Below are 57,671 nucleotides of genomic sequence, written 5' to 3'. Positions count from 1 at the left end.
CCTATAAACAAATAGACGATTATCAATTTGGTGGTGGTGCAGGAATGGTAATGATGATTGAACCCATCGATAAATGTATATCCGAATTAAAAGCAGAAAGAGATTACGACGAAATAATCTATATGACGCCAGATGGGAAAACTTTTAACCAACAAGTTGCCAATGAGCTTTCGCTAAAAGGAAACATTATTATCCTTTGCGGTCACTACAAAGGTGTAGATCAACGTGTTCGCGATCATTTTATCACTAGAGAAATCTCTGTGGGCGATTTTGTGTTAAGCGGTGGCGAACTTGCAGCAGCCTTAGTTTGTGATGCAGTTATCCGATTGCTTCCTGGGGTATTAGGTGATGAAACTAGTGCATTGACAGATTCTTTTCAAGATAATTTATTAGCACCGCCCATCTATACCCGTCCAGCAGAATACAAAGGCTGGACTGTGCCAGAAGTTCTTACTAGTGGTCATGCTGCAAAAATTGAAGAATGGCGTGAAGAACAAGCTTATAAACGCACAAAAGAACGCAGGCCAGATTTATTAGATTAACCTTTTATACAATTACACACTAATTTGTTTCTTACACCAAAGCACTTACTATTTAGTATAGTATTTTGTAAATTTGGTAATCACAAACAAGATTATAATTAAAATGAAAATATATACAAAAACTGGTGATGCAGGTACTACCGCTCTTTTTGGTGGCACACGCGTTCCCAAGCACAATATTAGAATTGAAAGCTACGGAACTGTAGATGAACTAAATTCGTATTTAGGGTTAATTCGCACACAAGATATCGATTCTCGTAGTAAAGAAATTCTCACATTTATTCAAGATAGATTATTTACACTTGGAGCAATTTTAGCTACTGATCCTGCAAAAGCTACTTTAAAAAGTGGAAAAGAGCGTTTAAACATCCCTAAAATTGAAGAAGAAGACATAGTGCTATTGGAAACAGAAATGGACAAAATGAATGATGTACTACCCCCTATGACGCATTTCATCTTGCCAGGTGGCAACACTACAGTGTCATATTGTCACATTGCCCGTACGGTATGCCGTCGAGCTGAACGTCGAGCAACGCTTTTAAATGAAAATGAACCTGTTGACGACCGTGTGCTTATGTATTTAAACCGACTATCTGACTACCTATTTGTACTGGCACGAAAGTTGTCTAAGGATAGCAACGCGGAAGAAACTAAGTGGATTCCGGAAAAATTATAATAGAATTAATTAAAAACTAGAAAAAGCAGAACAACAGCATTTTAGCAAAAATAACTTATTAACAATGCTATATGCAACTGCCTGATAATCAAAGTTTAAAAAACGTTCTTTAAAATATTGTAGAAATAATTTAGTTTTTACTTGACTTTCTAAACTAAAAAATTATTTTTGCAGAAAACTAAAACCTAAAGTGCTATGTACTGGACATTAGAATTAGCATCATATTTAAGCGATGCACCCTGGCCCGCAACCAAAGATGAATTGATTGATTACGCGATCAGGACTGGTGCTCCACTAGAAGTAGTGGAAAACCTTCAGGCAATTGAAGACGAAGGCGACTCTTACGACTCTATTGAAGAGATTTGGGCGGATTATCCAACCGACGACGATTACCTTTGGAACGAGGATGAGTATTAATACCCAAAACATTTTGGGAAACATTAAAAAATAATATAAAAAGTCTCTTCAAAGGGGCTTTTTTTTTATTCAAAATTTATTGAAAATAAACCACTATTTACGAATTCAAAATATAGTATTCGTGTATTTTTGGTGAAAAATTAATTATTGCAGATTCACAAATGTAGGATTCTGAAATAATTCAACATTGACGAAATAGTGCTCTGCATCTGCATCACTTCAAAATAAATTAATATCATGGGAATATTAGATAATGTATTAAAAATATTTGTTGGCGATAAGTCTAAAAAAGACATTGGCCAAATACAACCGTTGGTGAACGAAGTAAAAAAACACGAAGCAGCCCTTGAAAAATTATCCCACGATGAGCTACGCGCAAAATCAGAGTTCTTCAAAAAAGAAATAAAAGACGCTCAAGCCGATATTCAAAAGCAAATTGATGATCTTGAAAAAGAGTCTGAAAACGAAGAAGACATCAATAAAAAAGAAGAAATCTATAATCAAATTGATAAACTTAAAGACGATCGCTACGAGGTAGAAAAAGCGACTCTTACCAAAATTCTTCCTGAAGCTTTTGCTGTTATGAAAGAAACCGCAAAACGCTTTAAAAACAACGAAACAATTACAGTTACCGCTTCACCTTTCGACCGCGAGCTTTCAGCAAGTAAAGACTATGTAACACTTGATGGCGATAAGGCTATTTGGAAAAACTCTTGGGATGCTGCCGGAAAACCTATTACCTGGGATATGGTGCATTACGATGTTCAGCTAATTGGTGGTATTGCACTTCACGAAGGAAAAGTTGCAGAAATGCAAACTGGGGAAGGTAAAACATTAGTTGCTACCCTACCTATGTACCTAAATGCACTTGCCGGAAATGGAGTTCACCTTGTAACCGTAAACGATTATCTTGCAAAACGTGATAGCGCGTGGATGGCACCTTTATTTAATTTCCACGGAATGACAGTGGATTGTATTGACTATCACCGCCCAAACTCTGAAGAAAGAAGAAAAGCATATTTAGCCGATATTACGTACGGAACAAACAACGAGTTTGGTTTCGATTATCTACGTGATAACATGGCTCACTCACCAAACGATCTTGTTCAACGCCCACATCACTACGCAATTGTCGATGAGGTGGATTCTGTATTAATTGACGATGCTCGTACACCACTTATTATTTCAGGACCAGTTCCAGAAGGTGATCGTCACGAATTCAACGAACTTAAACCACAGATTAATAATATCGTTGAGGTTCAGAAAAAATACTTAACAGGTGTTTTAGCCGAAGCGAAAAAACTTATTAAAGAAGGAAACGAAAAAGAAGGTGGTTTCCAATTACTACGTGTTTATCGTGGTTTACCAAAAAACAAGGCACTTATTAAATACCTTTCAGAAGAAGGTGTTAAGCAAATTCTTCAGAAAACGGAGAATCATTATATGAGTGACAACAATCGCGAAATGCCGAAGGTAGATGCCGAGCTTTATTTCGTAATTGATGAGAAAAACAATCAGATAGAACTTACCGACAAAGGTGTAGACTACCTATCAGGCGAAGGAGATTCTAATTTCTTCGTAATGCCAGAAATAGGATTAGAGATAGCTCAAATTGAAGCTAAAGGTCTTTCAAAAGAAGAAGAAGTAGCAGCAAAAGAAGAGCTTTTCCGCGAATTTTCTGTTAAGAGTGAGCGTATCCATACTATGAATCAGCTTTTAAAAGCTTATACGCTTTTTGAAAAAGACGATCAATATGTTGTGATGGATAATAAAGTTATGATTGTAGACGAACAGACCGGTCGTATAATGGATGGTCGTCGTTACAGTGATGGACTTCACCAAGCAATTGAAGCGAAAGAAGATGTGAAAATTGAAGCAATGACTCAAACATTTGCGACAGTTACACTTCAGAATTATTTCCGTATGTATCGCAAACTGTCAGGAATGACGGGTACAGCTGTTACAGAAGCAGGAGAACTTTGGGAAATCTACAAACTTGATGTGGTAGAAATTCCAACCAACCGCCCAATTGCACGTTTTGACCGCGAGGATAAAATTTATAAAACTAAACGTGAAAAATACAACGCTGTTGCCGAAGAGGTTACTGCACTTTCACAAGCAGGACGTCCTGTACTAATTGGTACTACTTCAGTAGAAATTTCAGAATTATTAAGTAGAATGTTGAGTATTCGTAATATTCCTCATAACGTACTTAACGCGAAACTTCACAAACGTGAAGCAGATATCGTTGCTGAAGCTGGTAAAGCTGGTATTGTAACTATTGCTACAAACATGGCAGGTCGTGGTACCGATATTAAGTTAAGCAAAGAAGTAAAAGATGCCGGTGGACTAGCAATTATAGGTACCGAGCGTCACGATTCACGTCGAGTTGATAGACAGCTACGTGGTCGTAGTGGTCGTCAGGGAGACCCAGGAAGTTCACAATTCTACGTTTCGTTGGAAGACAACCTAATGCGATTATTCGGAAGCGAGCGTATTGCGAAGATGATGGATAGAATGGGCCTGAAAGAAGGCGAAGTTATTCAGCATAAAATGATTTCAAAATCTATTGAACGTGCTCAGAAAAAAGTAGAAGAAAACAACTTTGGTGTTCGTAAAAGACTACTTGAATATGATGATGTAATGAATGCTCAACGTGAAGTTGTTTACAAACGTCGTTACAACGCATTATTCGGAAACAGACTTCGAGTAGATATCGCAAATATGATTTTCGATACTTCTGAAGTGATTACTGAGTCTAACAAACTGGCTCAAGATTTCAAGAATTTTGAGTTCGAACTTATTCGCTACTTCTCAATGAGTTCTCCAATTACTGAAAAGGAATTTGAGAAAATGGATAGTAAGACAATTGCAGGTAAAGTTTACAAAGCTGCTTATGTTCACTATCAAGATAAAATGGCTCGTAACGCTGAAATGGCTTACCCAGTAATTAAGAATGTTTACGAAACTCAAAAAGATATATACAAGCGAATTTTAGTGCCATTTACAGATGGCGTAAAAACACTAAATGTTGCTACAGATCTTGAGAAAGCATATGAAACTGAAGGAAAGCAATTAGTTCACGATTTTGAGAAAAACATCACCCTTGCTATTATAGACGATGCTTGGAAAACACATCTACGTAAAATGGATGAACTTAAGCAATCGGTACAACTTGCGGTTCACGAGCAAAAAGATCCTTTATTAATTTATAAGTTTGAAGCTTTTGAATTGTTTAAGGAGATGATTGAGAAAGTAAATAAAGATGTTATTTCTTTCTTATTCAAAGGTGAGCTACCACAAGAAAACCAACAGCAAATTCAAGAGGCACGTGAAGTTAGACGTAAAGAAAAACTAAGCGAACAGAAAGACGAAATCCCAAATATGGACGAGCGTGCTGCTCAATCTCGTGCGGCCGGAAATACGCAATCACAACAGCAGCAGGTAACTGAAACTATTGTACGCGAACATCCAAAAATCAATCGTAACGACAAAGTAACTATCAAACACGTTATGAGCGGCGAAAATAAAACCCTGAAATACAAACAAGCCATACCAATGCTTGATAAGGGTGATTGGGTATTGGTAAATGAATAATCGATATTAATTTCTTATAAAATATTAAATCCCGAAACTATTCTTTTCGGGATTTTTTATGTTTAAAAAAGCTATCTTTAGTTGAATTTTCTCAAAATAAGAGCGATGAAAAAAATTTATATAGAAATAAAATGGGCTTTTATTTATAGCATTACACTTTTAGCTTGGATGCTTTTAGAAAATACACTTGGATGGCATCAAGAAAGAATTGCAGATCAGTGGTGGTTGACATTATTATTTAGTCCTTTCGCAGTTTTTATTTATTTACTAGCAATAAGAGAAAAACGAAGAAGAGTTTACGACAGAAAAATGACTTGGCCTCAAGCATTTCTTTCAGGAGCAATTTTGAGTGTTTTTATAGCACTCCTCACTCCTATTAGCAGTTATATTATAAATAATTATATTACTCCTGAGTTATTTTTTAATGCTATGGATTACTCCACAAAAAATGCAGGTATGACGCGATCGGATGCAAATGAGTACGTTTTGCTTACTACTTATCTATGGCAGTCTCCCATTGGAGCTCTAATTTTTGGGTTAGTAACTGCAGCAATTGTAGCGTTTTTTGTTAGAAAGAAGTAAAAGCCATTGTTTTTGAAAATGGTAACTTTGAGGTAAACTAGTACTAATAGGCTATTTTCTATTTTATGCGATTTTTATTGACTCTTATAATGGCTTATTTTATTTCTGCTGCGACCCATGCTCAGGAAAATATTGCCATTAATGATTTGCTTAATGAAGCAAATGCTTCTACGTATTCTCATCCTGAACAGGCAGGAAAAATTGCTTCGTATATAGTTTCCCAAAATGAAAGCGATAAAATTCACGCACAAGCTAAATTAATACTTGCTAAGAGCTATTACGTTCGTGGAATCTACAACACAGCAATAAAAAATGCTTTGGAAGCTAAAGTTCTTGCTCAAAAGACTAACGATGAGGCTATAAAGTTTGAAACCCTAGTTTTCGCCATAAAATTGCTGCGAATCCTAGATTTAGAAACTGTAGCTAAAAAATATGCAAACGAACTAATTTCCTTAAAAAAGCAAACAAAAGATAATGAGCTTATCTTAAAAATTGATGGAAAGTTAAAACAAGACGATGCTCTTGTACTTCTAAAAAGTGGCAAGTATTTGGAAGCTGATAAAAGCTTAAAAAACGCAGCATCATTGATTTCTAAAACTAAAGATAGTATTTCAACAAATGAAATTAAAATTGCAAAGTTTGATTTGCTGCTAAAAAGTGAAAAACTACAGCCAAATGATATAGCTCTAAAAGATTTTGAATCAATAAGCACTTCCGATTTTGAAAAGATACAAGTATTAGATATTATTGGAAGACAATATTTTCACGACAAGGAATACCAAAAAGCTATTTCAAGTTTTGAAGATGTTTTAGCGCTTTCTATTAACCTCCCTAATATTCAATTCAAAAATAAAAGCTTAGAGGGCTTATCTCTAAGCTATTTAGCTCTGGAAGACACTGATAGCTTCTTTAAATACAAACAGCAATCAAATTTGGTTTCAACACAAATTGTAACCGATAAAAATCTAGCTACAAATACAGTCTTTAATTTCATTAATTCATATTTAAATGAAATTTCAGAAAGTAAAGTTCATCAATCTTATACTTCAATTTACGTTTTAGCTGGTTTATTAACTCTACTGATTTTAATCGGTGTTAGTATAAATTATATGTACACCTCAAAAGCGAAAGAATATTTAATGATTTATAAATATATTTCTCCTAAACAAACTGATGAAAAACATCAACCTAAAGTTGAGAACATTGATAAAAGTTCTATTATCCCAGTAGAAACAGAGCAAATGCTTCTTCAAAAGCTCTCTAAGTTTGAAATGGGGAAAAAGTTTACTAAACAAGACATGAGTATTGCATTATTAGCTTCTCAATTTGATACAAATACTAAATATCTCTCAGAAGTAATTAATAGGCATAAAGGAAAAAACTTTAATGGATACATCAACGAACTGCGCATCAACTACATCATAGAAAAGCTTAAAACAGATCCCATTTATTTCAACTATAAAATAAGCTATCTAGCCGAAGAATGTGGCTTTTCATCACACAGCAGTTTTACTACGGTTTTTAAATCGGTTACCGGTATTTCTCCTACCAAGTTTATGAATTACCTACAACATCAAAAAGAATCGGCATGAGAATAGAAGGTTTTTTAAAAGTCGTTTTGTATTTTCTTCTGTTGTTATCAGGAATGAATTCTGTTGCTCAAAAAGAGTTAGATAGTAGTATAACTGCCTCAAAGAATAAAATATTTGAAGATCCAAATAAGGCTATTTCAATTGGGAATGAAATATATCTAAAAGCAACACAGCCAGAAACTAAGGTTAACGCTTTAATGCTTATAAGCAACGCTTACCTTTCTAAAAGAGATAATTTAAAATCGCTTGAATACGCTTTAAAATCCCGTGAATTTTTAAATGAAATAAGCAGTATAAGAACTCGTATAAACGTGTTGAATACAATAGGGATGCAACATCAGCAACTTCGAATATACGACAAGTCTATTGAGTATCTAGATGAGGCACTACAATTGTCTAAACAAATTACTAATCCAGATAGCCTTGCTTCTTTATTGGGATACAACTACACTATTCGCGGCTTTATTTATCGTGAGCAGATGAGTTGCGAAATTGCTTTAAACTATTTTGAAAAAGCTTTTAATGAGTTCGAAAAAAAATCTGAAGACAAAACAATGATTGCTAACTTGAGTACAATCACTTACAACAAAGGCAATTGTTTTCTTCAGCTTTCACAAGTTGATTCGGCTCGAGTTAATTTCAATAAATCAATAATCTACGCAGAAGAGGTTGGCGCAAAAAGTTTATATGCTTTTGCTAAAAAAGGTTTAAGTGAAGTTTATACAATTGAGGGAAAATATACCAAAGCCATAAAAGAATTAAAGGAAGCTGAGGAAGCTTCAAGTAATGTTGGCGATTTAATTTTAAATCAAGGTATCTATAAAAACTTATCCGATAATTATCTCGCAATAAACGATCATAAATTTTACAATTTATATTTCAAAAAATATTCAGAAGTCCAAAAGCGAATTAGTGAAAAAGAGCAAACAACTATTAACTCTTCAATAAATAATCTAATTGAAGAAAGTTACTCATCCACTGAAAAAACACTATCAAATTTAAATATTGTTTGGTGGGTACTAATAGTATTAATATTAACTTCAATTATAATTTTTGGAAGTCTCAGTATTAAAAATCATAAAAAATACAAAGAAGCCAAGGAAAAATTAGAAACTTTGAAGGCATAGTCTATCAAATCCTCTTTTGACGTTTAACACCTGTAAATTAGTTTGTTGAAAGGATTTTATCCTTTCAAATTTCGTGAATTTAAAAAGGACTACCTTTTTATTAAAGAAAAATATAGCCTACATTCGACATCGTTAAACTCAATTTAATTTATCTAAAATTTAAGAATGAAAAAAAATACTTTTTTAATCAAAAGTTTGTTTTTAGGAGCTGCACTTTTTTTTGCCTCTAATACGCAAGCGCAAGTAGAATTAAAAATACTTACCGAAATGGGTACTCGTTTTAACGATGTTAACGATAGCGGGACAGGAATAACGCAAGACCAATATTATGATTTTGGAACAGATGCATTGACCGATATTGAACCGGAAGCCACCGGGCTTAACGCCATAAACAATAATGGCGAGGTATCGGGCTCCATGTATTATGACGAACCTAATTTTATCCTTCAGCCCGCAGTAAAGAAAGACAACGTTTGGGTACCCATTGGTTGGTTTCCCGATTCAAATCCTTCGGAATCTTCATTTAGCACCTATGGCATTTCTCCCAATGGAAAATACGTTACAGGGCAAATGAGCAAAGGGTGTTGTGATTTCGGAACGTTTTTGTACGATACCGAAACCCAGGAACTTTTTGAAATATTCGATCCAAATGGCGAGGCATTGGCAGGCTATACCGTGAATAACGACGGTATTGTTGGCGGTTGGTTGGACCAACCCAACAGTGGCGGAACCTTGCGCGTTCCTGCATATTTTAATAAAGATGGGGAAATTAATTTGATTCCCGACGGCCAATCGCCAACCATACAAGTTAATGCAATAAACGATATAAATTCCTCAAATATCATGGTGGGCGATTTTGATGGCCAGCCTTTTATATTTGATTTGGCAACGGAGACCTTTACAACTTTTGCAGCCCCAAGCGGTAATTCGGCAACTTTCACCAGTATTTCTGACAATGGCATTGCCGTGGGTTATGACGACGTGGATTTTCAGGTAAGGGAAGCCATTATTTACCATCCCAATTTAGGAAGCCAACCAGTATATTTGAAAGACGTGCTATCAGATTTGGGCGTGTCCATTAATACTCACGATGGAATGATGGGTACCGCCATTGCAGTTTCCCCAAACGGAAATTATGTGGTAGGTTGGGTAAACGGACCTCCAATGTTTGCAGAGGGATGGATTGTAAATCTTGACGACTTAATACTAGGAACAACTACATTAGAAACTACAATTGTTTCTTATTACCCTAATCCTGTGAAAGATGTACTAAACTTAAATACTAAAGAAACGATTAACTCGGTTGCTGTTTACAATGTAACAGGTCAAAAAGTTGCTAACGTAAGTATAAGCGAAAACAATACTCAAGTAGATTTCTCAAATCTTGCATCTGGTGTTTACTTCGTAGAAGTAAAAAGCAATGGAAGTGTAGAAAACTTAAAAGTAGTTAAAGAATAATTAGACTCCCCCTCTAGTTTTTATTAACCATAAGCCTCTTTTTAAATTTTAAAAAGAGGCTTATTTATTCTCCTTTTATAAGACGCTCTTATAGGAATAAAAACTTCCTATAAATGACATCTTTTTTGGTATAGATAAATCAATAAAAAGCCATTAGCAGATGATCTTTGAAATAGCAATAAATCGAATATTTTATTTTTTTTGAAAAATTTTAAATCAAAAATTTACACAAAAAACAGGAACCTCTTAATACCTCTAACAGATACTCATAAAAAACGTTAAAATAATTGAATTTTTTATAATAAAAATAAGATAATATTACAAAACATTTAAGATATAAAATTTCAAATACCGCTTATTTATATTAACTTTGATAAAATCGAAAAAATATGAAACAGAAATACGCAGACTTCGATAAACTTAACCGTTTACTGGTGGCATGTTTTGAAGCAGAAAAGTTGTATTACAATGCTGCTCAAGATGCTCAAACTACGGAATTAAAGCGGTTTTTGAACTATATGGCTGTTGAGAGAAACAGGATGAGTCATGATATCAGCAACGAACTTCACTCCCGTGATATCGAACCTTTGAAAGAAGATTCTAACAAGGGTAATTTAGACCGTACTTGGCAAGAAATAAAAGAAGCTTTAGAAAATTTTCACGCTGAATCTATTGTAAATTCTTGTATTAGCCGAGATCGCAATAACATAAAACGATACGACGAACTTTTAGAGCGAAGAGAATTACCAGACGGTATTCTTGAGTTACTTGAAAAACACAAGTATCAGTTAGAATGGTATATAAAACAAGCTAAACAACACACAAAAAAATGTCCTTTTATTGAATCTAAAAAAGAAGAACAGCCTCAAGACGAAAATAAAGGAAAAAATGACGGTAAAGTCATTAATCTTAAAGCAATGTAATAAAAAAAAGCCCTGAAAAACAGGGCTTTTTTTATTGCTAAAATCTTGTTCTTATTCGTCTAACAACAAATTCAAAGTTACAGTAATATTATCACGGGTTGCTCTAGAATAAGGACATACTTCGTGAGCTTTATTCACTAAGTCTTCTCCTGTCTTAACATCCACTCCTGGTATATAACAATCTAAAGTAGCCTTTAGCTGAAGGTTGTTTTCTTTTGTCATACCAATTTCAATATTTGCAGTTACGCTCACATCTCCATCAAGTTCAACTTTTTCTCTCTCAGCTACTAATTGTAGTGCTCCACCAAAGCAAGCTGCATAAGCACTTCCAAATAGCTGCTCAGGGTTAGTTCCTTTTCCACCGTCGCCACCTAGACCTTTAGGAGTTGAAAGTTCTAAATCTATCTTTTTATCTTCTGAGGACACATGACCTTTTCTTCCTCCTACTGCTGTAGATGAGGCTTCATATAACTTTTTCATTTCTTTGTATTTTTATTAATATTAAATTCCAATATACTATGTTAAACCCGTTTTTAAAAAAACATATTCATAAATTTGTCCTAAATTCACAGTGTGGCTAAAAAGATAAAAAATACAAGTGCTTTAAAAGAGAAGGAAGGCGTTCCACAACCTAATACATTGAATATGGAGGTTGTAAATAAACTTCGTGCTCGAAAAAAGAAAGAATTAACTGTTGAGGGTTTGGTTTCAGGAATTTTAAATGGAAATCAAACTGCCTTAAGCCAAGGAATTACTATAATTGAAAGCAAGGCTGAAAAACACCAACTCCTAGCTAAAACGCTAATTGAAAAGTGTTTGCCTCACGCAAATAAATCAATCCGTATTGGAATTACAGGAGTTCCAGGGGTTGGAAAAAGCACATTTATTGAAAGTTTCGGAAAGTTATTAATTTCCAAAGGCAAAAGAGTTGCAGCACTTACGGTAGATCCTAGTAGTAGTATTAGCAAAGGAAGTATTCTTGGTGATAAAACCCGAATGGAAGAATTGGTAAAAGAGCCTAATGCCTTTATTCGACCTTCGGCAAGTGGAAGCACTTTAGGCGGCGTAGCGAGAAAAACACGAGAAACAATTATTTTATGTGAAGCTGCAGGTTTTGATGTTATTTTAATTGAAACTGTTGGTGTTGGACAAAGTGAAACAGCAGTTCACTCTATGACCGATTTCTTCTTACTACTAAAACTCGCTGGTGCAGGTGATGAATTACAAGGAATTAAACGCGGTATTATGGAAATGGCAGATTCTATTGTGATTAATAAAGCTGATGGGGAAAATCTCAAGGCCGCCAAGATGGCTAAAAATGAATTTAACCGCGCCCTACACCTCTACCCTCCCAAAGAAAGTGGATGGAATCCAAAAACTCTTTTGTCTAGCGCATTGAATAACGAAGGCATTGAGGAAATCTGGGAAGTTGTTTCTAACTATTTCGAAAAAACTCAGGAAAACGGATATTTTCAACATAAAAGAAAAGAACAGAACAAATTCTGGCTTATGCAAACTATTGAAAGTAGGTTGAAAAGTGATTTTTATGCTAGACCTTCAATTAAAATTGAATTAGAAAAGCAATTAATCGCTATTGATGAAAATAGAACAACCCCTTTTGAAGCTGCTGAAAAGTTACTAAATCTAAAATAATCTTACTTAAAATTCTTTTTAAACCATTCAACTTGAGCTTCTAAGCCTTTGCGTAAATCTGTTTTTGGATTGTAATCTAAAAGATTTCTTGCCTTATCGATATTAGCCTTAGTTCTCGATTGATCCCCTGCACGAGGTGGTTTCTTTTCAAAATTTATTTTTTCTTGAAGAATATCTTCAACCGTCGAAATTCCATCAGCAGTTGTACTTTCTGTTTCAGTTCCTAAATTGAAAATCTCCCCATTGCAAACATCTTCTTTACCGATAACGCTTATAATTCCGTCAACAATGTCTTGCACATAAGTAAAACTACGAAGGTGTTTTTCACTCCCATCAAATAGAGGAAACGGTTTATTATTTAAAGCACAATCTATTAACCTTGTATAAAGTTTATCAGGTCTTTCGCGAGGTCCATATACCGAAAATAATCTTAGAGAAGTTGCTTGTAACTTCTTTTCACGGCTTTTTGCCAAAGCTAATTGCTCCGCAGCTAATTTTGTAACACCATACCAAGATGCAGGTTTTGCTGTAGTTGTTTCAGGAAAGGTAGCTTCAAGTCCGTATATTGATGAAGTAGCAATATTTACAAAAAAAGGTTTTTGTGGTAAACTTTCAGTAAATTCTAATAAGCGCTGAGTTGCTAAAATATTATTACTAAAATAATCTTCGAAAGTGGAAGTATTTGATATGCCTGGATGTGCAGCAAAATGAAATATATAATCTAAGTTTTCAGGAATTTTACTTCTTAAATCATCAGTTCGTAGGTCTAGTTTTAGAACTTCAATATTTTTTTCGGCTAAGGCTTTTGCATTTAACTCTTTTAACTGCGTATCGTAATAAGGTGAAAAATTATCAACTCCAATTACATCATGACCGCCAGCTTTCAATCTTTCTGCAGTATGTGAACCTATAAACCCAGCAGCTCCCGTAACAAGTATTTTCATTTATTTAATTTTCAATCAAGACTGAAGAAAATCACAAACCACAACAAGTAAAATATTTAAATCTCTTTTTACTACTTTAAAGGCTTGTTTACACTTTTCTTTTCCTTGCAAAATAACATCTTTTTAAACAAACACTTTTACCTTTCGCAACTTTACTTTCATTAAACAAAGTAATATTTTGACTATGCTTGGTATTCATCAACTAATAAACCTATAAACTTCTCAACTAAAAACTTACATTTGCAGAAATCTTTTCAATTTATTGCATGTACGAATTCACAATCATTGTACCCGTTTATAACGAGGAAGAAAACTTAGAAAGAGTTGAAAAGGAACTATTAGCATATACCAAAATCGCTTCTAAAAAAACATCCATACTGTTTGTTAACGATGGTTCAAGTGATAATAGTCAAGCTTTAATTGAAGCTATATGTAAAAGAAATGAAGCTTTTAATTTTATTTCTTTTAAAGATAATCGAGGGTTAAGCGCAGCAATTAAAGCTGGATTTGACACTGTTGAAAGTCCGTTAGTGGGTTATATTGACAGTGATTTACAAACCGACCCAGAAGATTTCAACCTACTTTTAAAACACATTGATGAGTACGATCTTGTTACTGGGGTTCGTGCCGATAGAAAAGACAAGTTTGTAAAAAACATGTCGTCTAAAATTGCAAACGGTATCCGCCGCACATTTACTCACGATGGAATGGACGATACAGGATGTCCTTTAAAAGTTATAAAAACAGACTACGCCAAACGTATTCCTATGTTTAAAGGGCTTCATCGTTTTTTACCTGCCATGATTTTATTACAAAACGGAAAAATTATCCAAGTACCTGTTAAGCATTTTCCTAGAACGGCGGGTACAGCTAAATTCGGGCTATGGAATCGTTTGATTGGGCCTTTAATGGATTGTTTTGCGTACTTATGGATGAAAAAAAAGTACATCAATTACGAGATTAAAAGTAAGGGATGAGTAGCTGGCTTATTTATAGCATTGGTTTTTTAGCTCAAATTCTTTTTAGTGGAAGACTATTACTTCAATGGATTCTTTCTGAAAAAAGCAAACGAATTATAACTCCTTCCACATTTTGGAAACTAAGTTTATTCGCTTCATTTTTACTTTTTGTTTACGGATATCTAAGAGACGACTTTGCAATAATGCTAGGGCAAGCGCTCACTTATTACATCTATATTCGAAATTTACAACTACAAGGGGAATGGCAGAAATCTCCTAAATTACTGCAAATATTTCTAATTATATTTCCGGTGCTTATTGTAATATTCGCTTATAATAACGGCCAATACGACCTCAATAAGCTTTTTAACAATCAAAATATTCCGTTTTGGTTACTATTACTTGGTATTGTTTCGCAGGTTTTGTTCACCCTAAGGTTTATATATCAATGGATAGTATCAGAAAAAACAAAAAAATCTCAACTTCCAGTTGGATTTTGGAGAATGAGCGTAATCGGAGCTTCACTAATTTTAATCTATGCCATTTTTAGAAAAGATCCTGTGTTATTTGTTGGGCATATAGCTGGATTGGTAATTTATATTCGAAATATTTTCATTTGGAAGAAACAAGTTGATAATGAAAATTGAAAGAAATTATTTAGTGCTTCTTATAATTACTTGCGCAGCCATTTTCTTTGTGAATTTAGGCTCTTTGCCCGTAAATATAATGGAAGCTCGCAACTTCATTACGGCACGTGAAATGCTTACCGATGGCAATTGGCTGCTAACCACAATAAACGGAGAACCACGTTATCAAAAACCTCCATTACCTACTTGGTTAACGGCTTTTTCTGCAGCGATTTTCGGAATAAAATCAGTTTGGGCTTTACGTCTTCCCGCAGCCATAATGTCGCTTATTTTAGTCTTAATCTCATACAAATTTGCACAAAAACTTACATCCGAAAAGCTGTATTCTTTTATCAGCTCGCTTGTTATGGCGACTTCATTTTATATAGTAGCATCTGCACGCGACGGCCAATGGGATATTTACACCCACGGATTTATGATGTTGTGTATTTATATGCTGTATCACTTTTTTATTGAAGACTTAACTAGACATAGTGTAGGAAATCACAAATATCGAAATGCACTTTTAGCAGGACTGTTTTTCGGATTTTCGTTTTTAAGCAAAGGCCCCGTTTCTTTTTATGCGTTACTTCTACCCTTTCTAATTTCGTTTGGGATAGTTTATAAGTTTAGAGATTTAAAATCAAGATGGCTTCCTTTATTACTTTTTATTGTAGTTGCAGCTATTGTTTCTAGTTGGTGGCATTGGTACACCCTTACTTTTGATCCTGCGGCAATAGAAATCACCAAAAAAGAAACTACCAACTGGATTAGTTACGAAATAAAACCATTTTATTACTATTGGAGCTTTTTTACACAAAGTGGAGTTTGGACTATTCCAGCGTTTGTAGCATTACTATATCCTTATTTAAAAAATCGCGTATTCAATAAAAAAGCTTATCTCTTTACTTTTCTGTGGACAATAATTTCAGTTGTCTTACTTTCTTTAATACCAGAAAAAAAATCGAGATACTTATTGCCCGTTCTTATTCCAATGGCGCTAAACACTGGATTTTATATTGAATATCTTTTCAGAAGGTTTAAAGAATTAACTGATAAAAAAGAAACAATTCCAATTTATTTTAACTTCGGACTTATTGCCTTAATAGGAATAATTTTTCCTATTGGCGGATATATTTTTCTGAAAGATGGTCTTGAAGGGAATTGGCTTTGGTTTGTGCTCCTTTCAATAACGCTTTTGATAATTGGAGTTTTTATGTTCCGAAACCTCTTCAGAAGAAAAATATCAAATGTATTCTATTTAACAATTGCATTTATTGTTACTGTTATTTGGTTTGGACTACCGCTAAGTAATGCTATTACAAACAATCCTGAATACAAATCGTTTTCAGAATTAAATGCTTTTGGTAAAACTGAAGGATTAAGTATTTATGAGTTTTCTGATATGACTCCGGAGCTTATTTGGGATTACGGTGAAAAGATGACGATTTTAAAAGATGATAATAATGTTATCATTCCAGAAGAAAGCAAGTTTGGTGTTATGGTTTCTGAAAACAATCTAGAAAACTTCAATAATACTTTTGCCGATTATCGCAAAGAACTTGTAGAGCGATACGACATGAATCCAAAAGGTTCCGACAGCCGCACTCACAAAAATAGATTGTATAGAGATTTATTTATTGTATCGAAAAAATGACGAATTCAAACCTGACAGGTTTTAAAAACCTGTCAGGTTTACAGAAAGTTAAGAATTAAATTTTCGTTGTAAATAAGAAGTTCCGACTGCGCTCAACCTGACATGTTTTAGGTATTGAACTTACGTTGTCCCCATTGCTGCAACAAATAAAAGCCCCAGCCTAATAGACCACCAATGGCCATTCCTGTAATAACATCTAAAGGATAGTGAACGCCTAGGTAAATTCGGCTGTATCCTGTCATAATTGCCCATATTAAAAGAAGAAAAGGCAAGTATTTGTACCATTTTTGCAGACTCAATCCTAGAAATACGGCTGCTGCCATTGAACTAGCTGCATGTGCTGAAAAGTATCCATATCTTCCACAACCATCCGCAACGTAGCGCATAGTTTCTTTAAGCTCGGCTACTTGGCAAGGTCTTGGACGTTTAATTCCGTATTTAAAAAGATTGGCTAGTTGGTCTGTTGCAGTAATCATTAAGGCTACACTTACTACAATTACAAGCATTCCCTTTAATCCGTAATGTTTATATATTAAATAAAGTAAGACGGCGTATAAAGGAATAGATGACCATTTTTCAGTTACAAAACGCCAAAACCCATCCCAAGAGGTATTTCCTAGGTTATTTAGAAATAAAAATAGTTCGGTGTCGTATTCTAATAATTGGTCGAGCATTTTTTTTTAATTCTTTTGTAAAAATTCAGCTATTCGCTTTCACCACGGATGAAATAACAGTTTAATATTTTCGTGTGCCGCAGTAATAGCTAATTAATCTTCTTCGTACAAGGCAATCTCACGATCGTAAAAATCGGTAGCGCCTTGGATTAAGTTTTCTGCTTCAGCTTCTAATTCTTTTTGATCTTCATTGTCAAAATCTTCCAGCCATTCTACTTCATCATTTTCAAGGTTTATGATAAAACGAGGAAATTCTGTGTGAATCACAAAAATTGCATTGGGGTAATCGCTATTGTCGCCTAGTAAGTATTTTGGGAAATCCATTTTTAGATATAAGTTTAGAGTTATAAGTTTTTTTTAATCAGGATTCAGTTAAACATTTTCCTACCATTATTATTTTGCAGCCAACCTAATTAATTTCTTCGAAAGATAGTTAAATCTGATGAATAACATAATTCCACTAGCGCTTAGACCAGCTAGTAGCCCTATCCAAATTCCCATACTTTCTAAGGAAGTGTGCATACTTAAGTAATACGAAACTGGGAATCCAATAATCCAATAAGATATAAAGGTTAACACTGTAGGAATTTTCACATCTTGCATTCCGCGTAACGCTCCTAGAGCAACCACTTGTAGCGCATCTGTAAATTGGAAAATAGCAGCAATTATCAACAACTGTGAAGCTAATATTACTACTTCATTGTTATCGGCAAACTGTGCTAAATTATCGTAATCAAGGAATATTTTTGGTAAATCACCATTAAAAATTATAAAACCAGCTACGAAAACTAATGATAAAATAGACGTTAAAAGGAAGATAGAAATGGCTACTCGACGTAACTCCACATAGTTTTTTAAACCTTTCTGATTACCCACTCGTATCATTGCGGCTACACTAAATCCCATTGCCACCATAAAGGTCATAGATGCAAGATTTAGTGCAATCTGGTTGGCAGCCTGTGGGTTTTTACCCAATATTCCCGAAAGCCAAACAGCAGACGTAAAAATCCCGACCTCAAAAAACATTTGCATAGCTGAAGGAAAACCAAGGTTTAAAAGTTTCTTAAGCATTGCTTTACTAAGGGTGAAAATCTTAATTTCGGTAACAAAGAAGCGCGACTTTTCTTTTCGACTTAGCAAATACCATAAAGAACCTACCAACACAACACGCGATGCCAAGGTGCCAATTGCAGCACCAACAACACCTAGCTCTGGTGCACCAAACTTTCCAAAAATGAACATATAGTTTAGTAAAATGTTTACCAAGTTTGCTATTATTGTAGCATACATAGGAAGTCGTGTCATCGACATTCCATCACTAAACTGTTTAAAAGCTTGAAATATAATCATTGGAACCAATGATGCAGCAACCAAAGTAAGATACGGCATAGCTAAGTCCACAACCTCTGGGGGTTGTTTCATCATATACATCAAAGGTTTTGAGAACATCACTAAGGCAAATAAGGCAATCCCTAAAGCAATACACAAAAATAGTCCGTGCTTAAACGAGGATTTCCCTTTCTCTCTATTCCCTTCTCCATCAGCTTCAGCAACCAAAGGCGTTATGGCTGTAGAAAACCCAATGCCTAAGGACATTGCTATAAACATAAAACTATTTCCAAGTGAAACAGCAGCAAGTTCGGCACTCCCCAACTGCCCAACCATAATATTATCTACCAAGGCTACCACCTGATGTCCCAGCATACCCAAAATAACTGGGGTTGCCAGTTTGGTGTTGTATTTGAATTCGCGAGTATAATCTGAAAGCGCCAAAATTTAAATTTTGCGCAAAGATAGTAGTTGTATAATTTAGAATAGCTTTGTATTTTAAAAATTATGAATTCATACTTCTTAATTCAGAATTAAAAATAAATGGCAAGACGAATCCCAAAATCTATAACCGATAAGAAAGAAAAAACTAGCGTTAAAGACTCCTTCAAAGCACTAAAAACGATTCCTAGATTTTTTAGAGAAATATTTAAAAGTAGTCCGAAACTTTTCTTACTTAATATCTTCAGTAGGTTAATTAATGCTTTTACTCCTGTTGTAATTCTTTGGGTAGGTAAAATGATTATTGATGAAATCATACTTCAAGTTTCGTTAGAGGATAAAGATTTTACTCAATTATGGAATTTGGTGCTTATTGAATTTGCCGTGGTAGTGCTTTCAGATTTGTTGGGTAGGTTGATAAATCTAACCGATGGACTTTTAGGAGACCTCTACTCCAACGATTCTTCCGAAAAGATAATCCGAAAAACTGCCGAATTAACTATTGCCCAACTAGAAGACCCTGAGTTTTACGACAAGCTAGAACGTGCTAGAACCCAAACCAACAGCAGAGTTGAATTAATGAGTAACGCTTTAGGACAGGCTGAAAGTGTAATTTCTATATTTTCATTAATTGCAGGATTGGTATATTTTGAACCTATATTAATCCTAATTCTTATACTCAGTATTATTCCATCTTTTATTAACGAAGCCAAATTTAGCAGTACCCGCTATTCACTTGCTAGAAGTTGGACCGCAGAAAGAAGAGAATTAGACTATTTACGATTTATTGGAGCTAACAACCAAACTGCTAAGGAAGTTAAACTTTTTGGACTTACTGATTTTATTGCTGAGCGATTTAAAGATCTTTCCAATGAATATTATCACCTCAACAAAAAACTTTCGTTGAAACAAAGTTTATACGGTTCGCTGTTTAACATTCTAGGGATATTGAGTTATTATGGCGCCTATATTTATATTATTTTAAGAGTACTTACTGGAGTTATTTCAATCGGGGAACTTACTTTCCTTTCTGGATCATTCAACAGATTGCGAAACAACCTACAAGGCTTTTTCTCACGATTCACTCGTATTTCTGAAAGCGCCCTATACCTTCAGGATTATTTCGATTTCTTAGATTTAAAAATCGAACAAACTTCCGAAGCAAAAACTCCTATTCCCGAAACCATTACACAAGGCTTTCAAATAAACGATTTACATTTTGCTTATCCTGGCAATAAAACTGAAGTGCTAAAAGGTGTTACTTTTACTATGAAGGCAGGAGAAAAAATGGCTTTTGTAGGGCAAAATGGAGCTGGTAAAACAACACTTATAAAACTTTTCTTACGTTTTTATGAACCTACAAAAGGTGAAATATTATTAGATGGAATAAACATCAATAAGTTTGATGTTGACGAATACCGAAATCGATTTGGAGTGATTTTTCAGGATTTCTTTAAATATGAATTTACCCTTCGTGAAAACATTGCTGTAGGGAACATTTCTGAAATCGATAATGATAAAACCATTGGTTACGCCGCCAGTAAAAGTTTAGCAGAACAAGTTGTAAGCGAAATGGAAGACGGTTTAGAACAACGCCTTGGAAGACGTTTCTATCAAGGGCAAGAACTGAGCGGCGGACAATGGCAAAAAGTAGCCCTCGCTCGCGCCTATATGAAAGACGCCGATATTATGGTACTTGACGAACCCACTAGTGCTCTTGATGCACAAGCAGAATACGATGTTTTTGAACGATTTATAGCACTTACCAAAGGAAAAACTAGCATTATTATCAGCCATCGTTTTAGCACAGTACGTATGGCAGACCGAATTTTGGTGTTGCAAAACGGACAAGTATTAGAGCTAGGCACTCACGAGGAGTTAATGGCAAACCCTAAATTGTACTCGGAGTTGTTTAAGTTGCAGGCAGCGGGGTATCAGTAGGATTTGAAATTGAAATTGAAATTGAAATTGAAATTGAAACCGAAGTTGAATATTGTAGGTATTAAAAAATCCAAATTCATCACCAGCATCTATTATTTTGGAGGATGATAACTTATAAAAAATGTGAAGTCTAAGTTCTCCTGAAAAGGAAAAATGCTCAAAAGAACGGATGAATGAGTTTGAATCCAGTGGCGATACGATAGAATCCTTTGATGCACTCCAGGTCAAATTGAATTTTATGCTTCAGCTTTATAAAAACTGTACTTTTGTCTGTTCGAGCGCAGTCGAGAACTATTGAGCTTATATAATAGGTTTCGACTGCGCTCAACCAGACATCTGCTAGAATCTTCAAAAATATACTTGGGGTTGTTAAAATTGCAAACGGCAATGGAATGAAAGAGTTTGTATTAAAAATTGAAGTCAATGGCAAAACGATTGAACCCCTTGATGCTCTCGAGGCTAAATTGAATTTTATACTTCAGCTTTATAAAAACTGTACTTTTGTCTATTCGATCACAATCGAGAACTATTGGGCTTATAAAATAGGTTTCGACTGTGCTCAACCAGACATCGGCTAGAGGCTTCAAAAATATATTTGGATTGTTAAAATTGTAGGCGGCGGGGTATCAGTGAGCTTTGTAATCGAAATTAAAGTTTGTAAGGTTAAATATTAATTGGAGAAATAAAAACATTAATCTCTTAATTACGTTAATAAATGAAGTTGGAAATACTGAATTAGTAGATTAGAAAAATAATTGATTAAAGTATGAGAGCATACGATTTAAATAAAGTCGAAGTCTATAAAATTATCAATTTTCCCAAATTAATTTATATAACTAATGCAGGTATACAAACCTACTAAAAAACTCCTGGTTAATAAGTTTCAATAATTCTTCATTCTTATAACTCACTTTCTACTTAAAAAATTATTATAATTTATTTAATTGAAAACCTAGGAGTTACATTCTTAATTTGGACTTAAAATTCAGATTAAAATTTAAATAAAATCTAAATTTTTAAAAGTTTGTAATATTATATATCTCGTTCCCAGTCCGTTAAAATATTTGACTTCTTAACTCCATCAGAGAAGACCGAAGTATTCATTTCTTCCCTTATACCTATTTCTATAATATCTTTTTCAAAGTTATAAATAATTATAAAATTTGTGTTATAACAATTATGCTTCTGACAAGCCCAAGAAATAAAAAAATTATCATCTATTTCAATGGGTTTTTCAACTTGCCATGTTTCAATAAGATATTCATATTTGGAGCCCAAAACAGATTTCAATCTATCTGTAAATTTTTTATTTTCAAAAATCTTTGCTTCATTAGGATATTTACCATTAAAACTTTTTAAGAAAGTTAGATTTGAATCCTTTATAATTGGTTTTTCTGGAATTAACTCAGTATTAATTTCTTGAATATAATTAGTATTAATTTCTTTTTTTGGCTCTTGTAAACATGATAATAACGTTAAAGGTAAAAATAGCAGTAAATACTTTTTCATGCTTAAATAAATTTTATCTTAAACTCAGTGAATATTAAGGTGAATGCGAATATTGTTATAGAAAAATAAAACGCATATTTTATATCTAAAAGTGCGGCTTTAGTGTAATAATAACTTTTCACAGGATAGGTATAGAAATTCGAGTTTGAATATGCTAAATCTCCAACGTTATAACCATTCCCCTCTGTTTTAACTTCACTGTTAAAAAATGATATATAAATAATTGAAATTATAAGATCTGTAGGCTTATGATATACTGTAAAGTTTATCATTCCATTTTTATCATATGTAGGTGTATCTGAATTGGCAATATATTTGAATTCACCAAAGTGTTCTAGAATATATAATAGACCGAAACCTATGACGAATGAGAAAAGGAGATTTCTAATTAAGTATTTTTTTATCTTAATGGTAATAGCCATATGCAGTTAAAATTAATATCTCATGAGAACACAAACACACTTAATCCGACATTTAAAATAAACATAAAATAATCTTTCCTTTCAAATGCATTTATTTTATAACCTAGCGTCTAGATAAGTTTTTCAAAATCGTACTTAAGAAAATAAATGATTAAGAAAACAATAAAACAAGTATCGCTATTAGAGCTACAATATTAAGAAAAACATGAGTTCCTTTAATACTTTTGGAATTTCCTCTAGACTCTAAAGGAGTGTCAGAATAGGCTATAAAGTTTATAATTCCCCCTATGACAAACCAACCTACAATTATACCAAGTACAGCTAAAATTTTCATGTTTTTATTTTTAACAGAGATACGATAAATTTTAATTAAAATAAAACAGATATTAAAAAAATTTAGAAAATTGAATTTTTTTAATATGATTTAATCTCAAAAGATAATATTTATACTTTCTAGGGGTTTTTATTTTTCATAATAAAGAATTTGGCTTAGCAGTTATTCACTAAGCAACTATTACATTTTGCTGATTACCCTGCAATATTCAACTGACAAATCTCAATTTAAAAAAGAAAGTCCTAAAGATGTTTTTATAATTGACAGAATCCAGTTAAAAGTCGTTTTTTTTTTGGAAAAACGGATTTATTTAGGACACATCACGAAGAATCTTTACAAATTATCATAAACATTAAATTTTATACATTTGGATAGTTGAATTGTACTAATGGAGATCCTAAAATCCTATGCCAGATTAAAAAGTTCTAATGAATCGCTTATAGAGCTATTGGCTAGTGAATCTAGTTTTTCTAATGTTCCTAGCAATTGGCAGGTGGTGGTTGTAGACATCCAAAATTCTACCCATGCTGTTAAGGAAGGCAAACACCATCAAATAAACTTGACCGCAACTGGAGCAATAATTTCAGTTTTGAACACGATTAGAAAAGAGGGAAAGAATGTAGAAATCCCATATTTTTTTGGAGGTGATGGCTCCACTTTTATTGTCCCCAAAGCACTTCTATCTAAAGTTACCTCTGTTTTAGAAAATTACAGACTACATATTAAACGCAAAACCAAGCTAATCCTTAGAGTTGGGTATATTTCAGTGGAAGAGTTAAACGATCAAAAAACTACAATAAAAATAGCCAAACACCGACTTACTGAACAATTAACAATTCCCATTGTTTTAGGAAACGGTTTAAAAAAAGCTGAGGAAATCATTAAAGCTAATTTTATAGAAAATAATGCTACAAGTTTTAAAAAAGACCTTCTCAATTTAGAAGGAATGGAATGCAGGTGGAAGGAAATTAATCCGTCACAAACTAAAAATAAAGTTATTTGTTTACTGTTGGATGCCACAGACGAAGCTATTCAAATTGAAGTCTATAGTGAAGTTCTATCCAAAATAGACTCGCTTTTTGGCACATTTAAAAACAGACAACCTATAAAATCTCAAAATCTTAAATTGAATTATAGTATTTACAATATTTGGGAAGAAATGAAAATTAGTCTCGTCAATAAAAGTTGGATCTACTTATTTAAAAATTGGTTTTCAACACTTATAGGAACACTATATTTAAGAATAACTTCCACTGGAAAACAATATTTACAACAAATAAGTCAGTTGTCACACACATTTATGCTCGACGGTAAGGTTAATACAATTTTTACTGGGGAACAAAGTAAAATAGACGCGTTTTTAGAATACTTAAATCAACTAGAAAAAGAAAAGAAAATCATATTTGGCATTCATATTACCCACGCTTCCGTAATGTCTTGTTATGTCCTAGATAGAAAAACAAAGCATTCTCATTTTGTTGATGGCACGGAAGGTGGTTACACCTCAGCGGCCAAAATGTTCAAAATGAAATTGAAGGGTTTAAAATGATTTTATAAATGAAACGTAAAAGCAGTGCAAATGAAACAGCTCCCAAAAGTCACTACTGCAATAAGCTTCCTAATATTTTTAGCAGTTGTTTTTGCTTTATTTCAGGGTAGAAAAAGTGAATGGATAAGATTACAAAACATCGATAATTTTCTGCCAGAATTTTATTCTCATATTTCAAATTTCTGTTTAAGCTATATTCTTTATTCGGGGATTGGATATTTTTGGATTATGGCGGGTGTAAAATTTAAATATATAGTAGGCTTAGGAATCGTAATATTAGCAAGCAATTTTATATTTGAACTTTTTATAAATGTTTTAAATACTCCAGACATTATAGACGCATATTACGGAGTTACAGGAACTTTATTCGCCTTATTATTTCTTTTTATTAGTTATAAATTTGGGTTTAAAGCCATTAAGCCAGAATAAATCTATAAATTTATTTATAGAATACAATAGAATTAAATTACAATTCTTCTGTAAAAACTTTAATTTTAGCCCAACACAATCAAAACTCTCATTATGCAATCTAAAGCTACTACAGCAGACCAATATATTTCTGAACTTCCTGAAGTCCGTCAGGAGGTAATGAAAAAACTTAGAGAAACTGTAAAGTCTAATCTCCCTAAAGGTTTTGAAGAAACTATGCAATACGGAATGATTAGTTATGTTGTTCCGCATAGTATTTATCCAGATGGATATCACTGTAAACCTACAGATGCGTTGCCTTTTTTAAGTATTGCTTCTCAAAAAAATCACATCGCATTTTACCATTCGGGAGTCTATGCAGATCCTGAGCTTTTAGATTGGTTTGTTAATGAATATCCAAATCACGCCACAGGAAAATTAGACATGGGCAAAAGCTGTGTTCGATTTAAAAATCCTAAGAACATTCCTTTTGACCTCTTAGGTGAGCTTAGCTCGAAAATTACTGTTGAGCAATGGATTGAAAAATATGAGAGTGTTTTAAAGAGGTAGAAATTACTTCTTCGCAATCTGACGCTCATTTCAAAACCTTCGCTATTTTTGCATTCTCAAATAAAGAGGCAAATGGCAATATCAGACTATATTCTCAACTCAGATGAAACTACTATTGGATTAGATGAAATCCATTTGAGTGATTCTAATAAAAATGCTTTAAATCAGTTATTAAAAGAATTTAAGCATTTGGAGATTTTAAGCAAGTATAAACTTCCTGTTGATAATAAGATATTTCTTTTTGGTCATACAGGTTGTGGTAAAACGACTACTGCCAAAGCCATTGCACAAGCTTTAGGCAAAAAAATAATCATCTTAAACCTTGGAACTGTTGTCTCTTCCCGTTTGGGCGAAACTGCCAAAAACATTACAGATGTTTTTAAAAAAGCTATGCGCGAAAAAGCGGTGTTGTTTTTAGATGAATTTGATTCCATCGGAAAACTTCGAGATCACGACGACAAGGATTCTTCAGAAATGAAACGCCTTGTGAATACCGTAATTCAGTTAATTGATGAAATGCCTAATGAAACCTTATTAATTGCTGCAACAAACCATCCTAAGGTGATTGATTCTGCTTTGCTAAGAAGGTTTCAATTAAGACTGGAGTATGTTTTGCCAACCAGCAAACAACTAGATAACTATTACGACACGCTGTTAAAACCTTTCCCTGAAGAATTTAGAAATATTAAACGCAGCTATAACATTTCGTATGCTGAAGCAAAGGACATAACCTTCAGCGCAGTAAAAAATGCAATTATAGCAAGTGAAGAGGCTAAGGAAAAAGCAGGGATTCGTGAAAATATAGAACAATAGGCTAAGTAACGAGAGAACAGTGATGATTGTAGTATCTTTACAGTTCTAAAAAACTACTCGTGCATCTAAAGAACCCATTCAACAAAGACTATAAGTTCAATAATCTTATAGCTAAACATCCCCCATTAAAGTCTTTCGTATTTGAAAACGAATACGGAAATCAAACAATTAAATTTGCAGACAGCCAAGCTGTAAAAGCACTAAACACTGCCCTACTTAAGGAACATTTTGGTGTAAACTATTGGAATATTCCTGAAAATAATCTCTGTCCTCCAATTCCTGGGAGATTAGATTACCTATTGCACGTTGCAGATTTAGTATCAGAAAAAGACATTCATCTATTGGATATTGGTACTGGAGCAAACCTTATTTACCCTATTCTTGCAAGTACTCATTTTAATTGGAAATGTACAGCTAGCGAAGTGAACACAGATTCATTAAGCAATGCACAGGAAATAATTGATGAAAACGAAGCTTTAAAAAACATTGTACTTCGACACCAACAGTTCAAAAGCAATATTTTAGAACATATAATTCTGCCTACCGACGCTTTTGATGTTGTAGTTTGTAACCCACCTTTTTTCAAAAACCGAACAGATGCCGAAAAGAGCAACTTAAGAAAATTTGAAAATTTAAAACTCAGTGAGGATAAAACTCAAAATTTTGGGGGATTGAGTAACGAACTTTGGTACAAAGGTGGCGAAGAAGCATTTATTAAAAAAATGGCTGAAGAAAGTGTTCAGTTTAAAGATCAAGTACGTTGGTTTACCTCTATTGTTTCACAAAAAGAAAACCTAAAAAACATAAAACGCGCCATCAATAAAACGAAACCAACTGAAGTGAAAATTATAGAGATGGAGCAAGGCAATAAACAAAGCCGCTTCGTTGCTTGGACATTTAAATAAATTACTTTTTTAAAATACTTTTATCTTTTGAATCCAAAAGTGCCAAATATTTTAAACTTATTCCTTAAAGCTCCCGTTTTAAAAATTACCACGGAACAGTATCCTTTTTCTAATTTTGAGTTATTAGAGGAAAAAATTTCTGATAGTGAATTCAGTTTTCCAACAAATCTAGTTCTCGGTATGCAAGCCGAAGCTTGTTTTGAAGCAATTTTAAAGATGTCTAAAAAACATGAATTGCTGCTTGCAAACCTTCAAATTCATGCTTCGAATACTGTCAATAACCAAAAAGAAACTTTAGGCGAACTAGATTATATCGTTAAGGATTTAATTACAAAGGAAGTTAGTCATATAGAATTAGCCTGCAAGTTCTATTTATACGATAAAAACAACAGCACTTCAGAAGAAGAAAAATGGATTGGTCCGAATAGAAAAGATACACTTTACGACAAACTGGAAAAGGTAAAATTTAAGCAATTCCCGTTACTTCATAATCCTGAAACCATTCAAAGGTTAGAAGACCTAAATGTTGAATTTCCTACTTCCCAGAAATTATGCATAAAAGCATTTCTATTTCTTCCCAAGGAAATTAGCAGTGACTCATTCCCTAAAAATTACACTAGCTGTCTTGTTGGGCATTGGATAAAGCATCAGGATTTTAATAAGGAGGATAAAACTGCCAAGTACGCCATCCCAACAAAAAAAGAATGGCTCTTACCAATTGAAACTATTGAAGAATGGCATACGTTTTCAGAAATTGAGAAGCTGATAAATGAACAGGTTCAAAATAAAAAGTCACCTTTAATCTATAAAAAAACGCCCCATACAATGGAGCGTTTCTTTGTGGTTTGGTGGTAGCTATTTTTTAGTCATCACTACCAACTAAATTAAGTTTATTTAGCTCCGTAAGTATCCATTAGATACATCAAGCTTGCCATAGTTGCAGCACCGAGCTCTAGCTCCCGCTTATTAATTTTATCGAAAGTGTCATTTTCGGAATGGTGAATGTCGAAATATCTTTGCGAGTCTGGTTGTAGTCCAGCAAGAACATCTATATTTCCTTTCATTGGGCGAATATCTGCACCACTATAACCTTCGGTAAATAAATGAATAAAATAGGGTTCAAATAAAGGTGCCCAAGAGCGAATTTGTGCAACGTTAGCCGCATCAGTTTCAAGAGAAAAACCTCTTGGTGTAAACCCACCGCTATCACTTTCTATGGCAAAAACGTGTTTTTCATTTTTACTTTTAATTTCCTCAGCATATTTTTTACCTCCGCGTAAGCCATTTTCCTCATTCATAAACAACACAACGCGAATAGTATGTCTTGGTTTGTAGTTAAGCTTTTTAAACAAGCGTAACACTTCCATACTTTGCGTCACTCCTGCCCCATCATCGTGGGAGCCATCGCCATTATCCCAACTATCTAAATGTCCGCCCACAACCATATATCGATCTGGGTAAACACTACCTTTAATTTCACCAATTACGTTGTACGACAAAACATCGTCCCAAATCTTACAGTTTTGTTTAAAGTAAAATTTCAAATTTGGATCAAGTTTTAATAAACTGCTAAGTAATTCTGCTCCGTTTGTACTAATGGCAGCCGCTGGAATATATTTAGACTCAGGGGTCTTTCCATAGCTCATAGCACCAGTGTGAGGCGCGTCGTCCATTTTATGTGAAAGGGAACGAACAATTACCCCTACAGCTCCGTATTTTGCCGCGTGTTCGGCACCAGAAAAACGTTGATCTGATGCTCCACCATAAGCATAACCAGTATGGATAAACTCAGGATTCATCGGCCTATTAAAAAATACAATTTTCCCTTCGACCTTTTCTTTTCCCAAAGCTGCCAATTCGTCGAAGCTATGTACTTCAATAACTTCAGCTTTTAAACCTAGGTTTGGTGTTGGTATGGAGCCACCTAAAGCACTAATATGTGTTTCAGTTTTAATACCTGAACTTCCTTCAATATATGCGTATTCTTTAAAACCGCGAGTCCATTTTGGGACCATTACAGGCTGTAGCCAAACTTTGTCTAAACCAAGTTCGTTAAGTTGAGCTTCGGTGTATTTTACAGCGTATTCTGCTTCAACTGAACCAGAAAGTCTTCCACCAATTTCGTTGGACAAATAATCTAACCAATCGTAAGCTTTTCCGTCGGTTAAGGCAGTATTATACAGCTTCTTCAACATAATTGAATCCTTAGTAGGATTTTGTGAAATTGCTATAAATGAAAAAAGAAATGTAAGAATTAAAGTGGGGATAAAATTTATTTTCATTGTATTTTGTTGAGAGTATTAATCATTTTTAAGCCTTTCACGATATTCTGAAATTTTCGCCTTTATGTCATCATCCAATTCAGGCTCTTTAATATCAGTGTATTTTTGTAATTCTTGAAGCATTATTTCTGCAACAATATATCGTGCAGCTTTTTTATCATCTGAAGGAATTATATACCAAGGTGCTTTAGGTTTTGAAGTGCGATTAATCGCTTCTTCGTAATACTTTTGGTATTCATTCCAAAGTTCGCGCTCATCTAAATCACCTGGAGAGAACTTCCAGTTTTTATTAGGCTTGTTTAAACGACGTAATAGGCGATATTTTTGTTCTTCTTTTGAAAGATTTAAAAAGAATTTAAAAATAATAGTGCCATTTTCCTGAATGGTTTTTTCAAAATCATTTATTTGCTGAAAACGTTTGTCCCAAAACTCATCGGTGATATCATCCAAGCTATTTACATCTGGTAAATTTTCACCTAGAATATATTCTGGATGTACCCGTGTAACCAAAACGTTTTCGTAGTGGGTACGATTAAACACACCAAACTTTCCTCGTTCTGGTAGCGCTATATAATGACGCCATAAATAATCGTGGCGTTTCTCTAAAGAAGTAGGTGTCTTGAAACTGTGAACTACTACTCCACGAGCATTAAAATCTTTGAAAACCTCACGAATTAAGCTGTCTTTTCCAGCAGTATCCATTCCTTGAATACACACTAAAACACCATATTTCCCGTGAGCATAAAGTGTATCTTGAAGATCTCCAAGCTCCTTTCGAATTTTTTTCAATGCTTTCTTTAACTTCTTTTCTGAAGCATCTAAATCTACTTTTGTTTTTGTGTCTTTTATATGTATACTTTCAGAAACCTTAAAGTCTTCGATTTTTATGTCTTTCATATCTAATATTTTTAAAGAGAAGGACCTCAACCCTTCTACAATTACTATTTAAACACCGCTGTTAGCACTTCTTATTTACTAGCAAATAACTTTACATCCTCTTCGCTTATTTCTTTGCCACCAAGGATAATCAAACGCTCTACTACATTTCGTAACTCACGAATATTTCCTGTCCAATCAAATTCTTGTAATAACTCAATAGCTTTTTTTGAAAATTTTTTTTGAGCCGTTCCGTGATCTGTTGATATTTTTTCTGAAAAATACTCAACTAATAATGGAATATCGTCTCTTCTATCGTTTAATGAAGGAACTTTTATTAGAATAACCGCTAATCTGTGATATAAATCTTCACGAAAATTGCCTTCAGCTATTTCCTTTTTTAAGTCTTTATTGGTAGCAGCAATAACACGAACATCTACTTTTATATCTTTATCACTTCCCACTCTTTGAACTTTATTTTCTTGTAAAGCTCTTAGTACTTTAGCTTGGGCAGATAAACTCATATCTCCAACTTCATCTAGGAAAATAGTTCCTTTATTAGCAGCTTCAAATTTTCCTGCTCGATCTTTATTTGCAGATGTAAAAGCACCTTTAACGTGACCGAACAGCTCACTTTCTATCAATTCACTTGGAATGGCAGCACAGTTTACTTCTATCATTGGACCTTTATTTCTGTCGCTTTTTTGATGAAGCCAATGCGCAACAAGTTCTTTACCTGTTCCGTTGGGGCCTGTGATTAAAACGCGGGCTTCCGTTGGAGCCACTTTTTCAATCATATCCTTTATCTTCTCAATTTCTGGAGAATCCCCAACCATTTGATAGTTTTTAGACACCTTCTTTTTAAGACGAGTATTTTCAACTACCAACTCTTTTCGATCAAGAGCTATTCGTACAGTATTTAGTAAACGGTTTAAATCTGGTGGTTTTGAAATATAATCGAAAGCTCCTAATCGCATGGTATTAACAGCTGTATCAAGATCACCGTGTCCAGATATCATTACCATTGGTATTTCAGGCTTTATCTTTTTTACAGCTTCCAAAACCTCAACACCATCCATTTTTGGCATTTTGATATCACACAGCACAAGATCAAAATCTTCTTTTTTAATAATCTCCATTCCTGCAAGACCGTCTTCAGCTTCAAAAACTTCATAATCTTTATTCTCTTCAGTAAGAATTTTAACTAAAACTCTTCTGATTGCTGCTTCGTCTTCTATAATGAGTATTCTTGGCATTTTTAATATTTAAATTTTATTCCAGCCCTAAAATAAGGCGATTTTTCTGAATTAATCTGATATATCTTATCTCCATCACCATCTTCCAGTCTAAAGTTGTTATAAACCGAATGCGCGGCGTAAGTATAAAACACTAAGTGTTCTGTAAAAAAATGTTCGTAACCCAATCCTGTTAAAACTATAGTTGTTTGAATACTTTCTGCAACTTTTGTTCCTGAGCTTTGTATAGAAATGGGCACAAAATTCTGTTGTAAATTGGCATAATCGTTATCTAAAGTTGCAAACGCTTGAATTGCATCTTTATGACTATCATTTAAATAATGCCTGATATTTGTTTTAGGCACACCGATTGTAAAAGTCCAATTAGGATGAAATTCTTCATAATAATTCAAAATTGGCAGTGGCAACCATCTCCCTGGTGTCGTTGAATAAGTAAGTCCAGCAATTAATCTATATGGGTTTTTACCCTCTGGCACATCTTTTCGTTTATCATTTATAGCGTAAACTCCAACTTCATACGTAAAATCATCTGCTATTAAACTACCTTCAACGTCACTCTGAACTTTAGCCCCAACCTTCATTCCTAAGCGCCATTCGTCACTATACTTCCAAGTATATCCTAAGTAAAGATCCATACGTTTTACAGAACTAACTTGATTTGATCCAAATGCAAGTTTATCATTGTCATCCTTAATATTTACATCAAGATAACGATACTCTGCACCAACAACAAAAAAATCACTTCTACCCTTTTTCAAAGGAATTGGAGATTGTAACAAAACTCTATACCTCTGAATAGAATTATTCGATTTTGAAAGTGGTAAATTCAAAAACTCAACTCTAGCCAAATCGGTAGTTTGAGCTTTCACTCCCAAACCGATTAGTCCGATGAAGACAATTAACAAATTGAGCCTATAATTCATAAATGATTTATTCTTCTGAAGAAATCTTTAAATCTGTATTACTACTTGTTGTTCTTGCGAACATATGTATGTCACTTTGGGGATAAGGTATTGCAATCTTATTTTCTCTAAGCTTAGCGTCGATTTTAAATCGTAATTCGCTTTTTATTCTAGGTTCGGAAAAACTATCGTTAATAAAGAAATATACACCAAACTCAAGAGCCCATTCCCCAAAATCATTAAAAAAAACAAATGGTTTTGGATTCTTCAGAACTCCTTTTTGAGTAGACACTGCTTCAATTAATATTCGCTCAACTAATCTTGTGTCACTTCCAAAGGGAATTCTCACTTTAATAAACTCCCGCGTTGTTGTATGATTTTGAGTATAATTCTTAAAAGTATTAATTAAGAACTTGTGATTAGGAATAATTAATATTTTATCATCACGTGTTATAGCTCTGGTACTACGAAGTTTTATTTCTATAATCCTACAAACCTTATCTTCAACTTTAATAATGTCGCCAATTAAAAGCGACTTATCCATAATGATATAAATTCCTCCTATTATATCTTGAAAAAGCTCCTTTAAAGCTAACCCTAAACCAACTAATAAAGCAGCAGAAGCAGCGAGTATAGGAGTTATATTAAAGTTTGCTAAACTTAAAACCGTAAAAAAAACTATAATATATACGGCTGCTTTAAAATATTTAAACAAGCTGATAAATTTTTGCTTATCAGCTGAGTCCATTTGCCTAGTTATAAGCGAACGTGTAAATTTTAAAGCAAAATGAGTAGCTATATATGAAACTATAAGTAATAGCAATAATCCAATGGTGACTCCCACTTGGTTATCACCCTCACCAAAGTAGAATCCTAGATCCAAAAATCTCTTTATTGTACCTAGAACATCTTCTTTAACTACAGTTTCTATTTTAGTTACTTTGTTATTCACATCTATTAATACTTAAGCCATTTAAAAATTTCTTTATACGATGGTTTCTTTCCATACATCAAAATTCCTACGCGGTAAATTTTTGCAGCAAACCAAACCATCCCTATGAAAGTACCAAATAAAATTAATACTGAAACAACTTGTTGCCAAATTGGTACACCAAAAGGTATACGCATTAGCATCACTACAGGAGATGTAAAAGGAATATAAGAAAAAACTTGTGATACTGTACCATGTGGATTATCTATCACTGTAAAGAAACCTACGTAAACTGCTAAAATAAGAGGCATTAAAATAGGCATCATAAATTGTTGTGTATCGGTTTCGCTATCAACAGCAGCTCCAACAGCAGCGTATAATGAAGCATACAATAAGTAACCTCCAACAAAAAACAGAACAAACATTATAATAAGGTTTGTAATTGGCAGATTATTAATTTCTATTAAAATATCGTTTAAAACCTGCTGAGTCCCTCCGTCTATAGTACTTTCTATTGCTTGCTGAGAAGGTGAGCCAGCTGAAGGGTCTATTCCGAAAACTGATGTCACTACAGTCATTAATACCAAGATTAAAATCACCCAAATTAAAAACTGAGTAATTCCTGCAAGCGTGGTTCCAAATATCTTTCCTAACAATAATAAACGAGGTTTTACCGATGAAATTATAACTTCTATAACCCTACTTGTTTTTTCTTCAATAACACTTCGCATTATCATATTACCATAAATAATGATAAACATAAATAGCAGATAACCTGCCGCTCCACCGAAGATTAATTTTAAGCCTGAGCCAAGTTTTGACGTCTCCTCACCTTTAAAAGTTTCTTGATTTGCATTAATGTTAATACGAAGGTCTTTTATAACATCAGAATCCATTCCGGCTTCTTTTAACTTCAGCGTATTCACTTTACTTTCAAGCATTTTATTAATACTATTCATAAAAGGGAGTGACGGTGATTCTTCTGAAAAAAATGTAATTCCTTTTGAAATAGACTCTAAACTTTCTGAATCGGGAATATATAAAAGCCCATAAGTTTCATCGGTTTGAGCATCTTTTTTAGCTTCATCTAATGAAATATTTGGCAGTAATATATAATGCGTTTGTGCTGTGCTTTTAAATTCAGTTAAGAACAATCCACTCTCGTCCAAAACTGAAATCTTGCGAACTGTATCATTATTTAAATTAGACAAATAAGCAACTAGTGCAAAAATCCCAACAAATATAATGGGACTTAAAAAAGTCATAATAACAAACGACTTATTGCGGACCTTGGTAAGGTATTCTCTTTTTATTATTAATGGAAGATGATTCATTTATAATTGGTTGTTTTGGATGGTTTCAATAAAAATGTCGCTCGCTGAAGGAATTACCTCAACAAAGTGAGTTAATTGCCCTTGAGATGTAAGATAGTTCACAAACTCATTAGTAGATACCGAATCTGGCAACTTCACTTTATATTTAAGTTCCTCGTTTATACTTTTGAAGGTTGTTGGGAAAATTTCAAACTTCTCTTTTAAGGAAGCTGTTGTTGCTGCGTGATTAGGAGTTATTAATCCAATTTCAAAAATGTTGTTTTTATATTGTCTTTTAATATCCACTAGCTTTCCATCTAGAATTTTATTGGATTTATTAATTAACGCGATATGATCACACATTTCTTCTACCGATTCCATTCGGTGTGTAGAAAAAATTACAGTTGCTCCGTCATCGCGTAATTTTAATATTTCATCTTTAATTAGATTGGCGTTAATAGGATCAAAACCACTAAAAGGCTCATCAAATATCAACAATTTTGGGTTGTGTAGAACGGTAACCACAAATTGAATTTTTTGCGCCATACCTTTTGAAAGTTCTTGGATTTTTTTATCCCACCAATCACCGATATCTAGTCTATCAAACCAATATTTAAGTCTTTGTTTAGCTTCTTGTTTTGAAAGCCCTTTTAGTTGAGCCAAATACAATGCTTGCTCTCCTACTTTCATAGTTTTATACAAACCTCGTTCTTCAGGCAAATATCCTATATATCTTACATGGTCTGGTTTAAGTGGTTCGCCATCTAAAATTACCGAACCAGTATCTGGCATTGTAATTTGATTGATAATTCGAATTAAAGTTGTTTTTCCAGCTCCATTTGGCCCTAATAACCCAAAGATGCTTCCTTTTTCTACCTCAATAGACACATCGTTTAGCGCTGTGTAATCTCCGTAGTTTTTGGAAACATTATTAACTACTAAAAGTTTTTCCATAAAATTTATTTGTAAGGTGTAAATATATTGATTTGAGAGTCTAAGAGCACTTTTTGAAGCTAACTTTTAAGAAATTTTTAGACTCTAGTTTAATAGCAATTTTTGTAGACTAGTTTATACAATTATCTAGAAAACAATAATGCCCTAAATGCAAAACCCACCCAAAAACCTAAGCTTTTGGGTGGGAAAAAAATTGCTATGAAAAAGAAAAATTGCCGCCTCTTAGACGAAGCGACAATTCAAATATATACAAATTATTTTAATTTAACGTTTGTTTAAGAAAACATGTCTTTAACTTTTTCAAAAAATGACTTGTCTTCCTTTTCTGGGTTTGGTTCAAAATGTTGATCGTTAGCCATTTTTTCAAAAAATTCTCTTTGCTCTTTCGAAAGAGATTTTGGTGTCCAAACATTAACGTGAACTAGCAAATCACCAGTACCATAACCATTTATACTTGGTATACCTTTACTGCGGAGTCTTAAAATTTTTCCACTTTGTGTACCCGCTTCAATTTTAATTCTAACTTTTCCTGTTACAGTTTCTATTTCTTTAGAAGTTCCTAAAGCTGCATCAGAAAAACTTATATATAAATCGAAATGTAAGTTGTCTCCTTCACGTTGTAAGCTTGGATGAGGTTTTTCTTCAATAGCAACCAATAGATCGCCAGGAACTCCATTCCCCGGAGCATCGTTACCTTTTCCAGAAACTTTTAATTGCATTCCATCTACAACACCAGCTGGAATTTTAATTGAAACTGTTTCCTCGGTGACTAACATTCCGTCAGCATCTGAATTTGCAGGTTTCGAATCTACAATTTGCCCTAATCCTCCACAAGCACTACAAGGAGCTGAAGTTTGCATACGCCCCAAAATTGTATTTTGGATACGGGTAACTTGCCCTTGTCCATTACAAGTAGGACAAGTTTTATAAGTTGTTCCTTGTGCTAGTTTCTTGCGTTTTACTTTAATTTTCTTTTCTACACCAGTAGCAATCTCTTCTAAGGTAAGTTGTACACGAATACGTAAATTACTCCCTTTTACAGTTCTACGTCCGCCGCCACCAAAGCCACCGCCTCCGAAGCCACCTCCGAATGCGCCGCCAAAGATATCGCCAAACTGGCTGAATATGTCATCCATATTCATACCACCGCCACCGAAGCCACCACCGCCTTCAAAGGCTTGATGACCAAATTGGTCGTAACGTGAACGTTTGTTCGGGTCGCTAAGCACTTCGTAAGCTTCTGCAGATTTTTTAAACATTGCTTCCGCTTCATCATCCCCAGGATTTTTATCAGGGTGATATTGAATTGCTTTTTTACGATATGCCTTTTTTATTTCGGCAGTCGTTGCATTTTTTGAGATTCCTAATATTTCGTAATAATCTTCCTTCATATTATTGTCCTATAACCACTTTTGGGTAGCGGATAATTTTCTCACCTAAAGTGTATCCCTTTTCTACCACATCAATTATTTTTCCTTTTAATTTTTTGTCTGGAGCTGGAATCTGAGTAATTGCTTCGTGTGCTTCAGAATCAAAAGTGTCGCCCTGTTTAACCTCCATCATCTCTAATCCTTTAGAACGAAGAGTTTCACGCAGTTTATTATTGATAAGTTCTACACCCTTAAAGTGATCGTCTCCTATTTTTTCAATTTCTTTTAGCGCTCTTTCAAAATCGTCTAAAACCGGTAATAATGATATTATAACATCTTCACCTGCTGTTTTAAACATTTCTATGCGTTCGCGAGAGGTACGCTTTTTATAATTTTCAAATTCTGCGAAAAGACGCAAGTAGCGATCTTTTTCATTTTGAAGTTGATCTTGCAATTCGGCTAAAGGATCTGTTTCGTTTTCTTCAGCAATCTCCTGCTCATTATTCATTTGTTCATCTAAACCTACTTCTTCCTGAAATTCGGTTTCTTTGTTTTTATCATTTTTGCTCATAGCGAGAATTCTTTCAGTTTTTCAAGAGGGAGCAAAAGTACTGCCAATTGTTGTAAAATGTCAAAATGTCACAGCTTTTAATTTAATATTAATTTAAGATATTATGTTTCAATTAATATTACTTTTGCGCTCCAATAAATATTTAAAATAAACTATGAAATCAACAACCTTAAAAATTACATTACTAGCCTTTTTGGCAGCAGCAACATTTTCTTGTAAAAATGCTGAAAAAGAAACTGAAGTTGCAGTAGAAACTCCAGCAGAAGCAACTGAAGCAGCAGTAGAATACAACGTAGACCCAGCAGCTTCTGAAATTAAGTGGGAAGGTGAAAAGCCTACTACAAAACACTTCGGAACTATTTCACTTAACTCTGGTGTATTCCATTTAAACAATGGAGTTGTAGAAGCTGGAAAATTTGAAATAGACATGAACTCAATTAATGTTCAAGACTTAGAAGGTGAATACAAAGATAATTTAGAAGCTCACTTAAAAGGAACAGTTGAAGGTAAAGAAGGAGACTTTTTCAATATTAAAGAATATCCAACTGCTAAATTTGAGTTGACTGGTATCGAAAACAACGTAGTGAAAGGTAACTTAACTATTAAAGGTAAAACTAATGCTATTGAGTTTCCTGCAACTGTAACTACTGAAGGTGATAAAATGACGTTAAAGAGTGATGCTATTGAATTAGACAGAACAAAGTGGGGTATCAACTTTGGTTCTAAGTCTATTTTCGACAACCTAGGAGACAAATTTATTAGTGACATTATGAAAATTGAAGTTTCTTTGGTAGCTAATAAAGCTTAATCAAAAAAATTGTCATAAAACTAAAAAGAGGCCATTTTGGCCTCTTTTTTTATTTCGTATTATTCTTTCAAAACATCTTCTAGCGCATTGTCTAGATTATAATATTTAAATTGATATCCTAGCTTTTCTAATTTCTTAGAACTAACAAGCTGCCCTTCTAAAACTAATACAGACATTTCCCCCAGAACTAATTTCAACACAAATGCCGGTATGTTTGGCAACCAAAGAGGACTGTCAAGTTTTGAAGCTATCATTCTTGTCATTTTTTTATTCTGAACGGGATTTGGGGCTACAGCATTAAACTTTCCTTCTAACTGATTATTGAGTAAGAAAAGATAAATTGCTGCAATATCTTCTATATGTATCCAAGACTGCCATTGCTCGCCACTGCCTAATGGAGCACCAATACCTAATTTAATAGGTTTTATAATTTGGGGTAATGCACCTGCTCCTTTTGCCAAAACCATCCCTGTACGAACTTTGGTAACCTCCATCCCGGCATTTTTAAATTTTGCTGTGGCAGCTTCCCAAGAAGAAACAACATTTGCTAAAAATGAATCATCGGTAGCTTTATCTTCTTCAGTGTAAAGTTTTGTTTTGGAATTGGGGTAGATATTTATTCCACTAGCTGAAATAAAGTGGACTATATTGTGATCTATCTTTTGAAGTGTGTCATAAAGTAAGTTAATAGACGTTACCCTACTGTCGATAATAGTTTTTTTATAACTATCTGTCCACCTTTTTGCAATAGTTGCTCCTGCTAAATTTATTATAGCAGTAACACCTTCAAAAACTTTAGCATCTATTTCACCTTTTTTTGGGTTCCAATAAAACCCTTTGTAATTATCGGTATTTTCAATTTTTTCTTTACTTGTAGTAAGATAATGAACAGCGATCCCATTTTTGTGACATTGATTTACCAATTCACTTCCCACAAGTCCTGTAGCTCCAGTTATCAACACTTTCTTCTTCATAATTTTAAATTTATAAATTCAAAAAGAAACTACAAAGTGTCTTAACGGAAGATTGTGAAATAAGCATCGTAATGTGATTAATTGAAGTTCCTCAACTACTTTTTAATGATAAAAACAAAAATGCAGATTAGGAATTTTCTGACTTTTAAAGTTCCAGTTTTGTCGCTCTCATCATTTCTTTTTTTCCTGGAGGACCGGGAATTCGTTCAACAGAAAACCCAACAGCTTGCATTGCACGACGGGCATTTCCATTTGCGGCATAAGTTACTAATACTCCGTTTGGCTTTAAAGCATTGTACATCAGTTGAAAAATTTCTTCAGTCCATAAATCTGCTTGCACTCGAATTCCAAAAGCGTCGAAATAAATTAAGTCTATGTTACTTTCAAGAGTAATTTCTGAGAAGAACATTTTATTTTTTAGAAGGTGAAAATTATCTGAAATTGATGATTTTTCTTCCCAAGGAGTATTGTGCAGTGTTAAAAACCCTTCTTCTGAAGCATTTAACAGTTCTGGGTAATTTAAGGTTTCAATTTCAGAAACTTCTAAAGGATAAGCTTCAACGCCAGTGTAAGTAATATTGAAGTTGTGCTTTTCTGTTTCTAATAAAGTGAGAAATGCATTTAACCCTGTGCCAAAACCAATCTCTAATATAGAAATATCTTTAGATGAATTATTGTCAGTCCAATAATAAAGTCCTTCTTTTATAAAAACGTGAAGCGCTTCGGCTATGGCCCCATGCTTAGAATGGTATTGTTCATTCCATTCTGCTATATGCAAAGTGTAAGAGCCATCGCCTGTTTTAAGAATTGAACGTTTCAAAATACTATTCCTTTTCTACTTCTGGAATAAGTACACCATCAGCTTCAAAGGCTAGTGTTCTTTTTACTTCGGTAATGGCTGCTATTTCTTCTTTTGATTTCCCACCATCTTCTGCGTAGTGACGCTGGTCTTCAATACTCATCTCCTCTATATAAGCTTTTCCATTAACAATGATTTCTTGTCCTGTAATATCTTTCGGCATGAAAAAACCATAATCTTTAAAACGAACCATAGCTTCATCATTACCTAAGTCAAGATTCATCCAACATCCTTTTTTCTGGCATACATCTTTTACAGTTGTAGTAAATTTCACATTTATAGTATCTCCAGGTTTTAAAGCGTTGTATTTTTCAATCATTTCAGTCTTTGTCAATACACCTTCATCTGTGATTTCATCTCCAAAAGACTGATAATTTATCGCTACCTCTTCCACTTGAGAATTAGATGACTCCTCTTTTTGCTCATTTTTACAGCTAAAAACTGCAAATGAAATTGCGAGTACTAATAATATTTTTTTCATTTTTAAATAATTATTATATTATTGATTGTTATTGTATTGCAATTTTAAGGATTTTTTAAATTTTTAATGGTCTAAATTTTACCTATTTTTACCGAATAAATGAAAATTAAATGAATTCTTCTATTACTCCAAAATTAAACATACTTAAAACAGAAACTTCTAGAGTTAAAGAAGTTGATTTTGACAACCTTGTTTTTGGAAGCACATTTACCGATCACATGTTCGAATGCGATTTTAAAAACGGCGAATGGCAAAATCCAACAATTAGACCGTACGGTAATTTATCAATCTCACCTGGTGCCAAAGTCTTTCATTATGGCCAAGCCGTTTTTGAAGGAATGAAAGCCTATAAAGATGAAGATGGTAAAGTTTGGTTATTTAGACCACAACAAAATTTCGAGCGAATTAATAAATCGGCTAAGAGATTAGCGATTCCTGAATTTCCTCGTGATATTTTCTTTGAAGCTTTGACCACCCTTGTACGTATGGATAAAGAATGGATTCAACCAGGACTTGGAAACTCATTGTACATTCGTCCATTTGTAATGGCGACTCAAGTTGGAGTTTCTGCTTCACCATCAACCGAATATAAGTTTATGATTTTAGCAGCTCCCGCTCAAGCATATTATACTGGTGATGTAAGAGTTGTTATCGCCGACCATTATAGTCGTGCTGCAAACGGAGGTGTAGGTGCTGCAAAAGCTGCTGGAAACTACGGGGCACAATTTTACCCAACAAACCTGGCACGCGAAAAAGGATTCCACCAAGTAATTTGGACGGACGATAGTGAACATAAATATCTAGAAGAGGCAGGTACAATGAATGTTTTCTTTAGAGTGAATGACACCTTAATTACCGCTCCTGTAAGTGATAGAATTTTGGATGGAGTAACCCGAAAAAGTGTTATTGATATTGCAAAACACAATAATATAGATGTAGAAGTACGTCCTGTTTTAGTATCAGAAATTGTTGAAGCTGCAAAAGACGGAAGTTTAAAAGAAATTTTTGGCGCGGGAACTGCAGCAGTTATAAGCCCTGTAAGTGCTATTGGCCATAAAGAGAATGTTTACGAACTCACTAAACCTGAAGACAGCTACTCTGCTCGATTTAAGAAAGACTTAATGAGTATCCAACACAATATTACTGAAGATCCATTTGGCTGGAGGTTTGAGGTAAAGTAAAAAGAAACAAGAAATTAAAAGTGCCGGCCAGGTATTTAAATATAAAATCCAAATTCCAAAGGTTCTAACCATCTGGAATTTGGATTTTTCTTTTAATAATTTATTTTTCAAGTATCTCTTTAATTTTTGGCTGAAAATAACTCGGGCCTTTTAAAACCTTTCCATCTTCTCGGTAAATAGGTTTGCCATCTGCTCCTAACTTACTCATATTACTTCGTTGAATTTCGTCAAAAACCTCTTCGATTTTATGTTGCATACCATGCTCAATTATGGTTCCACATAAAATGTAAAGCATATCGCCCAAGGCATCTGCAACCTCAACTAAATCGTTATTATTTGCAGCTTCAAGGTACTCTTCATTTTCTTCTCGCATTAATTTGTAACGCAACAGATTTTTATTAATTCCAAGTTCAGCAGTTGGAGCGTCTTTCATACCAAGACCAAATGCTTTGTGAAATTCTGCTACTGCAGCTATTTTGTTTTTCATTGTATTTTTTTGAGGTTAGACTTCTTCAATTATTGAAAAAAGAATTAAAATACAGGTTTTCAGAATTTACATTGATTCTTGTGAATCCTGAATCTTGTTTGCACTTTAATCCTTACTTTTACAGCCATAAAACTACAAATTTATGTTCACAACTGGTCAATGGGTTTTTACTGCTTTGTTTTTTATTGTTTTCGTGATTATCATAGCTTTTAGCTATCGAAGCGATAAAAAACTTCATAAAAAATACTACAAAGGAAGTATTTGGGTGTTGATTGGTTTTATAGCTTTTGTATTACTCTTGGTTATGGTTAAAACATATTTTAAACCTTAAATTGAATTCAATTTATTTTAAAACAAAAAGCGCTTCGGGAATTCCGAAGCGCTTTTTTTATAAGTTGAAAACTAAAATTAGTTTACAGCAGGCAAATTACTATAGTTTTTTCCATAGTACAACATCTGCTCAGCAAATGTTTTTGGCTGCTCAATTGTAAAGCTTTCAATTTCGCCATTATCATTCATTTTTGGAACAATTACAGGATTTACAAAACCGCTATATGGCGCAGATGTAAACTGCTTGTTACGCTCTAAAATTTCTTTATGAAGGTCGTAATCTACTTTTACACCGTAAGTTTCAACAAGTTTTTCTACAGCTGCATAATCTCCTTCACTCTTAATTCTTTGAGTTTCTCTTAATAACTGACCGAATAAATCGTGTAATTTATCATAGTCGTTAATATTGTAATAAGTTTTGCCATCACGAGTAACTTTTTCAATTACATTGTCAGCTTTTCCTTTTTCGTAAACCCAAGAAGACACCCACTGACGGTTACGCATATGTGCTTGTACAACATCATCACCAAGGTTAAGACGAATTAACTGCGTCATCAAACCATTTCTGATATAGCCATCATAAGCAGCCATTCCCACTTTTTTCCAATCATCAACTAATCCTAACTCTTGTAATTTTGGAGTGTATAAATAGTATAATCCTACTAAATCCGCACGACCTTCTTCTAAAGTTGAAGCGTAATTCTTAAGTGTTTCTTTTGTTTCACCTACACCAGGATTTAATTGTCCTGAAGCGTGACCAATTACTTCGTGAAGTGCTGTGTGAAGTTTGTCAGCTACTTGTCCGTATTCTTTTTCTAATGCTAGCTCTTCGTCATCGTGAACAAATTCTTTTAATCTTCCTGAACTACCAGCGTTATTGTATGCTTCAATAATGTTACCCAATGAAACCGACTTACTTCCTACTGCTGCACGAATCCAGTTAGCATTTGGAAGGTTTACTCCAATTGGTGTACTTGGAGAAGCATCACCAGCTTCGCCTGCTACGTTTACTACTTTATAAGTAACACCTACAACATTTTTCTTTTTGTGCTCTTCCATCAATGTTGAGTTATCTTCAAACCATTGTGCGTTTTCAGAAAGTACAGCCATTTTTTCAGACATATCAAAATCTTTAATCTGTACAATGCTTTCGAAAGTACCTTTATACCCTACTGGATCCTGATAAACTTCAATAAAACTGTTGATGTAATCAATATTTCCTTCCGTAGCAGCTGTCCAAGCAACGTTGTAATCGTCCCAAGTTTGAAGGTCTCCTGTTTTGTAATATTCTATTAACAAACCAATAGCATCACCTTGAGCTTTATTTTCAGCTACACCTTGAGCCTTTTCAAGCCACTCGATAATTCTATCAATTGCCTCGCCATAAAGTCCGCCCGACTTATACACCAATTCTTTTACCTCACCATTCTCTTTAACTAGTTTTGAGTTAAGACCAAAAGACAATGGCTTTTGTGGATCTGGCGACTGCTTTTTTGAATAGAAATTTTCTACATCTTTAGTAGTAATATCAGCTCCGTAAAAGTTTACAGCGCTTTTAGCTATGTTATCAATTCCTTTAGACTGATCAACTTTTGTAGCGTCTTTATCATCAAAGATTACATCAAATGCTTCACCTTCTAAAGTAGTGTTTGTATCGCTTAATAACTGCTTAAGATAATCTGAAGAGAATTCAGGCTTAATCTTGTTACTTGCATAATGATGATGAATACCATTACTAAACCAAATTCTTTTTAAGTAGGTTTCTAAATTATTCCAGTCAGTAGAAGACTTATCACCCTCATAATTTTGATACACATTTTCTAATGCCTTTCTGATAGTAAGGTTGTGTCTATAATTCTGATCCCAGATTATATCTCTTCCCTCTAATCCTGCTTGAGTAAGGTAATAAACTAGTTTTTGTTCTTTCAAAGAAAGTTTTTCCCATCCTGGAATTTGGTAACGCAAAACTTTGATATCTGCAAATTGCTCTACTGAATAGTCAAAATCTTTATTTTCTTCAGTTTCTACTTGTGCAGTTGGTTTTTCATCTTTTTTCTCATTACAAGAAAAAAACAACAAACCACTCATTGCCATTGCAATAAATAAGGTTTTCTTCATTTTATTTAAATTTTTATTAAACGCAAATGTACTAAAATATTGGTCTCTATATTAATTGGTTTATCACGAATGAAATAGCAGACGTCTATATATAAAAGCTTAGATGAAATTTCCGTATCTTAGCACCTACAACCAACACCAACCTCAAAAACATGAAAATAATTAAGTATTTACTTTTTCTTATTCTCCTGATAGTAATTGGCGGTGCCATTTATTTTGGAACACAGGACGGCTCTTACGACATTAAAGATTCAATGGTTATTAAGGCTCCTCCAGAAGTAGTATTTAATAAAGTAAATGATTATAGAAATTGGGAAACTTGGGGGCCTTGGAAAAAAGAAGATCCTACCATTAGGTTTACTTATGCCGAAAAAACTGCAGGCGAAGGTGCTTCCTACTCTTGGGATGGTGAAATGAATGGTTCAATGAAAACTACCAAGGTTATCCCTAATAAAGAGATCGAACAAGATTTAACGTTAGAAACTCCAGGAGGAGCGCGTCACCCTAAAGTATTTTGGAGTTTTGAAGAAGTTCCTGAAGGAACCAATATTACTTGGAGAATGAAAGGAGAACACACGCTACTTGATAAGTTCTTTTTCTCGATAAGTGGAACCGATTTTAAAGCTCAAGTTCACGAAATGAATATTACTGGTTTGGAAGGAATTGCCAAGGAGGTAGTGGAGGATATGAAGAAATATTCAATAAATGTAGATGGACTTACACAATACGGCGGTGGATATTATATGTACACAACTTCCGTAGCTAGAATGCAAGAACTAGGTGATAAAATGGAACCAATGATGACACAGGTATTAGACTTTGTTTCTAATAATAATTTAAATATGTCGGGGAAACCTTTTACCTTATACAATCAAGTTGACGAAGCAAACAATACTGTTATTTTCTCAACAGGTGTTCCAGTAAGAGAAAAAGTAATTACTCCTGAAGGAAGTCCCGTAGTTTGTGGATTTATGGAGCCTATTTCTGCGGTTAAAGTTTCTCTAAAAGGAAACTATAACCACTTGCCAGAAGCTTATACTAAAGGTAATGAATACATTAAAAAGAACGGTTTAGAAATAGACCCTGAGGGTAAAAAATTCGAAGTTTACATTACAGATCCAAATGAAACTGCCAACCCTGCTAATTGGGTAACAGAAGTTTACATTCCAATTATAACGACGCCAAAACCTGATTTAGAAGAAGGTATTTAAAATGAAGCAACTCGTACTAGTTTTTATTGGTGGGGGTTTAGGAAGTACATTGCGCTATGGACTTTCTAAGTTTCTAAACAATGCTGAAACAGGAATACCTTACGGAACATTTGCCGCCAATATTCTTGGAAGTTTATTAATTGGAATAATACTAGGACTCGCTTTAAAAAACCAAACTCTTTCTCAGAATACAGTTTTATTTTTAGCTACCGGGTTTTGTGGTGGATTTACTACATTTTCAACCTTTGCTTATGAGAATCACTTATTCTTAAAAAGCGGGGATTTTATGTCATTCGCTTTATATACTATCGCAAGTTTTGTAGTTGCATTTGCAATGGTTTTTATCGGAATGTGGGCTGTGAAGTTTTTTTAATGTTTTCCAAAATTCTTAACCCCAGCTTCAATTCGAATTAACAAATCGTTTTCTTTAGGAGGTATAGGACAAGAATATTTTGGGTTATATGCACAATAAGGATTATAGGCTTTATTAAAGTCGATAACAAAAGTATCTCCTTCAGGAATTCGCTGGTCTAAATACCTTCCCCCTCCATAGGAACCGTCTCCACTTGTTAAATCGGTAAACGGCAAAAATAGATAATCCTCATATCCAGGTTCATTATAGGGCTGTGTGTTTTTGAAGAGACTTAAAACAAAACCCTTTCCATCTATACTAAAATGGGCTTCTCCATATTTTACATATTCTGGAGTTCTAGTTGTAGTGGTTGGCATTAAAAATGGTTTTTCGTCTGGGGTACGCACAAACCTAGCATTCACAATATATTTTTCATCAATTGGATAAAAATCTAATTCTTTAAAAGTTCGAAAATCTTCGGGAGTGAGAATTGTTGTTTCGGGATTAGCGAATTCACTATTTAATTTTATCTGTGCTTTTAGACTTTCTAAAACTAATGCTTCACTTTGAGTAAAACCTAAGGATGTGATTAGTAAAAATGAAAAGAGTAATAAATTCTTCATAAAAAGTTTTTAGTAAAAATAGAAAAGAATTTTAAAATTCGTAATTATTTATCGATCAGACGAAAAAATATTTAATATTTAAACTTCTCACCAATTAATTTCTTCTATTACCGCAAAATTTACACAGAATTAATTTGTACAGTATTCAGCTACAAGAAGATGAAGAAAAGCGCTATTGGCCAAATGTGGAAAAGGCTAGAGCTTGGAAATAGGAATACAAGGGAAATATAGCTTTACTTTAAGCTTATATAATTCATTTAAAATAAAAAAAGGCGAATACTAATCTTAAGATTGTGACTCTTTTTTAAGCCTTTTATTTTTACGACTAACAATTACTGCATCTAAACAAGAAATCATCAAGGCAATTCCCGCAAACAAACAAATAATTCGAACCAACTTATCACCAGGAAACTCTAATCCTGTAAAACCCAATAGTGCTGTAACAATAGTTATAATCAAAAAATGAATCGTATAGTTTTTCATGGTATATGTTTTAATTAGAGAATCAAAAATACTTCATACATAGCTCCACAAGTCTTAACAAGATTCTAATTGTAACAATTTTAACATCAGCTAGCTACTTCACAGGTTTTAGTGCATTGTTTTTTACAACATGTGAAAGTACTATCTGAGTTTTAGTTTCACCATAAAAAATAAGTTGGTCTATAAAAGACTCTAAATGTTTTTGATTTTTTAAAACAACTTCCATTACAATATTTTCATTTCCTGTAATGCGATAGCAGTTTATAACCTCATCGTATGTTTTTACTATTTCAAGAAAAGGTTTCAATTTACCCATAAAAGCGCGAAGTGTGATAATGGCTTTAAATTGATACCCCGCTTCCATAGGAGAAACATCTGTAAAATAACCAGTTATAATATTAGAGTCTTCCATTTTTTTAATACGTTCAGAAACTGCAGGAGAACTAATACCTACCTCCCTCCCGATTTCGGTGTTTGGCTGACGTGCATTTCTTTGAAGACACTTCAGTATTTTCCAGTTTAAAGAATCTATACTCATATTAAAGTTTTAATCAATTTTTACTTAATATTTAAAGCAAATATACATTTTTACTTTAATATCAATTATGAATTAAAGTTTCTTGTCGCTAAATTTGATACACTTTAAAATTATAAAATGTCAGCTCATACTTACGGAAATAATAAACATTCAGCGATGTACCTAAAAGCAATGGAAATTTTTTCATTAGCTCGTAACATCTCTACATACCTAAGTTATGATTTAGCAGGAATTCAGAAAAACGGAAAAGAAGATCCTAATATTTATTTCAGTGGCGATATTGTTCAACAATCAGTATCACTTGGACCTAAAATTTTAAAAGCAGAAAGTCAACCTTTTTCTGAAGAAAAACACAAGCATGCAGCTTCTGTGATTCACTTATCTAATTTGTTATACAAAAACTGCGAACGCTTAGAGAAGGTTAATAGCAATGGTAAGGATTTTCTACCGTTATTAAGAAAAGAAATTAAGAAATTTCGCAAACTTCAACATACCTGGCAATTAACTCTTTAACATTTAGAGTTCTACTTTTCATTTTCTATATCAGAAACCTATCGTTACCTTTGTAAAAGGAATGTATTAATGCCTTATTATGTTTGAAGACGACGATTTTGATTCTATGGAGCACCACAACCACGTGAGGCAAATGCCTATTTATATAAAAGCCGAGGAAATTTCAAACCTTGTCTATCACCTTGTAAAATCTGTAGAAAACACCGATATAAAGTATAAACGCAAAGGCGAAAAGAAATTAATGGAGTATAATTTGAGTTATATGATGGAAAACTCACTTATTATTCCAACCAAAATTATGGGTGCAGAAAGCGTTGATGCTTACGACCTTAAAATGGAAAATGCCACCATAATTCGTAAATCAGCTCGCGAAATTATCAACGACCTTCAAGGAATTGAAATGTTAGGCTTTGATGAAATTGAATACCTTGATTTACTTCGAAAAGAAGTTGAAACCTTCCGTGTTCTTTTTGCTGAATGGGTGAAGACCTTTGATCCTTGGGATTACACTATAGATCGTTGGGGGCTTTTTAATCCGCCAGGTATAAATTACGACGACCACAGCCCTGAAGATGACATCCCTTATGATTCAGAAAATATTTTTGAAGATTTTTTTGATGATTATGAAGATGAGGATTGGGAAGATCTAGAAGATGAAGATAGTGAAACTGAGGAAGAAGAATAACAACAATTTTTAATTTTAAAATATAAACCCCGACAATCTAATTAGAATGTCGGGGTTTATTATTATTAATTATTATTTCTACATATTACGTCTATACTGCCCACCTACTTTAAATAAGGCTTCGGTAATTTGCCCTAACGAACAAACCTTTGTTGCTTCCATAAGTTCTTCAAATATGTTTTTATTGTGAATTGCTGCAGTCTGCACTTTTTCAATTGCATCCGTTGCTTTTCCATCATACATTTTATGAAGACTTTGAAGCGTTTTAATTTGAACCTGCTTCTCTTCCTCGGTTGCGCGAATTACTTCAGCAGGAAGAACGGTTGGCGAACCTTTACTACTTAAAAAAGTATTTACTCCAATAATCGGGAATTCACCATTGTGCTTTAAAGTTTCATAATACAAACTCTCTTCTTGAATTTTGCTGCGTTGGTACATAGTTTCCATTGCACCAAGAACTCCTCCACGCTCAGTAATACTATCAAATTCTTTTAATACAGCTTCTTCTACTAAATCGGTTAACTCTTCAATAATGAAAGATCCTTGAATTGGGTTTTCATTTTTAGCAAGCCCTAATTCCTTATTGATAATTAACTGAATTGCCATTGCACGACGTACACTTTCTTCTGTAGGTGTTGTAATAGCCTCATCGTAAGCATTTGTATGCAGTGAATTACAGTTATCATAAATAGCGTAAAGCGCTTGTAATGTAGTACGAATATCATTAAAGTCTATTTCCTGCGCGTGTAATGAACGTCCAGAAGTTTGAATGTGATACTTCAGCATTTGAGCTCTTGGGTTTGCACCATACTTCTCTTTTAATGCTTTTGCCCAAATCTTTCTAGCTACTCGACCAATAACTGCATATTCAGGGTCGATACCATTACTAAAGAAAAATGAAAGGTTTGGACCAAACTCGTTGATGTCCATCCCACGGCTCAAGTAATATTCTACATAAGTAAAACCATTTGCTAGAGTAAATGCCAACTGAGTAATTGGGTTAGCTCCTGCTTCGGCAATGTGGTAACCACTAATAGAAACAGAATAGAAGTTTCTTACTTTCTTTTCGATAAAATACTCCTGAACATCCCCCATCAATCTAAGGGCAAATTCTGTAGAGAATATACAAGTATTTTGCGCTTGATCTTCTTTTAAAATATCTGCTTGAACGGTACCGCGAACCTGTTGTAGTGTTTCGTATTTAATTTTGTTGTAAACATCAGCATCTAATACTTGATCTCCCGTTACACCGAGTAGCATCAATCCTAAACCGTTATTTCCTTCTGGTAACTCTCCATGGTATTTAGGACGTTCAATACCTTTATCCTTGTAAATTTTATTGATTTTCTTTTCAACATCTGCCTCGAGACCGTTTTCAACAATGTACTTCTCACAATTCTGATCGATAGCTGCATTCATGAAGAACCCTAAAAGCATAGGTGCAGGACCATTAATCGTCATACTCACAGATGTCATTGCGTGACTTAAATCAAAACCAGAGTAAAGTTTCTTGGCGTCGTCTAAACAGCAAATAGAAACTCCCGCGTTACCGATTTTCCCATAAATATCCGGTCTTAAATCAGGGTCATTACCATATAAGGTAACACTATCAAAAGCAGTAGAAAGCCTTTTTGCAGGCAATCCCATACTTACGTAGTGAAAACGTCTATTTGTACGCTCTGGTCCACCCTCACCTGCGAACATTCTTGCAGGATCCTCACCAGTTCTTTTAAAAGGATATAAACCAGAAGTATAAGGGAATTCTCCTGGAACATTTTCTTGAAGTACCCATCTTAAAATATCGCCCCAAGCTTGATATTTTGGCAAAGCAACTTTTGGGATTTGTGAATGTGAAAGCGACTCGGTATGTGTTTCAATCTTAATTTCTTTGTCGCGAACTTTAAAACTATAGATTGGATTTTTATATTTATTTACTTTTTCATTCCAACCGGTGATAACCTCCCAGTTGTAGGGGTCTAAATTCAACTTTTCACGATCAAATTCAGCAAGTAATAATTTTAATAGATCTTTATTGGCTTTCGAATCGTCAATAAATTCAGAAACTATCCCAGCTTTATCCAATTCTGGTGTTTTTCCAGAAATCGATTCTATAGCTTTATAGATTCCATAAAGTTTTTGGGCAACTTCAGATTGCTCTGAAGCTTTTTTGTCGTAAGCTCTGTTGTTTTCAGCAATTTCAGATAAGTATCGCGTTCTTGATGGTGGGATCACAAAAACCTTCTCATCCATTTCTTCTGGAACTTGAAAATCACTTTTAAGATCTCCCTCAGTTTTTTCTGAAATAGTTTCCATTATTGCTTTATACAGCGTGTTCATTCCAGGATCGTTAAACTGGGACGCTATTGTTCCATAAACAGGGAGCTCGTCTTGTGGAGTTTCCCATAGGTGATGGTTACGTACATATTGTTTTTTAACATCGCGTAATGCATCTAAAGAACCGCGCTTGTCAAACTTGTTAATTGCCACTAAGTCGGCAAAATCTAACATATCAATTTTCTCAAGCTGAGTTGCCGCACCAAATTCAGGAGTCATTACATATAATGAAACATCACTGTGCTCTAATATTTCGGTGTCGCTCTGCCCAATACCTGAAGTTTCAAGTATGATTAAATCGAAATTAGCAGCTTTTAAAACCTGAATGGCCTCAGCTACGTATTTAGACAATGCAAGATTACTTTGTCTTGTAGCCAAACTACGCATATATACTCTTGGAGAGTTAATAGCGTTCATACGAATTCGGTCTCCTAATAAAGCCCCACCCGTTTTTCTCTTTGATGGATCTACAGAAACAATTCCAATAGTTTTTTCAGGGAAATCAATTAGAAATCTTCTTACTAATTCATCAACTAATGAAGATTTACCCGCTCCTCCTGTTCCAGTAATACCTAATACAGGAGTTGTATTTTTTTCGTTTATTTCGTGAATTTTATCCAACGCATCTTTTGCAACTTCAGGGAAATTTTCAGCAGCAGAAATTAAGCGAGCAATAGAACCAATTTCCTTATTTGGAAGATTCTCTAGTTCATTATTGAGTTTATCACCAATAGCAAAGTCTGATTGTTTAACTAAATCGTTAATCATTCCCTGCAACCCCATTTCTCTACCATCATCAGGCGCATAAATACGAGTGATACCGTAATCCATCAATTCTTTTATCTCTGATGGAAGAATAACACCACCACCACCACCAAATATCTTAATATGACTCGCCCCTTTTTCCTTTAGAAGGTCGTACATATATTTAAAGTATTCGTTGTGCCCTCCCTGGTAGGAAGTCATAGCTATAGCATTCGCATCTTCTTGGATTGCCGTATTTACCACTTCTTCTACACTGCGGTCGTGACCTAAGTGTATAACCTCAACACCAGTGGACTGAATAATTCGTCTCATTATATTAATAGCGGCATCATGTCCATCAAAAAGAGATGCTGCAGTTACAATACGTACTTTATGTTTAGGGGTATATGGCTTAATGTTTTGCATAATAATTTCTACTTGTAAATTAATAGGCAAATTTAATTAAAACCATACGAACTAAACAGCTATATGTAATAATGATAATTTTAAAAAATATTATGACAATAAATCATTTTATTGTATCTTAGAGTATTAATTTCTTAATCTAAATATAAAATATTATGAAAAAAATCTACTTATTAGCATTTGCTTTAGGAGCATTTGCTTTTTCTACTCAAGCTCAAGTAGAATTAACCGACGATTTCGAATCTTATACGGTGGGCGATGTGTCACCACAAGCAGATCATTGGCGTACTTGGTCTGGTAATAGTGGAGGTGCTGAAGATGCAGACGTAACAGACGATGAAGCCTTGTCCGGAATCAAATCATTACATATTGACGGATCTGGAATTACAGATATGATTCTGTTAACTCCTACGGCCCCTATGTTTGGAACATATACAATTCAATGGTACTCATATATTCCTGCTGGAGCTTCTGGTTATTTTAACATGCAGGCAGCATTGAGCGCAAGTGGTTCGGCATGGACACAAGCTCTTATGGGAGGAAACGTTTATTTTAATTGTAGTGGTTCAGAAGCTGGACAAGGAGGAGTAACTGGACAAACAGATTGCTCTACCTATGACCAAGTTTTTACATTTCCAGAAGACCAATGGTTTAAAACAACCTGTGTTTATGATTTAGATAACCAGGTTTGGGACATGTTTATAGATGGACAACAAGTGATTTTCGCACAAGTATTTGAATTTGGAGGTCAAGTATTTACAGAATTAGCTGGAATTGACTTCTATTCCGCCAGCCCAAACAACGATATGTATATAGATGATATAACTATGGCTTCTGGGATTTTAAGTACAGAAAATTTTACTGAAGATAAATTCTCTGTATATCCTAACCCTGTAAAAGACATACTAAACATAGAATCTGCAGCTTCAGTAGATAAAATAACTGTTTATGATGTTTTAGGAAAAGTTGTGCTTCAAGAGAAGCCAGGAAAAATTTCTCCTACAGTTAATATGGGCAGCCTTTCTTCAGGAACATATATGGTTAAAGTAACTATCGGTAACAACTCAAAAATTGTAAAAATCGTAAAATAAAAAAGAGTTTTAAATGTTTAATTTTAAAAAGGTCCTTAAGTTTTAAGGGCTTTTTTTATTTCATAAAACTTATTTTTTTTCAATAAAAACATCAAAACATCTTTTTTTTAAATCATTTTATTATATCTTAGACCCTCATAAAATCAAACAAACTATAAAATATTATGAAAAAAATTTACTTATTAGCATTTACCTTAGGAGCATTTAGTTTATCTACATCTTATGGTCAAATTGACCAACAAGATGATCTTGAAAGCTATTCTCCTGGTCCTATTTCATCTCAAGCTGACTATTGGAAAACTTGGTCTGGAGAGGAAGGTGGCCCAGAAGATGGTATCGTTGCCTTAGACCAATCTAACTCAGGTTCACAGTCTTTATTAATTGATGAAGTTGGGGCTCCTGCTGGTAAAGACCAATTGTATCTTATCGATAGCCAACCAGACACCGATATCTATACTGTAAGATTTAGCATGTACATTCCATCTGGAAAAGAAGGATATTTCAACTTACAAGGAGAAACACCTGCAGGTAGCCAAGGTGATGGTTCATTCTTAAGCCCTGATATTTATTTTAATCCAGACAATATGACTCCAGGTCAAGGTCAAGTTGCTGATGGATCTGCTACTTGGGCTTTCCCTCATGACGCATGGTTTCCAGTAGAATTAATTTTAGATCTTGACAATAAAACACTTCAAATGAATGTAGATGGTTTACCAGCTATTTTAGAAGGAACTCCATTTAACGATATGGCAGTACCTTATTTTGGAGCTATTGACTTTTACGCACCTAGCGAGTTTACAACTTACTACATTGATGATGTAGTTACAGCTTTTGGCTTACTAAGTACTGAAGATTTTAAAGCTGATAAATTCTCTGTATACCCTAACCCAGTGAAAGACTTCTTAAATATAGAAACTGTTAATGCTGTAGACCAAGTAGTTATTTACGATGTATTAGGAAAAGTTGTACTTCAAGAAAACCCAAGCACAATTTCTCCAAGAATTAACATGAGTAACCTTCCAACTGGTGCTTATTTAGTTAAAGTAAAAATTGGAAACAGCTCTAAAACTGTAAAAGTTCTTAAATAAGAATTTTAAAATAAGTTTATAATTAAAAGACCCTTCACATTGAAGGGTCTTTTTTTATCTTTGAGGTTTATATAAAAACACAATCAAGATGTATTTAAAAAAATTTATTCTTTTTATTAGTGTATTCACGCTAGTTTCATGCGCTGAACTACAGCAAGTAGTAAACACCCTACCAACTGACACAGGTATAGGTATGGACCCTCAACTAATAGGAAACGGTCTTAGAGAAGCTTTAGATAAAGGAATAGATAAACAAGTAACAAAGCTAACAAACAAGGATGGCTTTTATAAAAATCAACTCGTGAAGATTATGTTGCCTTCAGAGTTGCAGAAGGTAGATCAAACCCTACGCGATATAGGCCTTGGAAGTCTTGCCGATGAAGGGATTAAAGCATTAAACCGCGCTGCTGAAGATGCTGTAAAAGAAGCTACTCCTATATTTGTAAGCGCAGTAATGCAAATTACCTTTACGGATGCAAAAAACATTCTTCTAGGCCCAGATAATGCAGCCACTAATTATTTAGAACAACGCACTAACACTGCTTTATATTCAAAATTTAATCCTGTAATAAAAAACTCTTTTGCTAAAGTTGGAGCAGATCAAATTTGGACAAATATTATTACAAGGTACAATTCAGTTCCTTTTGTTACTAAAGTAAATCCAGATTTAACCGACTATGTAACCAACGAAGCTTTAAAAGGTGTTTATACGATGATTAGTGTAGAGGAAAAAGATATTAGAAACAATATCGGTGCAAGAACCACAAAATTACTCAGACAGGTATTTGCTATGCAGGATTAATATCCTTAATTAATTAACAGTATAAATCACTAAGCAACTTTATTTTAGGAGACTATTAACCAAGCCTTTGTAACATTTTGGCTTTATACAAATTATATTTGCATTTGTAAAAAATGCGGCAATGACTAATTTGTTTAGAAAAAAATCGAAGCTTGAAAAACTAGAAGAAAAATACACTCTTTTAATGAAGAAATCTTTTGAAACTTCTCTAAAAGATGTCGATAAAAGTGAATTATTTCAAAGTCAAGCCGATAAAATTAAAAGTGAAATAAAAAGGCTTTCATTGAACACCCATTCTTAATTGATTCAAATATTAGCTTTCGTGCAGTCTTTTAAAGTACTCAAACGCTTTTGTCATTCTACTACCATACCAACTAAAGAATTCTCCATCTACTAATTTAACTTCAGCCTTAAATTCTTTTTGAAATTCTGAAACGTGTTTTTGTTTAAAAGGAAATGGTTCTGTGGAAAGCAAAATGGTATCAGCCTGCCGTAATAATTCTTCTCGAACTTCAGGATAACGGGAGTTTTCATCAGTAAAGAGATTTTCAAACCTATTTAATTCTAGCAATTCATTGATGAATGTATCTCTTCCTGCAGCCATATACGGATCTTTCCATATTAGGTAAACTACTTTTTTTATAGGAAGTTTCTCAGAAAATGCTCTGAAGGCCTTCAATTGGGATAAAATTTTTGAACTTATTTCTAATGCAGATTGCGAGACTTCAAACACCTCCCCTAACCTATTTATCATCTCAATACATTCAGAAATATTTGAGATATCACTTACCCAAACTGGAGCTATTTTCTCTAACTCAATTACTATTTCTTCAGTATTTTCTTCTTTATTACAAATTACAATGTCTGGATTAAGAGCTTTCACCTTCTCGAAGTGTACATTTTTTGTACCTCCAACAATTGTCTTTTCCTTCCGAAGCTTATTAGGGTGCACACAAAACTTGGTTACCCCAACTATATTGTCGCGTAAACCTAAATCTACCAATAATTCGGTTTGCGAAGGCACCAAGGAAACAATTCGAGTGGGAGTTTTGCTAAATTTTACAACTCTATTTAACTGATCAATGAATTCCATCTAAAATGGTTTTCATTTCAGTTTGCATTTTCATTGCTACTTCAGCAGCAGCATCGGCAAAATCATTTTTATTTGAAGCGTAAATTATGCCTCTTGAAGAGTTTATTAATAAACCAATGTTTTTAGACATTCCATATTTACAAACATCTTGTAGATTTCCGCCTTGAGCTCCTACACCAGGAACCAATAAAAAGCTATTAGGCACAATTTTGCGAATGTCTGCTAAGTACTCTGCTTTAGTTGCTCCAACTACGTACATTAAGTTTTCACTATTGCCCCAAGCTTTAGAAGTTTCCAAAACTTCTTTATAGAGTTCTTGTTGCCCAACATTTTTTGTTTGAAAATCA

The 57,671-nt window shown here is 33.9% G+C and carries 60 protein-coding genes (2 of these 60 cut by a window edge); 32 read left to right on the top strand and 28 right to left on the bottom strand.

Going from position 1 to position 57,671, the window contains the following annotated elements; genetic code table 11:
* The 9 genes from trmD to H4O20_RS05240 all read left to right on the top strand — a co-directional run.
* On the top strand, positions 1-542 hold the 3' portion of the coding sequence (gene trmD, locus H4O20_RS05280) for a tRNA (guanosine(37)-N1)-methyltransferase TrmD (protein ID WP_165147329.1). It extends 133 nt beyond the left edge of the window; 542 of the gene's 675 nt are visible here — the last part of the coding sequence; its start codon lies beyond the left edge, outside the window; its stop codon occupies positions 540-542.
* A gap of 103 nt (positions 543-645) precedes the next feature.
* Positions 646-1,218: a cob(I)yrinic acid a,c-diamide adenosyltransferase gene (locus H4O20_RS05275; protein WP_139855104.1), complete on the top strand. Its 573-nt coding sequence runs from the start codon at positions 646-648 to the stop codon at positions 1,216-1,218.
* Between the two features lie 195 nt (positions 1,219-1,413).
* Positions 1,414-1,635: a DUF2795 domain-containing protein gene (locus H4O20_RS05270; protein WP_014782927.1), complete on the top strand. Its 222-nt coding sequence runs from the start codon at positions 1,414-1,416 to the stop codon at positions 1,633-1,635.
* A 237-nt stretch (positions 1,636-1,872) separates the two neighbouring features.
* Positions 1,873-5,232 carry a preprotein translocase subunit SecA gene (gene secA, locus H4O20_RS05265; RefSeq protein ID WP_185098504.1) on the top strand — a complete coding sequence of 1,120 codons (3,360 nt, stop codon included), beginning with the start codon at positions 1,873-1,875 and terminating at the stop codon, positions 5,230-5,232.
* 105 nt (positions 5,233-5,337) lie between these two features.
* On the top strand, positions 5,338-5,814 hold the full coding sequence (locus tag H4O20_RS05260) for a DUF4199 domain-containing protein (RefSeq protein WP_185098503.1): 477 nt from the start codon (positions 5,338-5,340) through the stop codon (positions 5,812-5,814).
* Positions 5,815-5,903: 89 nt separating this feature from the next.
* Entirely contained in the window at positions 5,904-7,406 is a 1,503-nt protein-coding gene (locus tag H4O20_RS05255) for an AraC family transcriptional regulator (protein ID WP_221442720.1), read from the top strand.
* Positions 7,403-8,533 (top strand): lipopolysaccharide assembly protein LapB, encoded by a 1,131-nt coding sequence (locus H4O20_RS05250; protein ID WP_139855100.1) that lies wholly within the window; start codon positions 7,403-7,405, stop codon positions 8,531-8,533. The genes H4O20_RS05255 and H4O20_RS05250 overlap by 4 nt, the downstream gene beginning before the upstream one ends.
* Before the next feature lie 165 nt (positions 8,534-8,698).
* Positions 8,699-9,991, top strand: coding sequence for a T9SS type A sorting domain-containing protein (locus H4O20_RS05245; protein WP_139855099.1), 1,293 nt, complete (start codon positions 8,699-8,701; stop codon positions 9,989-9,991).
* Positions 9,992-10,380: 389 nt separating this feature from the next.
* Positions 10,381-10,914, top strand: a complete 534-nt coding sequence (locus H4O20_RS05240; RefSeq protein WP_185098501.1) for a DUF2383 domain-containing protein — start codon at positions 10,381-10,383, stop codon at positions 10,912-10,914.
* A 51-nt stretch (positions 10,915-10,965) separates the two neighbouring features.
* Here the strand turns inward: H4O20_RS05240 and H4O20_RS05235 are convergent, their stop codons facing one another.
* Positions 10,966-11,394 (bottom strand): organic hydroperoxide resistance protein, encoded by a 429-nt coding sequence (locus H4O20_RS05235; protein WP_139855097.1) that lies wholly within the window; start codon positions 11,392-11,394, stop codon positions 10,966-10,968.
* A 93-nt stretch (positions 11,395-11,487) separates the two neighbouring features.
* On the opposite strand from H4O20_RS05235, the gene meaB reads away from it, so the two are divergent.
* Positions 11,488-12,567, top strand: coding sequence for a methylmalonyl Co-A mutase-associated GTPase MeaB (meaB, locus tag H4O20_RS05230; protein WP_185098500.1), 1,080 nt, complete (start codon positions 11,488-11,490; stop codon positions 12,565-12,567).
* A gap of 2 nt (positions 12,568-12,569) precedes the next feature.
* Here meaB and H4O20_RS05225 read toward each other — a convergent pair whose 3' ends face one another.
* On the bottom strand, positions 12,570-13,511 hold the full coding sequence (locus tag H4O20_RS05225) for an NAD(P)-dependent oxidoreductase (protein ID WP_185098499.1): 942 nt from the start codon (positions 13,509-13,511) through the stop codon (positions 12,570-12,572).
* Positions 13,512-13,777: 266 nt separating this feature from the next.
* Between H4O20_RS05225 and H4O20_RS05220 the strand changes: the two genes are divergently transcribed.
* The 3 genes from H4O20_RS05220 to H4O20_RS05210 are packed head-to-tail and all read left to right on the top strand — an operon-like array spanning position 13,778 to position 16,753.
* Positions 13,778-14,488, top strand: coding sequence for a glycosyltransferase family 2 protein (locus tag H4O20_RS05220; protein WP_185098498.1), 711 nt, complete (start codon positions 13,778-13,780; stop codon positions 14,486-14,488).
* Positions 14,485-15,117 carry a lipid-A-disaccharide synthase N-terminal domain-containing protein gene (locus tag H4O20_RS05215; RefSeq protein WP_139855093.1) on the top strand — a complete coding sequence of 211 codons (633 nt, stop codon included), beginning with the start codon at positions 14,485-14,487 and terminating at the stop codon, positions 15,115-15,117. Before H4O20_RS05220 ends, H4O20_RS05215 begins: the two co-directional genes overlap by 4 nt.
* Positions 15,107-16,753 carry a glycosyltransferase family 39 protein gene (locus H4O20_RS05210; protein ID WP_185098497.1) on the top strand — a complete coding sequence of 549 codons (1,647 nt, stop codon included), beginning with the start codon at positions 15,107-15,109 and terminating at the stop codon, positions 16,751-16,753. The genes H4O20_RS05215 and H4O20_RS05210 overlap by 11 nt, the downstream gene beginning before the upstream one ends.
* Before the next feature lie 107 nt (positions 16,754-16,860).
* Here H4O20_RS05210 and H4O20_RS05205 read toward each other — a convergent pair whose 3' ends face one another.
* From H4O20_RS05205 to H4O20_RS05195, 3 genes are all read right to left on the bottom strand, one after another.
* Positions 16,861-17,427 carry a phosphatase PAP2 family protein gene (locus H4O20_RS05205; protein ID WP_185098496.1) on the bottom strand — a complete coding sequence of 189 codons (567 nt, stop codon included), beginning with the start codon at positions 17,425-17,427 and terminating at the stop codon, positions 16,861-16,863.
* Positions 17,428-17,520: 93 nt separating this feature from the next.
* The gene (locus H4O20_RS05200; protein WP_185098495.1) at positions 17,521-17,751 is read right to left on the bottom strand and encodes a hypothetical protein; all 231 of its coding nucleotides are present in this window, start codon (positions 17,749-17,751) and stop codon (positions 17,521-17,523) included.
* A gap of 69 nt (positions 17,752-17,820) precedes the next feature.
* Complete coding sequence (locus H4O20_RS05195; protein ID WP_185098494.1) at positions 17,821-19,200, bottom strand: MATE family efflux transporter; 1,380 nt, start codon at positions 19,198-19,200, stop codon at positions 17,821-17,823.
* A 99-nt stretch (positions 19,201-19,299) separates the two neighbouring features.
* On the opposite strand from H4O20_RS05195, the gene H4O20_RS05190 reads away from it, so the two are divergent.
* Complete coding sequence (locus H4O20_RS05190) at positions 19,300-21,138, top strand: ABC transporter ATP-binding protein (RefSeq protein ID WP_185098493.1); 1,839 nt, start codon at positions 19,300-19,302, stop codon at positions 21,136-21,138.
* 392 nt (positions 21,139-21,530) lie between these two features.
* Complete coding sequence (locus tag H4O20_RS05185) at positions 21,531-21,716, top strand: hypothetical protein (RefSeq protein WP_185098492.1); 186 nt, start codon at positions 21,531-21,533, stop codon at positions 21,714-21,716.
* Positions 21,717-22,170: 454 nt separating this feature from the next.
* Here the strand turns inward: H4O20_RS05185 and H4O20_RS05180 are convergent, their stop codons facing one another.
* From H4O20_RS05180 to H4O20_RS05170, 3 genes are all read right to left on the bottom strand, one after another.
* Positions 22,171-22,647: a hypothetical protein gene (locus H4O20_RS05180; RefSeq protein ID WP_185098491.1), complete on the bottom strand. Its 477-nt coding sequence runs from the start codon at positions 22,645-22,647 to the stop codon at positions 22,171-22,173.
* Positions 22,648-22,649: 2 nt separating this feature from the next.
* Positions 22,650-23,069, bottom strand: coding sequence for a hypothetical protein (locus H4O20_RS05175; protein ID WP_185098490.1), 420 nt, complete (start codon positions 23,067-23,069; stop codon positions 22,650-22,652).
* 151 nt (positions 23,070-23,220) lie between these two features.
* Positions 23,221-23,403, bottom strand: a complete 183-nt coding sequence (locus tag H4O20_RS05170) for a hypothetical protein (RefSeq protein WP_185098489.1) — start codon at positions 23,401-23,403, stop codon at positions 23,221-23,223.
* A 388-nt stretch (positions 23,404-23,791) separates the two neighbouring features.
* Between H4O20_RS05170 and H4O20_RS05165 the strand changes: the two genes are divergently transcribed.
* The 6 genes from H4O20_RS05165 to H4O20_RS05140 all read left to right on the top strand — a co-directional run bounded on the left by H4O20_RS05165 (position 23,792) and on the right by H4O20_RS05140 (position 28,503).
* Complete coding sequence (locus H4O20_RS05165; protein ID WP_185098488.1) at positions 23,792-24,952, top strand: DUF3095 family protein; 1,161 nt, start codon at positions 23,792-23,794, stop codon at positions 24,950-24,952.
* Positions 24,953-24,982: 30 nt separating this feature from the next.
* Entirely contained in the window at positions 24,983-25,381 is a 399-nt protein-coding gene (locus tag H4O20_RS05160; protein WP_139855086.1) for a hypothetical protein, read from the top strand.
* 93 nt (positions 25,382-25,474) lie between these two features.
* A complete protein-coding gene (locus tag H4O20_RS05155) occupies positions 25,475-25,930 on the top strand; it encodes a DUF1801 domain-containing protein (protein WP_139855085.1) in 456 nt (151 codons plus the stop codon).
* Between the two features lie 72 nt (positions 25,931-26,002).
* Positions 26,003-26,743, top strand: coding sequence for an AAA family ATPase (locus H4O20_RS05150; RefSeq protein WP_139855084.1), 741 nt, complete (start codon positions 26,003-26,005; stop codon positions 26,741-26,743).
* 59 nt (positions 26,744-26,802) lie between these two features.
* Entirely contained in the window at positions 26,803-27,648 is an 846-nt protein-coding gene (rlmF, locus tag H4O20_RS05145; protein ID WP_139855083.1) for a 23S rRNA (adenine(1618)-N(6))-methyltransferase RlmF, read from the top strand.
* A 27-nt stretch (positions 27,649-27,675) separates the two neighbouring features.
* A complete protein-coding gene (locus H4O20_RS05140) occupies positions 27,676-28,503 on the top strand; it encodes a DUF1853 family protein (protein WP_139855082.1) in 828 nt (275 codons plus the stop codon).
* A 35-nt stretch (positions 28,504-28,538) separates the two neighbouring features.
* Here the strand turns inward: H4O20_RS05140 and H4O20_RS05135 are convergent, their stop codons facing one another.
* The 9 genes from H4O20_RS05135 to H4O20_RS05095 form a co-directional block, all read right to left on the bottom strand.
* Positions 28,539-29,930, bottom strand: a complete 1,392-nt coding sequence (locus tag H4O20_RS05135; RefSeq protein WP_139855081.1) for a M20/M25/M40 family metallo-hydrolase — start codon at positions 29,928-29,930, stop codon at positions 28,539-28,541.
* An 18-nt stretch (positions 29,931-29,948) separates the two neighbouring features.
* The gene (locus H4O20_RS05130) at positions 29,949-30,827 is read right to left on the bottom strand and encodes a PPK2 family polyphosphate kinase (RefSeq protein ID WP_185098487.1); all 879 of its coding nucleotides are present in this window, start codon (positions 30,825-30,827) and stop codon (positions 29,949-29,951) included.
* A gap of 71 nt (positions 30,828-30,898) precedes the next feature.
* Entirely contained in the window at positions 30,899-32,062 is a 1,164-nt protein-coding gene (locus tag H4O20_RS05125; protein WP_139855079.1) for a sigma-54 dependent transcriptional regulator, read from the bottom strand.
* Positions 32,063-32,064: 2 nt separating this feature from the next.
* Positions 32,065-32,985 carry a DUF6268 family outer membrane beta-barrel protein gene (locus H4O20_RS05120; protein ID WP_139855078.1) on the bottom strand — a complete coding sequence of 307 codons (921 nt, stop codon included), beginning with the start codon at positions 32,983-32,985 and terminating at the stop codon, positions 32,065-32,067.
* A gap of 7 nt (positions 32,986-32,992) precedes the next feature.
* A complete protein-coding gene (locus tag H4O20_RS05115) occupies positions 32,993-33,916 on the bottom strand; it encodes a mechanosensitive ion channel family protein (RefSeq protein ID WP_139855077.1) in 924 nt (307 codons plus the stop codon).
* Between the two features lie 5 nt (positions 33,917-33,921).
* Entirely contained in the window at positions 33,922-35,229 is a 1,308-nt protein-coding gene (locus H4O20_RS05110) for an ABC transporter permease (RefSeq protein WP_139855076.1), read from the bottom strand.
* On the bottom strand, positions 35,230-36,162 hold the full coding sequence (locus tag H4O20_RS05105; RefSeq protein ID WP_139855075.1) for an ABC transporter ATP-binding protein: 933 nt from the start codon (positions 36,160-36,162) through the stop codon (positions 35,230-35,232). It lies immediately after the preceding gene.
* 275 nt (positions 36,163-36,437) lie between these two features.
* A complete protein-coding gene (gene dnaJ, locus H4O20_RS05100) occupies positions 36,438-37,553 on the bottom strand; it encodes a molecular chaperone DnaJ (RefSeq protein WP_139855074.1) in 1,116 nt (371 codons plus the stop codon).
* Between the two features lies 1 nt (position 37,554).
* Complete coding sequence (locus H4O20_RS05095; protein WP_139855073.1) at positions 37,555-38,103, bottom strand: nucleotide exchange factor GrpE; 549 nt, start codon at positions 38,101-38,103, stop codon at positions 37,555-37,557.
* A 154-nt stretch (positions 38,104-38,257) separates the two neighbouring features.
* Between H4O20_RS05095 and H4O20_RS05090 the strand changes: the two genes are divergently transcribed.
* Entirely contained in the window at positions 38,258-38,911 is a 654-nt protein-coding gene (locus tag H4O20_RS05090; protein ID WP_139855072.1) for a YceI family protein, read from the top strand.
* A gap of 59 nt (positions 38,912-38,970) precedes the next feature.
* Here H4O20_RS05090 and H4O20_RS05085 read toward each other — a convergent pair whose 3' ends face one another.
* The 3 genes from H4O20_RS05085 to H4O20_RS05075 form a co-directional block, all read right to left on the bottom strand.
* A complete protein-coding gene (locus H4O20_RS05085; RefSeq protein ID WP_185098486.1) occupies positions 38,971-39,885 on the bottom strand; it encodes a TIGR01777 family oxidoreductase in 915 nt (304 codons plus the stop codon).
* Between the two features lie 145 nt (positions 39,886-40,030).
* A complete protein-coding gene (gene mnmD, locus H4O20_RS05080) occupies positions 40,031-40,705 on the bottom strand; it encodes a tRNA (5-methylaminomethyl-2-thiouridine)(34)-methyltransferase MnmD (RefSeq protein ID WP_185098485.1) in 675 nt (224 codons plus the stop codon).
* A 4-nt stretch (positions 40,706-40,709) separates the two neighbouring features.
* The gene (locus H4O20_RS05075) at positions 40,710-41,225 is read right to left on the bottom strand and encodes a DUF4920 domain-containing protein (protein ID WP_185098484.1); all 516 of its coding nucleotides are present in this window, start codon (positions 41,223-41,225) and stop codon (positions 40,710-40,712) included.
* A 110-nt stretch (positions 41,226-41,335) separates the two neighbouring features.
* Here H4O20_RS05075 and H4O20_RS05070 point away from each other — a divergent pair, with 110 nt between their 5' ends.
* Entirely contained in the window at positions 41,336-42,406 is a 1,071-nt protein-coding gene (locus tag H4O20_RS05070; RefSeq protein ID WP_139855068.1) for a branched-chain amino acid aminotransferase, read from the top strand.
* Positions 42,407-42,506: 100 nt separating this feature from the next.
* Here H4O20_RS05070 and H4O20_RS05065 read toward each other — a convergent pair whose 3' ends face one another.
* Complete coding sequence (locus H4O20_RS05065) at positions 42,507-42,893, bottom strand: nucleoside triphosphate pyrophosphohydrolase family protein (RefSeq protein ID WP_139855067.1); 387 nt, start codon at positions 42,891-42,893, stop codon at positions 42,507-42,509.
* A 142-nt stretch (positions 42,894-43,035) separates the two neighbouring features.
* On the opposite strand from H4O20_RS05065, the gene H4O20_RS05060 reads away from it, so the two are divergent.
* Positions 43,036-43,224, top strand: coding sequence for a hypothetical protein (locus H4O20_RS05060; RefSeq protein ID WP_139855066.1), 189 nt, complete (start codon positions 43,036-43,038; stop codon positions 43,222-43,224).
* 77 nt (positions 43,225-43,301) lie between these two features.
* On the opposite strand, the gene H4O20_RS05055 is transcribed toward H4O20_RS05060, so the two are convergent.
* Positions 43,302-45,341, bottom strand: a complete 2,040-nt coding sequence (locus tag H4O20_RS05055) for a dihydrofolate reductase (RefSeq protein ID WP_185098483.1) — start codon at positions 45,339-45,341, stop codon at positions 43,302-43,304.
* Between the two features lie 152 nt (positions 45,342-45,493).
* On the opposite strand from H4O20_RS05055, the gene H4O20_RS05050 reads away from it, so the two are divergent.
* Entirely contained in the window at positions 45,494-46,552 is a 1,059-nt protein-coding gene (locus H4O20_RS05050; RefSeq protein WP_185098482.1) for an SRPBCC family protein, read from the top strand.
* A 1-nt stretch (position 46,553) separates the two neighbouring features.
* Entirely contained in the window at positions 46,554-46,925 is a 372-nt protein-coding gene (crcB, locus tag H4O20_RS05045; protein ID WP_165147221.1) for a fluoride efflux transporter CrcB, read from the top strand.
* Here the strand turns inward: crcB and H4O20_RS05040 are convergent.
* From H4O20_RS05040 to H4O20_RS05030, 3 genes are all read right to left on the bottom strand, one after another.
* Positions 46,922-47,527, bottom strand: a complete 606-nt coding sequence (locus H4O20_RS05040; RefSeq protein WP_185098481.1) for a DUF1684 domain-containing protein — start codon at positions 47,525-47,527, stop codon at positions 46,922-46,924. The two genes, crcB and H4O20_RS05040, sit on opposite strands and share 4 nt — an antisense overlap.
* A gap of 285 nt (positions 47,528-47,812) precedes the next feature.
* Positions 47,813-48,010: a DUF1328 domain-containing protein gene (locus tag H4O20_RS05035; RefSeq protein WP_139855061.1), complete on the bottom strand. Its 198-nt coding sequence runs from the start codon at positions 48,008-48,010 to the stop codon at positions 47,813-47,815.
* Between the two features lie 94 nt (positions 48,011-48,104).
* Positions 48,105-48,548: an Lrp/AsnC family transcriptional regulator gene (locus H4O20_RS05030; RefSeq protein ID WP_139855060.1), complete on the bottom strand. Its 444-nt coding sequence runs from the start codon at positions 48,546-48,548 to the stop codon at positions 48,105-48,107.
* A 117-nt stretch (positions 48,549-48,665) separates the two neighbouring features.
* Here H4O20_RS05030 and H4O20_RS05025 point away from each other — a divergent pair, with 117 nt between their 5' ends.
* A complete protein-coding gene (locus H4O20_RS05025) occupies positions 48,666-49,061 on the top strand; it encodes a hypothetical protein (protein WP_139855059.1) in 396 nt (131 codons plus the stop codon).
* A gap of 79 nt (positions 49,062-49,140) precedes the next feature.
* Complete coding sequence (locus H4O20_RS05020) at positions 49,141-49,746, top strand: hypothetical protein (protein ID WP_185098480.1); 606 nt, start codon at positions 49,141-49,143, stop codon at positions 49,744-49,746.
* Positions 49,747-49,824: 78 nt separating this feature from the next.
* Here the strand turns inward: H4O20_RS05020 and H4O20_RS05015 are convergent, their stop codons facing one another.
* Positions 49,825-53,250: a methylmalonyl-CoA mutase family protein gene (locus tag H4O20_RS05015; protein ID WP_185098479.1), complete on the bottom strand. Its 3,426-nt coding sequence runs from the start codon at positions 53,248-53,250 to the stop codon at positions 49,825-49,827.
* Between the two features lie 155 nt (positions 53,251-53,405).
* Here H4O20_RS05015 and H4O20_RS05010 point away from each other — a divergent pair, with 155 nt between their 5' ends.
* The 4 genes from H4O20_RS05010 to H4O20_RS04995 all read left to right on the top strand — a co-directional run bounded on the left by H4O20_RS05010 (position 53,406) and on the right by H4O20_RS04995 (position 56,532).
* Complete coding sequence (locus H4O20_RS05010; RefSeq protein ID WP_185098478.1) at positions 53,406-54,341, top strand: T9SS type A sorting domain-containing protein; 936 nt, start codon at positions 53,406-53,408, stop codon at positions 54,339-54,341.
* A gap of 164 nt (positions 54,342-54,505) precedes the next feature.
* Positions 54,506-55,429, top strand: a complete 924-nt coding sequence (locus tag H4O20_RS05005) for a T9SS type A sorting domain-containing protein (protein ID WP_139855055.1) — start codon at positions 54,506-54,508, stop codon at positions 55,427-55,429.
* 88 nt (positions 55,430-55,517) lie between these two features.
* Positions 55,518-56,231, top strand: a complete 714-nt coding sequence (locus tag H4O20_RS05000) for a DUF4197 domain-containing protein (protein ID WP_139855054.1) — start codon at positions 55,518-55,520, stop codon at positions 56,229-56,231.
* A gap of 121 nt (positions 56,232-56,352) precedes the next feature.
* Positions 56,353-56,532, top strand: coding sequence for a Lacal_2735 family protein (locus tag H4O20_RS04995; protein ID WP_185098477.1), 180 nt, complete (start codon positions 56,353-56,355; stop codon positions 56,530-56,532).
* A 12-nt stretch (positions 56,533-56,544) separates the two neighbouring features.
* Here the strand turns inward: H4O20_RS04995 and H4O20_RS04990 are convergent, their stop codons facing one another.
* The gene (locus H4O20_RS04990; protein ID WP_185098476.1) at positions 56,545-57,324 is read right to left on the bottom strand and encodes an ABC transporter substrate-binding protein; all 780 of its coding nucleotides are present in this window, start codon (positions 57,322-57,324) and stop codon (positions 56,545-56,547) included.
* Positions 57,311-57,671: the 3' end of an orotidine-5'-phosphate decarboxylase gene (gene pyrF, locus H4O20_RS04985; RefSeq protein WP_185098475.1), read on the bottom strand. 461 nt of this gene lie beyond the right edge of the window; the window shows 361 of its 822 coding nt (coding positions 462-822); the start codon falls outside the window, past its right edge; the stop codon is at positions 57,311-57,313. The genes H4O20_RS04990 and pyrF overlap by 14 nt, the downstream gene beginning before the upstream one ends.

The organism is Aequorivita sp. 609 (genome assembly GCF_014212065.1).
Lineage (GTDB): Bacteria > Bacteroidota > Bacteroidia > Flavobacteriales > Flavobacteriaceae > Aequorivita > Aequorivita sinensis.
The sequence above is the reverse complement of the archived record's forward strand: the minus strand, read 5'-3'. Positions and strand labels throughout refer to the sequence as shown.

Bases quoted from the DNA above. Each gene is read 5' to 3' on its own strand.
- H4O20_RS05275 (WP_139855104.1), top strand. From the start codon at position 646: ATGAAAATATATACAAAAACTGGTGATGCAGGTACTACCGCTCTTTTT.
- H4O20_RS05270 (WP_014782927.1), top strand. From the start codon at position 1,414: ATGTACTGGACATTAGAATTAGCATCATATTTAAGCGATGCACCCTGG.
- secA (WP_185098504.1), top strand. From the start codon at position 1,873: ATGGGAATATTAGATAATGTATTAAAAATATTTGTTGGCGATAAGTCT.
- H4O20_RS05260 (WP_185098503.1), top strand. From the start codon at position 5,338: ATGAAAAAAATTTATATAGAAATAAAATGGGCTTTTATTTATAGCATT.
- H4O20_RS05255 (WP_221442720.1), top strand. From the start codon at position 5,904: ATGGCTTATTTTATTTCTGCTGCGACCCATGCTCAGGAAAATATTGCC.
- H4O20_RS05250 (WP_139855100.1), top strand. From the start codon at position 7,403: ATGAGAATAGAAGGTTTTTTAAAAGTCGTTTTGTATTTTCTTCTGTTG.
- H4O20_RS05245 (WP_139855099.1), top strand. From the start codon at position 8,699: ATGAAAAAAAATACTTTTTTAATCAAAAGTTTGTTTTTAGGAGCTGCA.
- H4O20_RS05240 (WP_185098501.1), top strand. From the start codon at position 10,381: ATGAAACAGAAATACGCAGACTTCGATAAACTTAACCGTTTACTGGTG.
- H4O20_RS05235 (WP_139855097.1), bottom strand. From the start codon at position 11,394: ATGAAAAAGTTATATGAAGCCTCATCTACAGCAGTAGGAGGAAGAAAA.
- H4O20_RS05225 (WP_185098499.1), bottom strand. From the start codon at position 13,511: ATGAAAATACTTGTTACGGGAGCTGCTGGGTTTATAGGTTCACATACT.
- H4O20_RS05220 (WP_185098498.1), top strand. From the start codon at position 13,778: ATGTACGAATTCACAATCATTGTACCCGTTTATAACGAGGAAGAAAAC.
- H4O20_RS05215 (WP_139855093.1), top strand. From the start codon at position 14,485: ATGAGTAGCTGGCTTATTTATAGCATTGGTTTTTTAGCTCAAATTCTT.
- H4O20_RS05210 (WP_185098497.1), top strand. From the start codon at position 15,107: ATGAAAATTGAAAGAAATTATTTAGTGCTTCTTATAATTACTTGCGCA.
- H4O20_RS05205 (WP_185098496.1), bottom strand. From the start codon at position 17,427: ATGCTCGACCAATTATTAGAATACGACACCGAACTATTTTTATTTCTA.
- H4O20_RS05200 (WP_185098495.1), bottom strand. From the start codon at position 17,751: ATGGATTTCCCAAAATACTTACTAGGCGACAATAGCGATTACCCCAAT.
- H4O20_RS05190 (WP_185098493.1), top strand. From the start codon at position 19,300: ATGGCAAGACGAATCCCAAAATCTATAACCGATAAGAAAGAAAAAACT.
- H4O20_RS05185 (WP_185098492.1), top strand. From the start codon at position 21,531: ATGAAAGAGTTTGTATTAAAAATTGAAGTCAATGGCAAAACGATTGAA.
- H4O20_RS05180 (WP_185098491.1), bottom strand. From the start codon at position 22,647: ATGAAAAAGTATTTACTGCTATTTTTACCTTTAACGTTATTATCATGT.
- H4O20_RS05175 (WP_185098490.1), bottom strand. From the start codon at position 23,069: ATGGCTATTACCATTAAGATAAAAAAATACTTAATTAGAAATCTCCTT.
- H4O20_RS05170 (WP_185098489.1), bottom strand. From the start codon at position 23,403: ATGAAAATTTTAGCTGTACTTGGTATAATTGTAGGTTGGTTTGTCATA.
- H4O20_RS05165 (WP_185098488.1), top strand. From the start codon at position 23,792: ATGGAGATCCTAAAATCCTATGCCAGATTAAAAAGTTCTAATGAATCG.
- H4O20_RS05160 (WP_139855086.1), top strand. From the start codon at position 24,983: ATGAAACAGCTCCCAAAAGTCACTACTGCAATAAGCTTCCTAATATTT.
- H4O20_RS05155 (WP_139855085.1), top strand. From the start codon at position 25,475: ATGCAATCTAAAGCTACTACAGCAGACCAATATATTTCTGAACTTCCT.
- H4O20_RS05150 (WP_139855084.1), top strand. From the start codon at position 26,003: ATGGCAATATCAGACTATATTCTCAACTCAGATGAAACTACTATTGGA.
- H4O20_RS05135 (WP_139855081.1), bottom strand. From the start codon at position 29,930: ATGAAAATAAATTTTATCCCCACTTTAATTCTTACATTTCTTTTTTCA.
- H4O20_RS05130 (WP_185098487.1), bottom strand. From the start codon at position 30,827: ATGAAAGACATAAAAATCGAAGACTTTAAGGTTTCTGAAAGTATACAT.
- H4O20_RS05125 (WP_139855079.1), bottom strand. From the start codon at position 32,062: ATGCCAAGAATACTCATTATAGAAGACGAAGCAGCAATCAGAAGAGTT.
- H4O20_RS05120 (WP_139855078.1), bottom strand. From the start codon at position 32,985: ATGAATTATAGGCTCAATTTGTTAATTGTCTTCATCGGACTAATCGGT.
- H4O20_RS05110 (WP_139855076.1), bottom strand. From the start codon at position 35,229: ATGAATCATCTTCCATTAATAATAAAAAGAGAATACCTTACCAAGGTC.
- H4O20_RS05105 (WP_139855075.1), bottom strand. From the start codon at position 36,162: ATGGAAAAACTTTTAGTAGTTAATAATGTTTCCAAAAACTACGGAGAT.
- dnaJ (WP_139855074.1), bottom strand. From the start codon at position 37,553: ATGAAGGAAGATTATTACGAAATATTAGGAATCTCAAAAAATGCAACG.
- H4O20_RS05095 (WP_139855073.1), bottom strand. From the start codon at position 38,103: ATGAGCAAAAATGATAAAAACAAAGAAACCGAATTTCAGGAAGAAGTA.
- H4O20_RS05090 (WP_139855072.1), top strand. From the start codon at position 38,258: ATGAAATCAACAACCTTAAAAATTACATTACTAGCCTTTTTGGCAGCA.
- H4O20_RS05085 (WP_185098486.1), bottom strand. From the start codon at position 39,885: ATGAAGAAGAAAGTGTTGATAACTGGAGCTACAGGACTTGTGGGAAGT.
- H4O20_RS05075 (WP_185098484.1), bottom strand. From the start codon at position 41,225: ATGAAAAAAATATTATTAGTACTCGCAATTTCATTTGCAGTTTTTAGC.
- H4O20_RS05070 (WP_139855068.1), top strand. From the start codon at position 41,336: ATGAATTCTTCTATTACTCCAAAATTAAACATACTTAAAACAGAAACT.
- H4O20_RS05065 (WP_139855067.1), bottom strand. From the start codon at position 42,893: ATGAAAAACAAAATAGCTGCAGTAGCAGAATTTCACAAAGCATTTGGT.
- H4O20_RS05060 (WP_139855066.1), top strand. From the start codon at position 43,036: ATGTTCACAACTGGTCAATGGGTTTTTACTGCTTTGTTTTTTATTGTT.
- H4O20_RS05055 (WP_185098483.1), bottom strand. From the start codon at position 45,341: ATGAAGAAAACCTTATTTATTGCAATGGCAATGAGTGGTTTGTTGTTT.
- H4O20_RS05050 (WP_185098482.1), top strand. From the start codon at position 45,494: ATGAAAATAATTAAGTATTTACTTTTTCTTATTCTCCTGATAGTAATT.
- crcB (WP_165147221.1), top strand. From the start codon at position 46,554: ATGAAGCAACTCGTACTAGTTTTTATTGGTGGGGGTTTAGGAAGTACA.
- H4O20_RS05040 (WP_185098481.1), bottom strand. From the start codon at position 47,527: ATGAAGAATTTATTACTCTTTTCATTTTTACTAATCACATCCTTAGGT.
- H4O20_RS05035 (WP_139855061.1), bottom strand. From the start codon at position 48,010: ATGAAAAACTATACGATTCATTTTTTGATTATAACTATTGTTACAGCA.
- H4O20_RS05030 (WP_139855060.1), bottom strand. From the start codon at position 48,548: ATGAGTATAGATTCTTTAAACTGGAAAATACTGAAGTGTCTTCAAAGA.
- H4O20_RS05025 (WP_139855059.1), top strand. From the start codon at position 48,666: ATGTCAGCTCATACTTACGGAAATAATAAACATTCAGCGATGTACCTA.
- H4O20_RS05020 (WP_185098480.1), top strand. From the start codon at position 49,141: ATGTTTGAAGACGACGATTTTGATTCTATGGAGCACCACAACCACGTG.
- H4O20_RS05015 (WP_185098479.1), bottom strand. From the start codon at position 53,250: ATGCAAAACATTAAGCCATATACCCCTAAACATAAAGTACGTATTGTA.
- H4O20_RS05010 (WP_185098478.1), top strand. From the start codon at position 53,406: ATGAAAAAAATCTACTTATTAGCATTTGCTTTAGGAGCATTTGCTTTT.
- H4O20_RS05005 (WP_139855055.1), top strand. From the start codon at position 54,506: ATGAAAAAAATTTACTTATTAGCATTTACCTTAGGAGCATTTAGTTTA.
- H4O20_RS05000 (WP_139855054.1), top strand. From the start codon at position 55,518: ATGTATTTAAAAAAATTTATTCTTTTTATTAGTGTATTCACGCTAGTT.
- H4O20_RS04995 (WP_185098477.1), top strand. From the start codon at position 56,353: ATGACTAATTTGTTTAGAAAAAAATCGAAGCTTGAAAAACTAGAAGAA.
- H4O20_RS04990 (WP_185098476.1), bottom strand. From the start codon at position 57,324: ATGGAATTCATTGATCAGTTAAATAGAGTTGTAAAATTTAGCAAAACT.